Origin of the sequence: Halalkalibacter oceani (assembly GCF_023715605.1) — a bacterium.
Taxonomy (GTDB): Bacteria; Bacillota; Bacilli; order Bacillales; family Bacillaceae_D; genus Halalkalibacter; species Halalkalibacter oceani.
Genome location: NZ_JAMBOL010000005.1, coordinates 57,672 through 113,759, shown reverse-complemented (window position 1 = coordinate 113,759; position 56,088 = coordinate 57,672). Strand labels below are relative to the sequence as shown.

The window sequence follows — 56,088 nt, the reverse complement described above, 5'->3', positions numbered from 1 at the left end:
AGGGTTCAACATGAACGAACAAACTTTCAGTGCCCTGGCTGAGCCCAATCGCCTAGATATCGTCGACCTTTTGCTGCAAGGACCGCTGCCGGTAGGAGAGATTGCGAATCAGTTACAACTCAATCAGCCCCAAACTTCCAAACATCTCCGCGTACTTTGCAACGCTGGTCTTGTCGAGGTTCAACCAGTGGCCAATCGTCGAATTTACAGTCTGAAGCCTGAACCGTTTCAAGAACTCGACAAGTGGCTCGATTCTTACCGCCGATTATGGGAAGCCAGGTTGGATCGGTTGGACGATTATCTTAATGTGCTACAGGGCAAAAAACCGTTAAATTAATAGGAATGAAACAATCACAGTATGAGGAGGAGAAAGTAGGATGTCAAATAACGAAATAATTTCCCGAGTTGAAAATGATCGCATTCTGGTACTCGAACGCATTTTCGATGCACCACGTGATCTCGTGTTCAACATGTTTAAAGAACCGGAGCATCTCAAGCATTGGTGGGGACCTAACGGTTGGGAACTTCCGGTTTGCCACATCGATTTTCAACCGGGCGGTGTATGGCACTTCTGCATGAAGTGTACGGATCGAAATCAAGGTGAATATTATGGAATGGAATCTTGGGGCAAAGTCATTTACAAGGATATTATCGAACCGGAGACAATCATTTACACCGATTACTTTTCGGATGCTGAAGGGAATATCGACGAGAATATGCCGTCTACCGAGATTACATTAGAATTCATTGAACTCGATGGTAAGACAAAGCTAATTAACCGTGCTGAATATGCGTCTGCAGAAGCTCTTAAGTCTGTTATGGACATGGGTATGCTTCAGGGCATCACTGAAACTTGGGATCGGCTGGAAAATTATCTGGATGGTAAGTGAGGAAACGATAATGAAGATGAGACAAAACTAGGTAGCATGGAGTAGCAATGACAACACTTTCCACTTAGCCCGTTGTGAGAACTCCACTAACAACGGGCTTTGAAAGATCGTAGCGGTTCCATCCATTTGTTTATGAGCTTGGAAAAGGGTAAAAAAACTACCTTTTGGCCCAGCCTATTCTCTAAAAAATAAAGCTTGTCTGACATCAGTTCAACATTTATGACCAAATATCGGCAACGACGGGATGTGCGAGACCACTGAAAAAGTGAAAATCGTACTTTTTCAGCCGCTTCGATACCCGCCAGCTTTCACCGTCAAAATAGCAAAAGGTCCGTCTTTCCCTATAAGTTTAACTGTCTAAAAGCCTCCATAATCTTTTCCTCGGTGATCGGTTTCGCAATATAGTATTTGGCGCCACTCCGCAAAGCTTGATAAAGCAGATCCTGACTCCTATTTCCACTTATAATGATTACCTTCGCCTTCGGAAAAGCCTTCACCAGTATCTGGAGGGCCTGAATACCGTCGATTCCCGGCATCGCAATGTCCAAAGTGACTAATGAAGGCTGGTAGTATTCATATGCTTGAACCGCTTCGGCGCCATTGGACACTTCATCGACAACGGTATGGCCCAGTTTTTCAAAGATATCTTTTAACATCGTCCGAAAAAAATGAGAATCATCACAAATTAATATACGTTCCATTCCAGCATTTCTCCCTGTACTTTTTTCGTGTTGACAACCCTGCAGTATGAAAATTAAAGGAGTCACTTCCTGCAGCGTTCATTTTCGCTGTACACTCCCACTCTGTCCTTTTCCGCTTTTCACCAGGATTTTGTGCCTTGCCAATTAAAAATTCATACTTTTCCTATTGTATTTCCAGTCTTCTGAAAATGTAAGTAGACACTTTCGTATGCACCCTGGTTAACATGCAATAGAAAAAAGCCTCCATTACAGAGACTCCTTTTCACGTCCAGGGTACATTAATGTAACCGTCGTTCCTCGGCCGGGCTGACTCGTTACTTTTACCTTTCCCCGATGCGCATTCATTATTTTTTTAACATGAAACATGCCCAAGCCAAAATTGTATCCTGACTTATGCTTCGTTGAATAAAAGGGTTCAAATAGGTTGTTTATTTGCTCTTTATCCATTCCTCTGCCGGTATCTGTAAAATGAATCTTCACATGACGCTTCGTTTTTTCCATAATAATTGTAATCTGTCCCTGACCATCGATTGCTTCGACTGCATTACTAATAATATTTGAAAAACATTCTGTCATCAGCGTCCGATCAACAGCCAGTTTTACTGATGAAAACTGCTTTTCAAACGAAACCGGGGTATGAACAAACTCATCAATCACTTCCTCCAGCACTAGCGCAATATCAGTCGGTTCAAGCTCGACGTTCAACCTTCTCCGTGTTAGGTAGGACAGCTTTGACACCATGTCCATCAGATGATCATTGGAACGCAGCAAGCTGTTCAGATGATCATCAACTTCTTCATATTGCTTCGTTTCAAGGCTCCGTTTTATAGTAAGCGCATATAATTTATTTTTTGAGATCGCGTTTTTAAATGCGTGCTGCATCAAGCTCGTCCCAAGCTGCATCTTCGTGAGTACAGCCGTCGATTGGAAGCGTGTAAAAACATTGTATCCATATAAAATCAAGCCTGCCAGCAAACTGAACAGACACAGAATCGGAATCAGGATTAATAGCTCAACAGGTGATTGAAAATAGCTGCCCTCCAGTTGAAGAAACAGTAAAAACGCTTCAGGGATGAAGATGATCATCCCGAGACCAAAATATTGCAGCTTCTTGACCTTCTCTTTTTCTATCTTCAGCATCCCTTTGACAAATAAGATAATCGAAGCGAGCATATACGGAATTCCCCAGCTCAAAATATACGAATAATTCATCCAGGAAGTCGTATACGCATCTGTAAAGACAAACGCCAGCAATACCGGAACGAGCAGCAGGACAGTCACCACCGTTTTCGGATAACCGGCGAAATGAATGAAGAAGACGAGGATCAAATAGTAAGGGAACGAATGGACAATGATATTCAAAAAGGCCGTTAAAACAGACAACACCGTCACAGCCGTGTCACCGGCCCCTAAGGATGTTATATGTGGAAGGACAATCTTTTCCAAACCCACTTGCAGCCCGCTCAAGCCCGCCGTAAACAAAATGAACGCTCCCCATACGAGCAGACGGTTTTCACCATGCTTCGCCAGTAAATATAAACTCATTGGCGTCATAACAAAAAACAACAGCAAGAAAAAAGCAACGATCATGTCCCGACTCTCCTTACTCCAGCAGCCCCCATTTGTGGCATTTATCTGCTAACTCTTTCGTCGGGCGACTCCAGTGAAATTTCTCCAATATCCGGCCGACTCGTTTTTTCACTGCTGACAGGCTTACACTGTTCATATCAGCAATTTCCTGCTGCGTCTTCCCTTCCCGTATAAGCTTCAACAGCACGACATCATACGGATTTAGCAGCTTCTTTTTCTTGTCATATACGAGCTTTTTCAGCCTTGGCCCGTATTTCGTAACCTGTTCACTCATCGCATTGGCAATAACCGCAGGAATTTGTTCAAACTCATTTTTATAAACAAAGTCGTATGCCCCGTTCAAAAACGCTTCATTAAACACTTCATCATCATCTTCCAATGAGCTTACTATAATCACCTTTACCGCAGGATACTTGTATGTAATATCCAGTGCAGCATCCAATCCAGTTGCCTTCGCATCCCCTAAAATAATGTCCATGAGCACGACATCAACCGGTGTTTGATTGAGCTCTGCCATACAGGCTTCCATATTGTCTACACAGGAAGTGATCATAAACCCGGTTTCGTTGGAGAAGTACGCCTGCAAGCCGTTGCTCCAGTCCAGATCATCTTCGACCAGCATCACTTTCGCCCGATTCAAGCTACTCACTCTCCTCTCTTCTCTATCGCTATTATCCTATATTTCCGTTTCGAAATGGAGTAGACAATTTCGTGTGTACCAAAGTATTACATCGGTCCTCGTTCATGACTAAAAGTTTATATAAGTCATAGATTTGTTTCCTATGCAAGGCCTAATCAACAAGTACTTCTATCATGCTTAAAAGGTGTCTTTTAAGGTAAAGTGACTAAAATCATGTCGGGGAAAAGGCCGAAGGGAAGGAAACTACAACCTCTCCCGACATCTCCTACATAGTTACGACTTCTCGACAAATATCCTCAAATGAGGGGGCGGTCTGTTTAAACAAGGCACAGACACCACTTACCACTGAGTAGTTATCCCCACGCAGGATTGCTCATCTTATCTTATCCTATCTTTCCTTCAACTGTCTCTCTTTGTCTCTAACATCCGCAGAAGAATAATTGTCGTCTCTGCCCTTGTCGCTTTATCATTCGCGACAAATCGTCCCCCTTCACGTCCATTCACAAGCCCCTGCTGATGAATCTCTTCCACCGAGGCTTTTGCCCACTGCGGAATGTCTTTGTCATCAGTAAAGCTGGTTGATGCATAAGCTTTGTCATTTACCTTTAGCGCTCGTGCCACCATGACAGCGACTTCCGCTCGAGTGATAGGTGCATTCGGTCGGAAGCTTCCATCTTCGTAACCGGTAACAATCCCCTCCTGTACTGCCTGAGCGAGAGCTGGATTCGCCCATCCAGTTTGGTCGATGTCTGAAAACACCAGTGTCGCTCCCTCCCCCTCCAGTTCCAACACATTTGCCAGCATGACGGTAAACTCAGCGCGGGTGATAGGATGATTCGGTTTGAATACGCTGTTCGGATAGCCGTTGACGATACTTTCCGATGTGGCACGCTTAATCTCGCTTTCCGCCCAGTGTCCCGCAATGTCAGTAAATTCAGCTGGTTCAGCTGGCAGTAGCGCTTTACGGGTAAGAGTCAGTGTATAGTTCTTTTTTGTGCCATTCTCCGCCTGCACGATCAACACGAATGTATTGTCGCCTTCCTCAAGATCGACTGTGGCCCTGTTCATCAAGACTTTATCCCTCAGCATCACTTTTGCCCCAGAGTCGGCCCTTTTTACCATAATGTCCACTTGTTCGGCTTCCGTATCTCCTCTGTATTTCATTACACTGGAAGAAAATGCTGGGCTGAGCGTCAGATTTATGTCATCAGCCCACACTTGAAGCTCCGTCAGATGAGCATCGTCGGATAAAACAGGAACAGGACGATCTCTGCTGCCACCCGAGCCTCCACTTTCTGGCGTTGCTCTTGGGGTCGCTGTCGCTATATTGGAAAAGTCGCTGTCACCTTCAGCATCATTCGCCTTTACGGCAAACGTATAAGGTTTGCCGTTCGTCAGTCCGGTAACAGTATAGCTGCTGTCCATAATAGTAGCTTGAATAGGTCGCCAGTTTGCTGGATCATCTGGAGCTGATGAACCCTCCACTTGGTAAACCATATAAGTCACAGTACCTTTTCCAATGACTTCATTCCATTTTAACGTAACAGAACGATCACCCGCCGACGCAGTCAGATTCGTCGGTTCCAGCTTCGTTGCGATTGTGTATTGTTCAGTCATCACTTCGCTATCCATCATCCCGTCTTTCACAGCAATTGCCTTGATGGTCATGTCAGCCGTAACTTCGATTGGGGAGGTATATTCCGCACTGCTGCTTGTCGGCTCGCTGCCATCCGTCGTGAAGTAGACCTTCGCCCCAGACGTCACTGTTGCTAATGCAATGGCTGTTCCTGTCTCAACTGCTCCTCCTGCTGGAGTTGCAGCTGGTCTTGCGACTTGTTCGGAAGCCTGAATTGTATAATGTTCTTCCATCACTTCACTATCCATCATCCCGTCTTTCACAGCAATTGCCTTGATGGTCATGTCAGCCGTAACTTCGATTGGGGAGGTATATTCCGCGCTGCTGCTTGTCGGCTCGCTGCCATCCGTCGTGTAGTGGATCGCCGCTCCAGCCGTTGTTGTCGTCAGCGTAACCGTTTCCCCATGCGGTACCCTCCCTCCTAAAGGTTCTGCACTCGGTTTAGCGGTCTGCAGCAACACCGACTGAGTCACTGCGAATTCCTGTGCCCTTGCATGATCCGCTTCCACTACGATGGTCGCCGTGTACGTTTCCCTTCCCAACGTGTCCTTCGCTTGCACCGTAAACGTCGTCTCCGGAGTCATATTATCCAGCGTCGCTTCTAGCGGCTGACTGATCGTAAAACTATCGGCATCTTTACCCGTTAAACGAACCGTAAGATTATCCAATTTACCTGAGTACGCGCGCTGGATCGTGATCTTTTTTTTCTCCTGTGTTCCTGAAACGTAACCAGTCTTAAGATGCGCCAGCGTCTGATCAGCAAACTCTGCAATTTGATAGAGGTCATATTTCATCACCGTAGCTTTGTCGCCATTGGCTTCATCGATATAGGCCAAATAGGCGCTTCCATCATCTATAGTGAACGCCAAATTGCCGACCTCACCTTGTGAAAATCCAGCAGTACCAACTGTCTTCCATACGCTTCCGTCAAACGTCATGACCGTCGCTTTCTCTGAAGATGATGAATCCCTGAAGCCAAAATAAGGAATGCCTACATCCATGGCAAAAGCCGTGTACGATCCATTTGGTGAAAACTCTGGCGTTCCTACAGATTCCCATCCATCTTCCCCAATATATTTCGTCACGGTCGCCTTTGACTGTGGGGTAAAATACGCCACATAAGGAGTTCCGTTATCAAGTTGCATGATCGTTTTTTGACTTCCTACCGTAGACAAGCTTGCCTGTTCCAGCGATTCCCATATACTTCCGTTCAACTTCGCAACAATTGCTTGAGGGGTCAAGCTCCTGTATCCAAGATAAGGCGTGCCCTCATAAACATCGATCGAAACACTGCTCCCTCGCGATAATCCAGATGACCCCAAAGAACTCCATCCGCCCCCACTAAAACTGTACGCTCCGATACTCCCAGTTGAATTATTAACAAAAGCGACATAAGGTGTCCCTTCATATACGCTTAAAGAGGTTGTGGTGGCGCTTGTATACCCCACTTCGCTTCCCAACGACTCCCAAGTGGTTCCATTATATTTTTTTACATATACTTTGTCCGGCCCGAAGTCTTCCTCTCCAGTATAAGCGACATAAGGTGTCCCATCATAAAGAACGAGTGAAATCCCTGACGCTTCATTATCCGAAATACCATTTTCCTCCCCTACAAATTCCCAAATTGCCCCGTTATATGCCTGTACGACCAACCTACCACCCTTTGATTCATCTGCATATGCAACATAGGGCACACCCTCATCCACGTCAATTGATACCGTGGTGATCATCGAGTTGCCAGCGGCGACAGCCCCTTCTGAAAATCCTGCTTCGCCCACCGTTTGCCAATTAACATCACTTGCATAGACCGCACGGTGATTAGAAATCAGCAAGTCCCCCCATCCCAAACAAAGAAATGTTACAATCAATAGTAGAGCGAACTTCATATGCCAATTCAACATTTCCAACCTCCCTCCCCCAAAAGTCTCCTCCTATTTACTATTAAGTATCGCCAGGAATCCCTTAGTCACCATAGGGACGTTTAACATTTCCTTGTATAGATTGTCATGGAGCAGACAACCATCTAAATAAGCATAGAACATCTTCGCTATTTCTAAGGAGTTTGTTTCTTGTGGTAAAAATTGATTTGCTCTCAACAGGTCGATAAAATTTCGAATTTCACTAATCCAATCATCATAAAGAGTCTGATACACGGCTCTCGAATTCGAATGACGTTTAGCCTGCATGTAGAAATCGACATAGACTAGAATCCATTCCGGTGTCTTCTGCAATTGTCCAACGATGATTTCCATCGACTCCCGAATGATCTGTTCTAATGAAGAGCCGGTTTCAATCAATGAAATAAAAGGGAGATGAATCTCTGCCCGCCTTTCTTTTCGGTAAGTCAGCAAATCGAGCATGAACTGTTCCTTAGTCTTAAAATGCACATAGAAAGCCCCCTTCGTAAATCCCGCTTGCTGGACAATATCATCAACAGAAGCCCCTGAATAACCTTTCTGACATAAAACCTCAAACCCAGCTTCAATCAACTTAGTATAGGTAGCTTCTCTTTTGAGTTGAAATTTATTTTTCTCCGTCATGTTCATCCCCCTGCCTGCAACTTATCAATTCCAACTTCCTTGTCCCTCCTATTTTTGGTAGATGCAATAAATTTAAAAACTGACTGGTATGTATTTGATTTTATCGTGACCGTTTCATAAAAGCAACGTTAAATTGCTGTTCTTTCTCTACCCTCAGCCAACTCGTTAAATTGTGCCGAACACCGAGTCATTTTAGACTGAATTATATTTTTCCATTCGATTGCCAAATCTTCAAAACAATAAACATAAAAACCCAACTCCCTTATATAAATGGTACTATTCCGTTTATAAAAGAGGTGATTGATTATTAAGCTTTCCACCCCCTTTCACGAATATGTCTGTGAGACCTTTCAAGCGCTGACTGATGCTTTAGTCCCCCAAACTCCTCCGATGCAGCACGGTTCGTATTTTATTGATTCAGATATGAATGTTCATGAGTATGTCATTCATGCGCTTAATCATGAAATTACGATTCAGCAGCAGTTCTTTCTGACCCCGATCCCGCTCGCCTATCCAACTGCCTTGATGCTGGATTCAGCGGCAGCACAGCTTATAGCTGCCGGACAGCTGCAAACTCCCTCGAAAAAATCAAATGCCAGAGGGGCCTTTTCCAGCCTTCTCCGTGAGGATCGGATCAGAGTGTTAGCTGCTCTTGAGGAACTGAGTGTCGATGTTAATTCTTTACCGTCTCCTTATACGAATAACGCCGGAATGGTGAAATATGTGACAGACGCCTTAAACCGTTTATCCTTATTTGGCTATTATTCCGAGTGGTCGGCTTACGGTACAACAAGACTGCTGCCACCTGATAAGCGGCGCCTTCAGTTTTTCCCTTTAAGCTGGCAGCAAGTCGGATACCCAGGTGTTTCGTTAGGTTATCGCGACTTTCGCGGGTTTTTGATGAAAATGCCGAGAAATGAGGAAAACGCATAATGAAAAATCCAGATGTCATTATTATCGGTGCAGGCGGCGGCGGGGCGGTTGTCGCCAAGGAGTTAGGTGAATTAGGCATTCAAGTACTCGTCCTTGACGCAGGTCCATGGTTTGGCAACAAAAAATGGCCTGATCCGAATCAGCATCGCGGATCAGCTAAAGAAAGCTCTGATCCAGCTGATTTAGACGGGGCGCTCTACCGCCAACAGCTGACAAGACGGGAAAATGATATGAATGATATCGTCAGTGGAAAGTTCCGCTGGGGTCCGGCCGATCGAAGGCGCAGCCCCTGGAACAGAGATGTCCCGGATCCAGCGGTATTGTGGCAAAATGCTGGCATTGGAGGAACGACTCTGCATTACTACGGTAACTCTCCCCGGGCGTTCCCTGAAGCGATCAGCGAGTGGCCTCTAAGCTATGAAGAGCTGATCCCCTATTATGAAAAAGTGGAAAGCACCTTACCGGTGGAATTTGCGCCGACGACTTCAAAGGAAGCATTGTTCTATTATGGGGCGGAAAAGGCCGGCTTTTCACTTAATCAGACGTTGGATGTGACAGAGAGCGGGTATCGGCCTCAGCCAAATGCGATTCTGCCTCCAAACGAACATCTGATGAACCCCGAATATTCATTAGAGCAATTAAGTCATATGGAGGGCTGTACATTAAGCGGGCATTGTGCCCAGGGCTGTCCTTACGGGCCATCTCTTGAACGGATGGCGAAACGATCAACGAACATAAGCTATGTGCCATTGGCGATGAAGACGGGGAACGTGACCTTTCGTCCAAATACATTTACAACAAAAATATTAACGGAAACAGGAGCGGATGGTCTCCCTTCTGCTGTTGGTGTAAGATGCCGTGATACATGGACTGGAGAAGTCGAGGAGATTCGGGCCAAAGTAGTCGTTATGGCCGCGGGGGCCGTTGAAAGTCCACGCCTGTGGCTCAATTCCGACTTACCACATAACCCTTGGGTTGGAAGAGGGCTGACGAATCATTTTATGGACACGGTCACGGGGACATTTGACGAGCAGACATTGATGCAGCTTCTCGACAGCCCGAGTGCTGCTCCCTTTATCGGTCATACATCTGGAGCGCGCCTTGACTATCCAGGGCTCGGAATGATTGAAACATTAGGGGAAAGCCCGGGGCTAAGCGCCCAGGTCGTATACGGTACGAGCGAGGTCGGCTATAGTGAATTTGTCGCTTCGGACTTTTGGGACCAGGAAGGCAGAATCGTCGGGGATCAGTTGGCTGAAGCGATGGATCATTACAAAAACAGCCTGACGATTGCGATCTTTACAGCCGATGACGTTCATTACCGAAACAGGGTCGAAGTCGTCCCGACTATTAAAGATGAACATGGTCCAATCCCGCTCGTCCACTATGTTCCCGGGAAGCAAGACAGGCAAAAGCGAACGGAATTGGCTAAAATCGCCACGGCTATTTTACGGCAGGCCGGAGCACATACCATCCACCGAAGCGTTCTCCCGCCTAACGTTTACATTCATCTCGAAAGTACGATGAGGATGGGGTATGTCGTCGATTCAACATGCGAAGCCTATCAGGTTCAGCGGCTTTACATTACAGACAATAGCAATCACTACAATTCCATCGGAGGCCCCAACCCGACCTTAACGACACAGGCACTTGCCACACGCACCGCCGAATTGCTGGCAAAAAAATATTTTTCGTAATCAACACCAGTAACCATAGAAACGATCGAGAAATGAGGAGGAAATGATGAAAAACCCGGATGTCATCGTCATTGGTGCCGGTGGTGGAGGGCCCGTGATCGCAAAGGAGCTTGGGGAAATGGGGATTCAAGTGCTTGTTCTTGAAGCCGGCCCATGGTATGGCAATAAACAATGGCCCGAGCCTAATCAACATCGCGGATTAGCGCAGGAAAGCTCCGACCCGCAAGACCTGGATGGATCTCTTTATCGGAAGCAAATAACAAGACTTGAACATGACATGAATAACCCGGTGAGCGGAAAATTCCGGCTCGGACCGGCGGACCGCAGACGCAGTCCCTGGTATCGAAGCCTCCCTAATCCAGGCTTGTTATGGCAAAATGCAGGCATTGGCGGCACAACCCTTCATTATTGGGCAAATTCACCACGCGCTTTTCCTTATGCGATCGATGAAGGGTGGCCGATCAGTTATAAGGAACTGATTCCCTATTATGAAAAAGTCGAAGAGACACTACCGATAGAGTTTGCGCCGATGACCTCGAAAGAAGCGCTGTTCTTTTATGGTGCTGAGCAAGCGGGATTTTCGCTTAATCGAACGTTGGATGTGACAGAGAGCGGATACCGCCCCCAGCCGAATGCGATTTTGCCTCCAAACGAGAATTTAATGAATCCCGAGTATTCATTAGAACAATTAAGTCATATGGAGGGCTGTACGCTGAGCGGACATTGTGAGCATGGCTGTCCTTACGGTCCCTCTCTTGACAAGATGGCAAAGCGATCAACGAATGTCAGTTATGTTCCGTTGGCCATGAAGACGGGAAATGTCACCTTTCGTCCGAACACCTTTACAACAAACATATTGACTGAACTGGATGCAAGCGGCAATGTCTCCGCTGTCGGCGTACGATGCCGAAACACATGGACCGGCGAAGTTGAGGAAATCCTCTCAAAAGTTGTAGTGATGGCTGCCGGTTCGATCGAAAGCCCGCGTCTTTGGCTAAATTCGGATTTGCCGCATAATTCCTGGGTAGGCAGGGGATTAACGAATCACTATATTGACACAGTGACCGGAATATTTGATGAAAAAACATTAATGCAGGTTATCGGCAGCCCGACCATTGATCCGTTCGTCGGTCATACTTCAGGAGCAAGACTCGACTATCCAGGCCTCGGAACGGTACAAGATATGGGCTTAAGTCCAGGTCTGCTGGCAATGATGCACTATGGTTCAAGTCAGGCTGGTTATAATGAATTTCTTGCTTCCGGTTTATGGGATCAAAAAGGAAGAATCACGGGAGCTGAGCTGAAAGATAACATGGACGATTATCGAAGATCCCTCAGCCTTTTGCTCATAACGGATGATGAAATCAAGTTTCATAACAGAGTGGAGCTGGACCCTCACACGGAGGATGAACATGGACCGGTAGCTGCCGTACACTATACACCGAGCAAAACCGAAGAAAAGAAAAGAATCCAATTAACCAAAATAGCGATGAACCTCCTGCGCAAGGCAGGGGCCCGGAAAATTCACCGCAATGATATCGCCGCCAACTTCTACATCCATCCTAAATCGACCATGCGAATGGGAAAGGTGGTTGACTTGTCATGCGAGGCCTACCAGGTCAATCGTCTCTATCTCGCTGACAACAGTGTCCAGGCCAACGCAATCGGCGGGACCAACCCAACATTAACAACCCAGGCACTTGCCACACGCACCGCCGAATTGCTGGCTCGGAAGTACTTTAGCAACTAGCCAAGCAACCCGTCCATTCGTTTAGGAAGGAAGAAACTAGCTTTGACCTATTGGAAAGCCGCAGACAAAGGGAACATCATCCTTTTTCTGCGGCTTTGTCAACTGACCGAAAAGTCGTTCCTTCTCTTATGCCCGCAAAATCTTTGCCATTGCTTTTCCCTTTGCCAGCTCATCGATCAACTTATCCAAATAACGGATTTCCTGCATAGTCGGTTCTTCGATATTTTCCACGCGGACACCGCAGACGACCCCTTTAATTAAAGCCCGGGAAGGGTTCATCTTGGGAGCTTCGGCGAAGAACGTCTCAAAGTCGGTTTGTTTTTCCAGTTGTCCTTCTAACGCTTCCTGACTGTACCCTGTCAACCAGCGGATAATTTCATCGACTTCCGTTTTCGTTCGTCCTTTTCTCTCCGCCTTCGTCACATAATGGGGATAGACACTTGCGAAACTCATTGTATAAATCTTGTGTTTGGTCATCATTCATCCTCGCTTATATCATTTTTTTATTTTAATATGAAAAAGCTGGGCTCCTAACAAAGCCCCTTCTCTTTCCTAGAGCTTGATGGGCTTCCAGCAAAGCTCAATAATTTGTTGAATTTGAGCCTGCTCTAATTATGGGTTGGCTGACGTCATATGTTTTCAGCACTTTCTCGGCCCGATGAATGCGAACAATGTTGAACAGTCCGTTGACGCTGTGGATGTCATTACCCTAAGAAAGTATTGATCAGCTTGAGCAATTTTCAACAATCCTTTCCGGCGCTTTTTCTTTTATAGTAAAGCATCGTACGCCTTTACACATAGAATTACATATATTTAGAATGAACATCCCCCTGGCTAAAAATTTAAGAATCGGTGTCCAGACAATGGGGTCCCTTTAACCTTTCCCTTTAATCCAGTAATCATAACTTCCATCCCAAACTGAAATTCTTGATCCATGTCAGGAATGGTCAAGTTTATTGAAGGTGTCTCTAGAACGGGAGTAGTTATATAAATTTTAACGCATTATTCCGTGTCGACCTCTTTCCAATCCGGTTCCGTTCGAACAAAAAGCTTTAACGTCATAATTGCGAATGAAAAGGGGATGATTCCTAAAATAACGATTTCCATCAGTCCAGGTGTCGTCGATGTTAGTTCTTGATTATGCGGGCTAAACAGTTGTTGCATAGTTTGAAAAGCAACATGAAGACCTACCGCACCCCAGACATTTTCCGTCATAACACGAACCATGCCGATGATAATACCAACAGCGAAAAAGAAGACAATGCGCTCCACACTTAGTGCAGCACCGATGCTTACCGCGAACAAGACAAATAGTAAACTCTGAACGCCAACCGCCTTCCATTTAGCAAGTGACGTATTTAAATTCCGATAAAAATACCCCCGGAAAATAAGCTCTTCCGGCAAGGCCTCGTACATAAATACGAGGATGAGCAACGTAATGATAGTCAGTACTAATGAGCCAACTGAAACGTGGAACTGTATCTCTGTCCAATCAAACCAGACAAAAATAATGAGCGCGATCCCTGCTGGAATCAAGTAGCTGAGGCCTCCAAAAACAAACGGCTTCCAGCCCTCCTTGAACGACGTAAGCCGCAATCCTGCCCATGACCGTTTATCCACATACTTGCGCGCAAAAACAATTAAGGGCAATACGAGACTGAGTATCAATACTGCAGACAGTACATGGGTCGTCCGATCATAATCTCCCCCAGCGCCCATCCAAATGCGAATGGCTTTGGATAGCCACCAAACCATACATGTGAGTACGAAAACAGTAACAATGCGCCAAACAGTTGACAAACGTTGATTCGTCATATTTACACACGCTCCATTCTTTCTTACATTATTTCAAGTGATCTTATTTGTTGGTGTTATTCCAATATAAACGACATACATCCGCAATTGTAGTGACCTAAGTCACTGACCGAAAACATGGAAAGATTGACCCGGATAGAAGCCGCCATCCGTCCCATCTCGAGAAGATCAAATGGTTCAAGAAAAACGTTTCCATCCGCTTCTACCGCTCTATCTAGCATCTCAGGTGGATAGACCGGTGAACGAAGATCTGTAAATCCTCCCATACGATACTTTTCAAATAAATCACCGTTTGCTTTCGACGACTTGAGCAGGCAAATCCCTCCCCGAAAACGCGAAAAAAACGCGCACACTCTAATCAATGAGTGTGCGCGTGTAATGTTTGATGGAGCCAAGGGGGCTCGAACCCCTGACCTCTACTTGAAGAAGTATAACTCCGTTACTGTGTAATGACCAATGAATGCAATAAATCCTGCATTCTCTGTCAAGAATAAATACAATACCTTAAATGAAAAATACATGAATGAAGTCATTGCCGCTATGAAGATGTACTCACTTACCATGTGGCGATAGATGGTTTCTGTTCTTTGACGTTTTTCCTTCTCAATATCCTTTACCACCTTAGACAACGCTAAACTGACGATTATTCCTAGAATATCCATAAATTAAACTTATAAGAGAATAAACTTTGTGCAATTTAGCTGTATCACCTCCTATTAAATTAGCTCTTTTGGTTTATAATACTCACAATTTAATTTTTTAAAGTCCTTTTGATCAAACGTTAAAACAGGTGTTAATGGATTAGTACTGTTTGACATCACACTTAATAAAGCATCTGCAAAGTCAACATTCTTATCTGAAAACAATATTAAGGCTTCTTTAACTAACCTTTCCTCTGGATCAACATTGTCTATGTTTAGTATGTCTAATAAAAACTCGCTAATCTTTGACTTATCAAACTTAAAATACGACTTTAAAAGCCAGCAACATTCAGCGATAACGATTGTAGGAACAATTAACCTCATTTCATTTCTTTCAACCCTGTCAACGACACTGAGAACTTGTTTGAACTTTTCGTCATCATCGTTAACAATAAATCTAATCATAATATTCGTATCAACAATAAACTTTTCCATCAAATCAATCCTTTGTCATTTCTTCATTCCATTCTTTCGAAGCGCTCTCTTGAGACATTTTTCTAATTAATTCAAAATCTATAGGCTGATCAACTTTCACTCTTCCGACAACTTCCCGAAAAGATTTCTTTTTAATTGGTTGTACATTAAGCTTATTGTTTTCATCAATCATAAAGACAAGTTGATCTCCCTCCTTCAAGTTCAATCGCTTTCTAATTTCCGCAGGAATAGTAACCTGCCCTTTGCTAGTCATTTTTCCGCTAATTAATTCCATCTATATACACCCCTCTTACTTTTTATAAAGTATTACTTTTATTATAAGGTAATACCAGTTGAAAGTAAACACTTACACCGTAAATTAAACGTTGACACAAAGATTAAAGTAACGTAGATTAATATATAGATTATTTCTAATGTTTACTCATAAAAAGAAGACACCTTGCGATGTCTTCTCTGTAAACCATATTACAACCTGCCTCCTGCACCCGTCATTACCCCTGTGAATTGTTCGGGTAGCAACGTAATCATCTCTTTCCCATCAGTCCATGCTACCCCTCCTAAAGAATCTTGCCTTCCGAGTGGATGCATCCCTTTTTTCTTGCACGTCATAGAAAAGTCATACATCGCTTCCTCCGCCGAATTTTTACTGTACACTCGATGCTGATTCCCTGGCTGCTTCACTAACGTCCCCTTGAAAGCCGCTGGTTTACTAGAAGGTGGAATCCTTAACCACGACTCTGGCTTTAACATGATGATCGCCTTTTTCGGGTGATTCCTTGGATACTCATTCGTGTATACGACCCCTTTGAAGGAATCTGGTCTTCCAACTTGCTTCGTGCAACCGTAATCCTGACAAAATCTTTTGAAACGAGGAAGAATATCCTGTCCCAACGAGTAAGGTAACTGTGTGACTGGTCGTCCGTTTATGACTACAATGAAGTTCATGATTAATACCTCCTGTTAGGATATATTAGAATCTTTGACCGCTTGTTGGTTGTGATAAGAGTACCGTACCCTGGTTGACCGCCCAATAAGGATCAACCTTTAAGAAACCACTACCTCCTGGAGAAACCCAATGTCCATCAATCTCAACTACTACCTGAGAGTGGTTTTGACCTACTATAATAAAATTGTTGAAGCCTAATGAATCATAGATAGCAGACTCTATATAAGCAACAGAATTACAATCTACCAAACGATTTTTAATCTGATCATACGCAGAATAAGCATGCCCTGTCAGATTTCCTGAAGCTCCACCAAAGCTAGCTGCTAAAACAGAACCCCTTACTAACTTATCTACTTCATCTGACGTGATATCAAGACCTAACTCTACTAAGTTCTTATACCTAGTATCAAGAGCTATTAATGCAAAGTTTCTTTCATTTCGATTTTCAGGATTGGTGTTGTCGTAATTTGGTCTGACTCCTGCTACATATTCATCGAAATAATCATATACTCGACTGCTGCGTTCTGATCCTCTGAAGTCTCTAGCTGTGTCATATCTCTCGTCAATTACATCTAGTACTGCCTTCATTACATAATCGTACTCTTCCTGTGTCTTCGTACCGTAGGTGTGTTTGCCGTACCTGACTTGAATGTTGCCGACTTGGTTGTTTTGCGGCGGCGCAATGAGTCCGTTGCTAGGCGGTGTCACCACACTACCCCCTCCAGAAGATGGTGGTGCCGGAACAACTGGTGGTGTGTTGACCTTTCCAGATGTCTTGTAGTCGTGATACCGCTTCATGAACGCTACCATTTGCGCCCGCTCTAACGGATCATTAACCCCAAACGATTCATACGTCATCGGCGCATTGCCGCTTGCATCCGTTTTTCCTGTCGTAATCCCTGTGTCATACATGAACTGCACCGCTTCCCTTACCGATACAGGACTACCCGTGTGCAATGTCGCCATCGCTTGCGCCAGTGTCCCCCGTGTCGTGTTTGCATCCGCTAACGAACGAGCCGTCGGTGACCCCTTTACCTGCAACCCCTTCGAAACCGCCACTTGGTATGCCGTGGATGCCCAGTAGTTTGGATTGGTCGGCGTTACACTCTCTACCTCATTAGGCGCTTCGTATCGCATTAAGATCGATACCATCTGCGCTTCCGTTAACGAACCCCTCGGATCTAACCAGTTCCCTACCCCTTGCGAAGGATTCGACGGGTGACGCTGATTAATAAATCCGTTTACTAACCCTTGATCAATCGCCCATTGCATGTCTTGCGACCAATAAGCGCTAGGATTATAGTCTTGATACTGGTTGGCTCGAAGACTCGGTGTTGCTATGGCTTTGACTACCTCTTCTTCAGAAGATACCCCTTTAGGTGACGATACCCCTTCATCACGACGAACATCCGTGATACCGAATTTCATCTGTACATTCTCTAGTGCCTTGATACTTTCTTGCCGCTTTGTTATGATCTCTTGATTGTCTGTCGTAATGCTCGCCTTTAAGAAACGGTCTGAGTCGTCTAAAACCGGTAACAACTCCGCTGACTTATCAAATGATTGATCCATCGTCAGCTTCGCATCAATCGCCGCCAACGCCTTCATCGTGTTTCCATACATGGCTGGCGTTAATTGCCCTTCTTTTATGGCGGCTTCTAAAACTTTGTTCGCCATCTTTACATTTGAAATCAATGCCGCTTCGTCTTGATACTTGTCCTTGGCTACATTTTTCGTAACAGCCGCCGAAACCTTACCTGCGTCCGGCGAATCCGCAAATGCAGGTAAACCTGTCGTTAAAATGGAACCTACTAACGTGGTAGAGATTAATAGTCCCTTAATGACAAAGTTAAATGACCTTTTTTCATTCTTCTTACCCCAAGAACCCTTATATTGATCTTCAAAAAGAAAATCCTCGATGAGTTACCCCTTCGAGGATTATGAATCAAATATACTTATTCTTCGACATAACCAGTTGTAGAATCAATTCCGACTGTATTTGTATTTTTATCCCAAGTTACGCCAAAATCAAGAGCCTTTGCCACATCGCGAAGCTTGAAGTAATTATTATTGTTGATGTTGTAAGCTGTTAGGTCAACTTCGATTCCGTCAAGATAGATTGTTGAAGTGGAAGGCTTCGCTAACTCTGATAATGGCTTTTCTGCAACTGCTAATTCTCCACCTACTACCGTATACGGCATACCCAATTCAAGAGAGATTGCATCGTTCTTCCCGTCCCAGTCTACTGAAAAACTCTTTTCCGTTCCATCCAGAACAAGAGCAAGATCACGTAGCTTAAAGTAATTGTTGTTGTTTAGAATGTAAGCTTGGAAGGCTACTTCGCTGTTGTTGACCATCACTTTAGACGATGTTGGCTTAACAGAAACCGGTTTGTTTGTTGTTGCCGGTTCTTCTGGTTGTGCTGGTTCTTCTGGTTGTGCTGGTTCCTCAGGTTGTGCTGGTTCTTCTGGTTCATTATTAATCACTTCGGAATGATTATCACCCTTATAACTGTTATACATCAAGTGTACATCATAAATATCCATCACAACGTTACCTTCATTATCATAAACCCAGATAGTAATAGAAAAAATAGCATTTTCAATAAGTTGTTTGTTTAATCCAAATTGACCCACATTGGCGTAGAAAGGAATTTTCCCATCTGTAAATTCTAGCTCTTCATACATAAACTGACCTTCCCCTATAAAGGAAACGCTAATAGCAGCACGACTCGCGTCAGGATGAGTTGTTCCTACTTCAAACATAAGAACTTCACTATCCTCAACCAATTCGGGATCTTCTAAAAGCAAGGCCGAGACTTCAAATGATCCAGACTCTTCAGTAGTTCCTTTAACATCTTGGACATCTATAAAACCAGGAACATTTAAAGTGAAACCAGAGTTTTCATCAATCAAATTAATCTCTTCCATTTCACTAGCAGCAAATACCGAAAAAGTAGCGAACATTGAAACCAAGAAAACCGATACTAACATGACTGAAATCTTCCTCATCTTCTCATCACTCCATTTTATATAGTTGTAAAGAGCATTTGCTCAAATTACCAATTACAAAAGTTCATTAAAATCCATGTTTTCTCTTTAAATCGCTTACATGATTAATCCAAGCTCCCTAGATAATCATCATAGTTTTTCATGAACGTAACAATATGCTCCCGAAGCAGCAATCTGTCTACCCCGTATGACTCGTATGTTCTCGGTACATTCCCATTTGCGTCTGGATAACCCTCCGATAACCCCATGCTATACATGAAGTCCACTGCCTTACGCTCCGATACCACTCGCCCTAAATGCTTCGACGCTAGTATCCTCGCCATCTCGCCTCGCGTGATCGCACTGTCCGCTACCTGACGGTTTACCACAGACCCCTTAATCGGTAAATTGAACCGCTCCGATAACTCATAAGCCGGAGCCGCCCAATAGTTTGAAATAGGTTGTACCCCGTCTAATCTTTCTGGATCGATGTACCTCCACATGATCGCTAGGAATTGCGCTTCTGTTAAGTTATCCGATGGGCGAAGCTGATTCTCTAATTGCCCTGTGGCTGGATTGCGAACATTCGTGAAACCCGTAATCAACCCCTTATCGATAGCCCATAACATGTTATCCGCCCAGTACGCTGATGGTCTGAAATCTGCGTAAGATGTGGGATTGTCAACTGGTGGTGACGTCGGCTCATCTGGTTCTACCACTGGTGGTGCTACCGGATTGCTAGGATTTGGATTTGGAAATGGATTTGCAGGCGTCGGATACGTTAACGAGTTTGCATCCTTCTGCGTCGTGAATGACCATTGACTGCTTCCTTGCTTACCTTCAAACTCGTCCTCATAAGTAACATTTACCGTGTACTTCTCGTTATACTTTAATAATTCTGTAGGGAAGAAGAAGGATGTTCCGATAGGACTCTTCTCTTCTAGTAACGGGACGTTGTTGCCTTGGCTATCTGTTAGCGTAACCTTGTATGTGTCTAGGTCGATGTAGAAGTCCATAGGCGGTTCGTAGGAGATGACGAAGCCTGAAACTCTGAGGTTGAATTGCTCTAAGGGATTTGGTACCTCGTCTCCGTAAAAACCAATCCCTACATTTGTTTGACCGTCGTAAGGATACTGGATTTCTTGGTAGCCTTCGTAACCACCTGAAGCGCTTACTAACATTACAAAATTATCTCCGCTTACTCCTACTCCTAATCTATCTAAATTTAAGTAGGTTAATGGTAACCTGTGATAAGGAGCATAAAATAAACCACCAATAGATCCTTCTACAGTACTGAATTCAGAAATAACTTCTGAAGCGCTATAACCTTGACCTCCTGCTGACTCAACTCAATCAGAAGCCGTTACCCCTGTAAAACCAGTCTTACTAGGATCTTGTCTATGAGATTCTAAAGAAAAAGGATTTCCGTTCACCGATAAATAATCCGCATGATTCTGTGCTGCTTTGTTGAGGTACGGATCAAGCTCTACTGGATCTAACCCCATGTTGGCTCGAATCCCATTTAAATGGTCTAATGCCTCCTGCTGTTGCTGCGTGAATGTGAACTCCGATGCTTCTACTTTACTCGGTTGTACATTTAGTGCTTGGTCTGCTACCCCGAAGGATAAAGCCAATGTTACTAAAGCTGTTGCTATTGTGCGGTTTTTCATATGTATTCCTACTCCTTTTCAAGAGAATATAAACCCAGTTCTTTATACCTAATCATAGCACAAAAAAATTTTAATAAACATATTTTTCTCTATTTTCCAAATTCAAATATATCAAAGAGGAAAAATCATAATACTCAAGAAAAAGAACTTTATCTTCAAAGTCAACTGTTACAAGGTCATCACCTTTCATTGATTTTCCCTTGCTTGATTTTTAGTCATTCTCTTCAGAGTACTTCTGTAATAATTTGGATCTTAATAAATAAATTCTGTTATCATGAAATCAATTTGTCTGCTCGTCTGCTAGAGATTATGAAGATCTTTAGGAAGGTAAGCTCTAATTTTGAAAGATATAATCGTTTAAAATAGTTATCGTTGTTACTTACAGGCCTGCTCTTATAACAATATTCTACCTTTGTGTATTAGTCAGTTACTAATTCTTATCCTGTAGACACCTATTCTTCAAATAGCAAAAAAACAACTTAGGCCCCCGCCTTAAGTTGTTTGATAAAATAAGCTACAAAACATTAGATTATTGGATACAATGCTCGTTTGATTACAACTGCTAGTGGTCGTTCCTTAAAATAGGAGTTTTCCCCAATTCTACATTTCGTTTTGTTACTACTACATTTTCGTATATTGTTAGCTGTGTCTGATTTTTGATACCTGGTATGTTAATTAATATATCGGTTCCCGGATAGCAATACCGGGATTGCCTGAAATGCTCTTTACTCATTTCTTGCGAGTTTAAGGGCACGTTGTAAAAAATCCGCTTCAGACATTTCTCCTTCGATACTTTTTAAGATCATTTCTTCCCCACCCTCAGGTAAGTATTGACCTTCAATTTCTAAAGACGCTTTAGCATTGCGAAATGCATATTTCGTTTCTTCATTAATCATTGAAGTGATTGCCATAATGATCCCCTTCCTTCTAAGAGGTACTTATCCTTTATTATACCCTAAAACTGACTGTTTTTACATAAGAAATGATAAGCTCACTCAACTCTTTACCTTTTTAAGAGCAAAAAAAAACGGCATCTCTGCCGTTTTCATTAAAAGTTGGTGGAGCCAAGGGGGCTCGAACCCCTGACCTCTACGCTGCCAGCGTAGCGCTCTCCCAGCTGAGCTATGGCCCCAGTTTATCCCAATATTTCAATTTGTTCCCAATCGGTAATCTTCTCTTACTTTTTGGGCAGTGTCTTCAACCAACGTGGACTCCCAGCTGAGCTATGCCCCGTATTCGATTTGTGTCGGACAACATCTAATTTACCTCTCTTGCGCAAAAAAGTCAAGCATAAATTAGAAAGGAGGCTGATTAAAAAATCAGCTCCAGCACCCACCAGGCGAGACCTGCTATGACGGCGACGACTAGGGAGCTCAGGACGTTTTCCAGTGTTAGCTTACGCTGCTTGACGATATCCACTATCAGCCAGCCGCAAAAAATAGCAAATGCAAAGACAATCGCAGAAACCAAGGTCGCTCTCTCCTTCTTTTACTCATGCTCCTTATCGTAACAGAGCGTGACTGATCCGGCAAGAGCTTGGCAATACTAGCTGACAGGAGAATTAGAAATGAGGAGACGTTATGCTACAGTGGTTGATGTTTCGAACATTAATGGGAAAGGTGCCTTTTCTCGTCAAATTGCTCTTGGTCATTCTGTCCATTGCCTGCCTCATTGGTGGAGCCGTTCATTTGCTTGAACCGTTGAAGTTTCCGACCTGGTTTGATGGCATTTGGTGGGCGTTGGTTACGGTGTCGACGGTCGGCTATGGAGATTTTGTACCTGTGACGATCATCGGGAGAGCTTTGGCGATTTTACTGATTTTTGTCGGTGTCGGAGTAATGACGTTACTTGTCACGACTCTTGCGTCAATTGCATTTTCCACCAATCAGTCGTTTCGTTATGGCGAGCTCGCTTTTGTAGGGGAGGGTCATATTATCATCATTGGCTGGAACGAGCGGAGCAAGCATACGATTGAAAATGTTCAGGAGGTTGAGCCGGGAACGCCGATCGTGCTGATTGACGAAACATTAACAGAGGCTCCTCCCGGCTATAAGCAGCTGCATTTTGTTAAAGGCAACAGCAGTGAAGACGCCGTGCTGAAACAGGCCAACATCGGCCTCGCTCAAAGTGTGCTCATTACTGCCAAGCAGCAGGGAAATGAATTTACAGCGGACGCGCGGACGATCTTAACGACACTGGCAGTCAAAAGCCAAAATCGCGATGTCTATACGATCGTCGAAATTTTGACGAAGGAGCAATTGGAAAACGCCTATCGGGCCGGGGCTGATGAATGCATTGAATCAACCACGCTGACAGGCGCTGTTCTCGTATCCAGCCTTCTCCACCACCATATGAGTGATGTTGTCGGCGACTTATTGAAATTTGATCAGATGAATCAATTATCGTTTCAGCCGGCTTCTGATCATCAGATTGGCTATCGCTTCATCGATGTATTGAAGGCAGGCTATGACGCCGGTGAACTGCTGATCGGCATTAAACGCCGAGAGCGTGTACTGCTTCATCCGCCTGCCGAAACGCTCGTCCAGGTTGACGACGAATTAATTATGATCATCCGCCGCCTTACTAAAGCAAAGTAAGCTCAAGCTCCTGAATAAGGCTGCGGGCCGTCGGCATAAATTTCGGATCGAGTGAAGCGTCCTTATCGACCGGCTTCTGGAATTGATTGACGACGCTATTGTACGACATCCGAAACAAGCCGTCGAACGGATCTGCATCCTTCTCCAGGTCCTCTTGAAACTGATGGTTGAGCAAGAACGGCTGACCGAGTTCAACCGTTACGCCGCGCTGGTCCAATTCGCCGTCCACCGCCTTAAAGGGCAAGCGTAAAAACGTGTAGCCATCCTGTTCATCAATTTTGTAATCAAAGTAACCGTGATCATACTCCCAGCCGCCGCCAATCCGATAACCAAGCGGCTTAAGCTTTTCCTCCAGTACACTCAGCTTATATTGTTTCCCCTCAACAGAAGAAGGAAGTGCAAGCATCCGGCTTCACCCTTTCCAAGAAATTCACTCTTGGTCGTAGTGTAGCCTGCTCTTGCTGCTTTTATGTAAGGGAGGCAAAATCGCCAGCGACGGCTGTCCTGCAAGGAGTATTACTTTAATCTTGCTTCAAGCTCGGCTTTTTCTTTCTCGAAGCCGGGCTTCCCAAGGAGCGCGAACATATTTTTCTTATATGCCTCGACGCCAGGCTGATCAAACGGATTAACACCGAGCAAATAGCCGCTTATACCGCACGCTTTTTCGAAAAAGTAGACGAGATAGCCGAAGTGGAATTCATTTAATTCCGGGATATGGACAATCAAGTTAGGCACTCCACCGTCGGTATGGGCAAGCATCGTCCCTTCAAACGCTTTTTTGTTGACGAAATCAATCGTTTCCCCGGCTAAATAATTCAAGCCGTCCAAATCGCTGTCCGCTTCCTCAATCGTCAGTTCTTCCCTGACCTTTCCGACATGCAGCACCGTTTCAAACAGATTGCGCCGCCCATCCTGAATGTATTGGCCCATCGAATGAAGGTCGGTCGAAAAATCGACAGCCGCCGGGAAGAGACCTTTGCCGTCCTTTCCTTCACTTTCGCCGTACAGCTGCTTCCACCATTCACCGACAAAGTGCAGCGCAGGCTCATAATTAACCATCACTTCAATGCTCTTTCCTTTGTTGTAAAAAATTTGGCGAATCGCCGCATATTGATAGGCCTGATTTTTTGCTAAATCAGGAGTCGCTAAATCTTCGCTTGCCTGACGCGCGCCATTCATCATCGCTTCGATATCAAGGCCGGCTGCGGCAATCGGCAACAGTCCGACCGCCGTCAGCACAGAAAAGCGTCCTCCTACGTCATCAGGGACAACAAACGTCTGATAGCCTTCCTCATCGGCCAATGTTTTCAGGGCGCCCTTCTTCCTGTCAGTCGTGGCGTAAATCCGTTTTCTTGCTTCCTCGCGCCCGTACTTCTGTTCAAGGTACTGGCGGAAAATCCGAAAAGCGATCGCCGGCTCGGTCGTTGTCCCTGATTTGGAGATGACGTTGAGCGACACATCCTTTCCATCAAGCAGCGTCAGCAAATCCTTGATGTACGTCGAGCTCATATTGTGACCAACGAAAAAGACTTGCGGTGCTTTGCGCTCTTCTTTGCCTAGAAGATTGTAAAACGAATGCTGCAAAGCTTCGATTGCGGCGCGCGCTCCTAAATAAGAGCCGCCAATTCCGATCACGAGCAGCACGTCGGAATCTGACTTTATTTTCTCGGCCGCTGCCTGAATCCGGCTGAACTCTTCGCGATCATACGCTGAAGGCAAATCAACCCAGCCAAGATACTCATGGCCCGCTCCGCTCTTCTGATGAAGAGCTTCGTGAGCGGCTGTGACCGCATTTTGCATATACGTTACTTCATCTTGTTGAAAAAATGAAAGAGCCTTTGAATAATCAAATTGAAGTGTCATCGTTCCATCTCCTTTATCCAAACAACATTAAGTCAAGTCATCCCCAACTTTAACGAATCCGGCTGAAAGAAGCAAGTTGTATATACAAGATTGTCCGCTTCCAGTCTTTACTATTCGAAAAACTGTCCTTTTCCTTGATGCCCGTCCTGTTGAAAGGAGAAACCTCTTTGAGATTCAAAAAGCTGAATTTTGGACTTATTGGCAATGGCTTCACACGCCACAAGCCCGTTGTGAGAAACCCACTCGCAACAAAGCCGCAGAAAAAGAGGAAATCATCCTCCTTCTGCGGCTACATCTTATAAAGCAGCTGTTAAAATTTTCTCCACATCAGCTTTCGCCAGCTTTTTAAAATTACCGAACTCCCCGCGATTTGAAGCAATTTCAGCCATTCGCGCTACCTGGCTGTCATCAATTTCATAATCAGCAAGCTTGTTTGGCGCGCCGAGCGATGTCCAGAATTCAGTCAGGCGGGCGATGCCTTCCTTCGCAATGTCCTGATCGCTTTTGCCTGCCGGATCAACATTGAAGACGCGGGTTGCCAGCTGGACATGGCGTTCGATCCGTTCGTCCAGGGTATAAGCAAGCCAGTGCGGGAATAAGATCGCCAGTCCTCCGGCATGTGGGATATCATAAACGGCGGATACGGCATGCTCCATATTATGGGTTGCCCAATCACCTTGCAGCCCCATTTGCGTAATGCCGTTCAAGGCCATTGTTCCGCAATAGAGAATCGTTTCCCGATGCTCTTCGTTCTCTAAATCATCAAGCAGCTTCGGTGCTGTCTCGATGACTGTAAGCAAAATCGATTCCATAATCCGATCCTGCAACGGTGTGTTGTCCGCTTTGTGAAAATAAGCTTCGATTACATGGCTCATCATATCGACGATACCGTAAACGGTTTGATCGCGCGGAACCGTAAGCGTATTTTTCGGATCGAGAATCGAAAAAGCCGGATAGGAATACACGCTGTTCCAGCCAAGCTTTTGATTGATCTCCCAATTGGTGATCACTGAATTGGCATTCATTTCCGAGCCTGTGGCCGCCAATGTTAAAATCGTGCCTAACGGCAATGCTCCTGTCGGCTTCGCCTTCTTCGTGATGACATCCCAAAAATCGCCGTCAAACTTGGCTCCTACCGCAATTGCCTTACTCGCGTCAATGACGCTTCCGCCGCCAACAGCAAGCACAAGCTCAACATCATGCTCACGGCACAGGTCGATCCCTTTTTGTACAGTCGTCAAACGGGGATTAGGCTCCACTCCGGCAAGTTCCACTACGGAAGCATTGATTGATTGAAGCTGGCCGATCACCTGGTCATAGAGACCGTTTCGTTTAATGCTGCCACCGCCGTAAACGAGCAGCACACGTTGGCCGTACTTTTGGACCTCCGCAGCCAATGCGCTGTTTTGTCCTTTGCCGAATAGTAATTTTGTCGGATTGCGAAAAATGAATGGATTCATCATACCCCTCCTTGATTATCGTCTCTTCTATTATCCCCAATTGCTCAAAAAATGTAAACGATTGGCACTTGCGATCCATGCATAATTGTTAATCCGTTATCTCATGCTATGGGTAAGACACAACCACGACTTGTTGTGTACATTCTTCGACAATGGAGGTGAATAAGTTGAGCGGTATTCAACGCACAGCGTTAGTATTAGCCATTATCGGCGCAATAAACTGGGGTCTGATTGGCTTCTTCCGCTTTGATTTAATTGCTGCAATCTTCGGTGGACAGGCAGCGGCATTCTCACGGGTCATTTACGCAATTGTTGGTTTAGCTGGTCTCTATTGTATCTCTATTCTATTCAAGCCTGATGAAGAGCTTGAACGCGTTCCGGAAACCCAACGCTAATTAAAGAGGGTGTCCCGCTTGGGACACCCTCTTTTCTATTATTTTTTCGCGCGTTTGTTCAGGTCAGCTTGAATTTCATTTGATTGCTTCAACCACTCTTTAAGCTTATCTTCAAGTGTGTTAAAGCCTTGCTGCTGGCTTTTTTGCGGCTGTGGCTTGCGTCCTCCCGGTGCGCCGCCCCCTGCGTTGCGCGGCTTAGCCGGACGAGCCGGGCGTTCAGGCGCTTCTTGTGTAGCGCGGATGGAAAGAGAGATCTTTCCTGATTCTTCCTCAACGTTCATAATTTTTACTTTAACTTCATCGCCAACTTTCAATACGTCGTTAATGTCCTTTACAAAACCATGAGCTACTTCTGAAATATGAACAAGCCCCTGCTTTTTGTCATCAATCGCTACGAAAGCACCGAACGGCTTAATGCCTGTAACCTTTCCTTCTACAATACTGCCTACTTCATAATTTGACATACACATACATCTCCTAAATAATTTTTAACCTTTTGATTTTAACACAGAAAGGTCCTTTACGCAAAAAACAGTTCTTTTTGAACGTTTACCCGTTTTTCCGAAAAGAAAACAAGGGGCCGCTTTTTCGTAATGATCGTAGCCGTTTCCTGATTTTGAGAGCCTTTCTAAGCATTGTGCGAGGCTGTCGCTCGTCATCTTTTATATAAAACTACGCCTTCAGCTGGCCGTGCGTCAGAAAACGTTCCTGTAATGTAAGCTTCAGATCACGCTCATATTTTTCCAGCTTATATTCACTTGCTTTATCAATCAACGTAATGACCGTACCGGCTTTCCCCATTCTTCCTGTCCGTCCGGCACGATGCAAATAGCTGTCAGGATGGGACGGGGCGTCGACCTGGATCACGTGGGTAATGTTCTCGACATCCAGCCCCCGGGCCGCGACATCCGTTGCCACGAGAATGTGGATGTCTCCTTGTTTAAATTGCTGCAGCGCCTGCTTGCGTTCCTCTTTTGATTGTTCAGAAGAGAGGGCTGACGCCTTCACGCCTTTAAACGCAAACTTATCCACGGTCTCATAGACGGTTTCCAGCTGGTTGACGAAGACAAGTCCCTTCGTAATGTTTTCAGCGTGAATAATCCGTCTGGCGACATCAATCCGATCCCGCTTGTCCGCTCTGACAAAAAGATGCTCAACTGTCTCTGTTTGCAACAGGCCACCTTCGGCTTCGACCTGAACGACAAACGGAACAGCATCAGCAATCTGTGCTTGAAAGTCAGCTGGGATCGTCGCTGAGACAAATAAAAACTGCGTGTCGCGGCCGGCGCGCTTGGCGATTTGCAGCGTCGCTTCCCAGGAAGGGAGCTCGGCGATCATCCGGTCTGCTTCATCAACCGCGACGACTTTCACTTCATGAACCTTCAGCTTTTTCATTTCAATTAATTCAAGCAGCCTGCCCGGCGTTCCCACCGCGATTTGCGGCTTTTGCTTTTTTAGTCGTTCGACCTGACGCTTTATATTCGCCCCGCCGATAAAAGAACCGATTTGCAGCGGATGGTCGGCTGTCAGCTCCTTCGCTACGTCAACGATTTGCATCGCCAGCTCCTGTGTCGGTGCCAATACAACCGCCTGCAGCCCCTTTTGTCCAGCGTCGATGCTGGCCAGCATCGGCAATAAGAACGCCAATGTCTTTCCCGTCCCCGTTTGGGAGCGGGCAATGAGCGACTGCCCGCCCAGCGCCTCAGGCAGCATTTTCTGCTGAATATCTGTTGGCTCCGTGATCCCTTGCTTCGCTAAAGAATGCTGCAAGTAATCCGGTAATTGTTGAAAGATTTCATTACTCATGTCCAGTTCCCTCATTTCTGCCATGTTCCACACGGCGCAGCTCGCTTACTTTTTCATCATCAAGCCGTGACAGCTGATCGAGAAACGCCATTTGGAATGAGCCGATACCCTTTTCAGCTGTTTCTCGATACGCCAGCTCGGCAGCCACTCCATAGCATGCCACCGCTTCGGTTGTCAGCTCAAGAATCCGCTCACGGTCAAGCGCGCTAAAGGCACCGATCACCGCGCCAAGCAGACAGCCTGTCCCGACGACTTTCGTTAACCATGGATGGCCGTTCGCCACCTTAGCCATTCGAGTTCCGTCTGTGATGACATCGACTTCCCCGGTGACAACGGCGACACAGTCAAATTGCTTTGCCGCGCGACGAGAAACGTCACCGGCATCGCCAGAAACCGACCCGTCAACTCCTTTGACAGCTCCCTCCACACCGATCAGCGAAGCGATCTCTCCTCCGTTCCCCCGCAGGACATCGACCTTCACTTCAGCTAAAATTTTCAGGCTCATCTCCGTGCGAAATGTTGTCGCTCCGGCGCCGACAGGATCAAGAATGACCGGCACACCGGCCTGATTGGCTGCCTTCCCCGCTTTGATCATGCTCTCAATCTGCTCTGCTGAAAGCGTGCCAATATTTAACAAAAGCGCCCCGGCGACAGCGGCCAAATCGGCGACTTCTTCCTGCGCGTACGCCATCACAGGGGAAGCGCCAATCGCCAGCAGCCCGTTCGCTGTAAAGTTCGTTACGACGCTGTTTGTCATACAATGAACAAGTGGATTATGCTCCCTCATTTGCTCAAGCACTCTCATCTATTATTCACCCTCCACCTTCGGTATAAAAGTTCCAGTTATTGGCCACACTGCTTAATACCATCGTAATCCCCTACCACATAAAGCAGGGTGACTCATCTGGAAGCTTGACTCGGTCAAAAAGTCAACTTCCTATGAGTCACCCCTTTTTTCGTCTGAAGCTTACAATTTTTGCAACAGGTTCCCGATTCTTTCGACAGCCACCTCTAAATTGTCCATGGAAGTCGCGTAGGAGCAGCGGATATGTCCTTCCCCGCCAGCCCCGAATACATGACCGGGGACAACCGCCACCCGTTCTTCCAGCAAAAGCTTCTCGGCAAACTGTTCAGAAGTCAGCCCGGTTGAAGCGATCGATGGAAAGGCATAAAACGCCCCGCCCGGAGTATGACAGCTTAAGCCGATCTCTGCAAAAGATTTCACGATAAAATTGCGCCGCTGCTTATACGACTGCTTCATCTTCTCGACATCATCCATCCCGCTTTGCATCGCTTCAAGCGCTCCGTATTGGGCCATCGTCGGAGCACACATTAAGCTGTATTGATGGATTTTCAGCATCGCCGCAAGCAGGTCGGGCGGAGCCAATACATAGCCAAGACGCCAGCCCGTCATCGCAAAAGCTTTCGAAAAGCCTGAAATTAAAATCGTCCGCTCTCTCATGTTCGGCAATGAAGCGAAGCTGACATGGTCTTCATCATAGCTGAGCTCAGCGTAAATTTCATCCGAAAAAACAATCAGGTCAAAGCGTTCGGCGATTTCGGCGATTTCTTTCATCTCCGCCGCATTCATCGTGGAACCGGTCGGATTATTTGGAAAACAAAGCATAATCGCTTTTGTTTTCGGCGTAATCGCCGCCTCAATTAGCGCTGCCGACGCTTTGAAATCATTTTCACTACTCGTCCCGACCGGAACCGCTACCCCTCCGGCCATTTGCACGAGCGGGGCGTAAGAGACGAAGCTCGGTTCGACGACGATCACTTCATCGCCTTCATCGAGAATCGCGCGCATCCCGATATCAATCGCTTCGCTTGCCCCGATCGTCACGAGAATTTCGTTTTCCGGATCATAGCTGACCGAAAAGCGACGCTCCATATAAACAGCGATTTCTCTTCTCAGCTCGATAAGGCCGGCATTGGCCGTGTAGGCGGTAAAACCACGCTCAAGCGAGGAAATGCTTGCTTCCCTTACAATCCACGGCGTGACGAAATCCGGTTCTCCGACACCTAGCGAAATAATGTTATCCATTTTTGAAGCCAAATCAAAAAAGCGTCTGATCCCTGATGGCTGGATCGACTGCACCCTTTTTGAAAGGCGGCTGTTCACTTTCGTTTGCGAGGGCGTCATCATGGCGTCACCACAATACGGTGATCTTCTTCTCCTTGCTCGAATACGACCCCGTCATGCTTATATTTTTTCAATTGAAAATGAGTCGTCGTGGAGATGACAGTATCAATCGTTGACAGCTTCTCTGAAACGAAACGCGCCACTTGAGACATCGTCTTTCCTTCAATCACGACAGAAAGATCATACGCTCCGGACATTAAATAAAGAGCTTTCACTTCCGGGAAACGATAAATACGCTCCGCCACTTCATCAAAGCCTACCCCTCTTTGCGGTGTTACCTTCACATCAATAACAGCTGTTACACTTTCCTGCTGTTCTACTTTGCTCCAGTCGATTACCGCGGAATAGCTTAAAATGACTTTATCTTCCTCAAGCTTCTTTAAAATCGCGCTAACCTCTTCCTCCGTTGCATCGACCATCTTTGCTAAAGTAGGCAAGGAGACGCGACCATTCTCTTCAATAATGTGCAATATTTCTATCTCGGTTCCCTTCATCCCTCATACTCCTTCCATTGAAACTCACTTTCATCTTTATCTTATATTTTATTTATCATACCATATCAATGAATCGAGCACGAATGGCTTTTCAATCTTTTTTTTGAACATATTTTAATTCATCACCATCGTCAGGTTTTCTTTCTTTACAGCGGGGAACGATATAGAAGAAAGCTCAGCCTCAGCGATGAGTGAGTCAGAAAAGATGGAGGTGAGGGTCTGATGGAGCCGCCAGCTCGCTCGCGTTATGCGTTGTTGATTATCGATATGATTAATGATCTTGAGTTTGAACACGGTCCTTGTTTATTTCCTTATGCGTTTGAAGCGGCAAAACAAATCGCCATCTTAAAAAAACGGCTGAAAGCAATCGGAGTGCCGATTATTTACGTCAATGATAATTATGGGAGATGGCAGTCCGATTTCCCCGGAATTGTCGATCATTGCATGCAAGAGGGAATGACCGGCAAGCCGATCGTCGAGTTAATTAAACCGGATGAAGATGATTATTTCGTCCTGAAGCCAAAGTTCTCCGGCTTTTTCGCGACACCATTAGAGTTACTGCTTACACATTTAGAAGTCGAAACGCTTATTATTACGGGTGTAGCGGGCAATATGTGCGTTCAGTTCACCGCCAATGACGCCTATATGCGTGACTATAAACTCATTGTCCCGGCTGACTGTGTCGCTTCAAATACGGTCGATACCAATAACGAAGCGATTCATTTAATGCGCGACGTCCTGAAAGCAAACGTCTCTCCAGCGAAGGAAATTGACTTTGAATAAGAAAATCGCTGTGCGAATTTCTTAGAAGCACTGTGCGGAGCCGTTACAACTGTTCTCCATGAACGTGGGGTTTTTCATGGAGAGCGTAACGCGCGGAACAAGTCGTTCTTCCTTTATAAAATCGCTCCCGGAAGAGATTAGACATTCATAATAAAAAAATGGCTGAGCCGCCTTACAGCAGCCCAACCACTTTTCATTTTACTTAGCCAAATACTTGCTCCAGCTCGGCCTTGTCCTGTTCAAGCCAAAAGCGCATCAGTCGCTTGGCTCCTTCAAGGTCATGGAGCTTCGCCTGCCCGCATTGCTTTTCCGTCGCTGCCGGAACTTCGTCCAGTTCAACCGAATAGGTCATCGTTTTTTCAAGCACGTCGATGATTTCTTTGACCGTTGGGGAACCGCTCATAATTAAGTAGAAGCCGGTTTGACAGCCCATCGGCGATAAATCAATGACATCAAAATGCTTGTAATCTTCCGCAAAACGGCGAATGTTAAGCGCAAGAAGATGCTCCATCGTATGGATCACATCCGGCTTCATCGCCTGTTTATTTGGCTGGCAAAAACGAATATCGAATTTATTAACTTCTCCATCTGTTCCGACGACATGCTTTCCGCAATGTCTTACATAGGGCGCCTTGACGATCGTATGATCGAGCTCGAAGCTTTCAACAGTTGGCATAATATGTTCAACTCCTTAAAATTGGCTAGTTTCATTATAACAGAATTCAGCCTGGCCTTCATCGTTTACCATCGACCTCCACCGGAAGCTGATGCTCAGCAGCAAACGCTCGAAGATGCCCGCTGAAATCGCTCGGCTGAAAGCGGTGAAGGCGCAAACGCATACCTTTTTTCACATAAATGAGGACGATCGTCCGCTCGCCGAGATGAATAAAATGCAGCTTCTCAATTTGTCCGGCCTGAACGATCCGCTGCTTCACCATCAGGCCGAGCAGACGAATCTCATACCGCAGTCCATCGTCTGACACATGGAGGCGGTAATTGGTCGTCATCGCGGCCACAAAGAAAAACAGCAGCACATAAGCGAGGTAGGAATAGTGGGATTCCCAGGCGTATGCGTACGTCAGCGTGACGATAAATAACAAAATCCAGAGAATCTTGCCTTCCTTCGCGTAATACGTCGCTTGCCCGCCCTCCTTGTCATCAGGCCGTTGTTGCGTCGTTTCGTTCATCATCATTTCTCCCTTCTTAGGACCGGTACAGCTTTTCCGTTTTCCATTATACATGAGATTCAAATTCGGGTAAGGTAGAATAAGAAAGAAGGTCGTTTCTTAAGAAAAACGCTAGTGTCCTTTCTCGTATCAACCGGCAATTTTTTTACTTTCTGATCTTTGGACAAAGGAGTTATGGAATGAGACAGTCACGTTTTTTGACGATATTCATTAAACAACTTAAAACAGATCCAATTCCCGACTGGGCAGCGACCCTCGCTTATTATTTCATGCTTTCGATTTTTCCGCTGCTGATCTTCATGCTCGCCCTTATTCCCTATTTTAACTTGGACGGGGATATGATCGGTCAGCTCATTCACGATTATTTGCCGGCCGATTTAGCCGACCTAATTTCAACGACGATTCTTGAAGTCGTCAGCGAGCCGCAAGGAGGGTTATTATCTTTCGGGATTTTGGCGACAATCTGGTCAGCTTCCAACGGCGTCAATGCCTTGATCAGAGCTGTCAATCGCTCCTACAATATTGAGGAGACCCGCAATTTTTTAAAGCTGCGTATTCTTTCGATTTTTCTCACGCTCGGGATGATCATCGTCATCGTCGCCACCTTGCTGCTTCCTGTTTTCGGCAACGTGATTATCCGTTTTATTGAAACGTACTTCTTTCTGCCGGAGGAGACAGCCGTTCTGTTGAATATGCTGAGATGGGTAATCGGCATTGCCTTGATGACGTTCGTTTTAATGATTTTATATTGGGTGTCCCCCAACGTTCGTTTAAAATTCAGGGATGTGATCGTCGGGGCGCTTACTGCAACGGTCAGCTGGCAAATTATTTCCTTCGCCTTTTCTTCCTATGTCAGCAACTTCGGCAATTTCTCGGCGACGTATGGAAGTTTAGGAGGCGTGATTATTCTGATGCTCTGGTTTTTCCTGACCGGCTTAATTCTCGTCCTCGGCGGCGAGTTGAACGCATCGCTCTATTTGCAAAAAAAAGACAGAATTCCTCCACATAAATAATCTACCATGTATAAAGCAAATGATTTTGGACATAATGGTAGCAGATTGCTAGTTAAAGGAAATGGAGTTGATTAAGATGAATAAAACAGAACTCGTTCAGGCAATAGCAGAACGCACGCAATTATCGAAGAAGGATGCGGGGAACGCTGTCAATGCAGTATTTGATTTAATTACAGAAACGATGTCTTCAGGAGATACCGTTCAACTAATTGGCTTCGGAAACTTCGAAGTACGCGAGCGCGCCGCCAGAAAAGGCCGCAACCCGCAAACTGGAGAAGAAATTGACATTGCAGCAACAAAGACACCGGCCTTTAAAGCTGGTAAACAGCTGAAAGAAGCTGTTAAATAACAAAAAAGCGAGGAGCTTCCTCGCTTTTTTTGTTATTTGTCATGGGATCGTTACTTTTTTATCATTTTGTTAGCATGCTATCCCGAAGTGATTTGATGTCTTTCCTTATGAGCCTAGTTGTCGGCCTCATTGTATTAGCTCTCCTCTTGCTCATTACCCATCTATTTCAGCTTGAGTGGCTGAAAACGGCCAACTATTCAGTCTGTCGACAAAGTCGACAGGTTTTTTTGTTTAGTAGTCAGGGTTCGACGCTTCGACCTCGCTACCGGGATGGGGGGCACGCTTTCCGCAGGCGGGCGTTGAACTAACCGGCACGCCGGTGGATTTCAACCTGCCCTTCCCTCCTGCAGGAGTCGGCCCTCCCATCCCGTCCGCTTTTTCTAGTGGGATACCGTGAGTACAGCTCCAATCCAAGTGTGTGTCAGAACTGTCCAGTGCTTTCTCAATGTACCAAAAACAAAGACCATAAGAAGCTGGTTTTACGCCACATTTGGCAGGATGCGTTTGACGAAGCTGAAGGGGCTCGAACAAAATTCCATGCAGGCGATGCTTGCTTTTGCTGCCATGAATCTGAAAAAACTGGCGACATGGCTCTGGAGGAACACCAAACCGACAGTCCCATCTCCGGAAAACCATACAAAAAATGTAAAAACGGATTTGTGAGTCAAAACCCAAAGCCGTTTTGTCTACGGTCTGTATTCCTTTGTTTATTTTCTTTCGTTAGTAGTGACCATCATTATTGTCGTGTTCGTGCGAAAGCGAAGAAAGGAGTAGCTTCAGCAGCTTTTTTTCTTCGCGTTACGAAAAAGAAGTTTGGCAGTGGATTCTTCAGCCCAGCAGTGTTTTCAAGGTTGAGTTAGCGGCCTGTCTAATTTTATAATCCGGATCGTGTCCATACGCTCTGACGATTGGTTCAGCTATCTCCTTATATTTACGTGCCTCTGCTGTCGAAAATAGTTTGATCACATTCCACTTTACATTGCCATTATCGCTCTGCCGCCACTCTTCGATTTTCTGAAGAACGCGCTCCGGACAATATCTCAATAAGCCGTCGCCGAGAGCAAACGGCCCTACATTTTTTCGCACATAACGGCTGTCATCTGTCATGAGCTTCTCGGTAAGGCTGAACATACTATCCGCATACTCTTCCTTTTTCGCTTTACTGACATATTTAATCGCCACCGCAACAGCTCTTCTAATATTTTCTGAGGGATGTTCAACCCACTCCTCATTCACAGACTCGATGAAGTCAAAAAAATCACGCAAAAGTATTTTCGCTACAGCACCTGCCGCCCACTCTCTCACCTCCCAATGCTCGTTGTCCGCGAAACAAAGTAATCGTTTATTTACTTTTTCTTTATCCTACGCATATGCCGAAGCGCATACATGCGCGGCAAGCTCTAATGAAGTGGGGGAATCCTGTTGATCGAGCGCCTCAGCATGCTTCATCCGCGCTTCATCATCATCTACTTGCAAAACTTGCTGTAAGACAAGCTCTTTATGTGCGCTGCTGGGCGTCCCTCTTGTCGCTCTTTCAAACTGGCGCAAATAGTCCAGTAAATCAGCCATATTCTTATTTTTGATGTCGCTTGCAATAATTGCTTTATCCATTCCACTCTCCTGATTTATTCTTTTCTGTAATTAGAAAGGAATAGAAAACGCCAAATCAAACGGACGACAATCCAGCTGATTTGGCGTTTTTGTTAGCTTTCTTCTTGATAGGGATTGATGTCTTTCGGCTTTTGATAGGTGACATATGTTTGGGCCAGCATGTCATGGATCGAGCGTTTATCCTTGCGGAAGGCCACCATAAAAATACTCACAATGAAGGCAATTCCCAGTGTAATGACATAGACAAAGCCCGCGACGATCGTCCGCAGCAGCATCGCACCAATTCCGACATCACTTCCGTCCAGCTTCACAATGCGGATGCCGCAAATCCGTTTGCCGACTGTATAGCCGTGCCAGAAAACAGGCAGCAGCAACGTGTACAAGAGATTCACTGCGCCTTGAAAGTTCTCAAACGTATCCGATTCTAAACTGACATCGATTCCGATCAAAGAACCAACAATCAACACCGCAACAAAAATTAATAACCCATCAATAATAAGTGCTCCTAAACGAATCCAAAAACCGGCTGGTTGTTCGACCACTTCCATCACTCCTATGTATCTCTATATTTGAGTCAATTACCCATTATACCTTGATTTCACTCCAATGAAAACAATCGTTAATCAACTAAATTAGGAAGTTGACAATCATCGAAAATATGACTATTCTATTGTTAACCAATTAAAGAAAGTAGTGAACAATAATGTCAACCCGTAAACGTTTTATTGCGACAGGAGACATGGTACTTGTCGCGATGTTTGCCGCTTTAATGGCGATCGGCGCCAACCTGACATCGTTTCTCGTGATTGGCTCTGTGCCGATTACGTTGCAGACGCTTTTTTCGATTCTTGCCGGGGCATTGCTCGGCAGCAGGCTGGGCGCTTTGGCGATGACGGTTTATCTTTTCGTCGGACTGGCGGGCTTCCCGGTGTTCGCTCAATTTCGCGGCGGGCTATCGACCTTGCTTAGTCCCAACTTCGGCTTTTTGCTTTCTTATCTTCTCGTTGCTTTCGTCACAGGACTCATCATTGAAAAAAGCCGCACAAAAGCGTTGCACACTTTTCTGATCGCCTGCTTTACCGGACTCGTAATAAACTATGTATTCGGCACTCATTATATGTATTATGCTTTTCAATTTCTTGCAGGCCTGGAAGCGATCAGCTATCAGCTCGCCTGGACATGGATGGCCGCTCCGTTCGTAAAGGATACGATCCTCACCATTTTTGCCGCGATTCTTTCCCGCCGAATGTACGGTGTGATCCGCAACCGAGCTTGAGACAATGGGAGGCTTCTCCCTCTCAAGCTTAAGCAGTGTGCGAAGTCTGCGCCTGCTTTAAAAAAATCCGCTACCGAAGCGAGTTACTTCGATAGCGGATTTGCGCAGAACGGAGCCACTGCCATGTTTTTCCCTCTCACCTTCGACTTCTGATCCAACCTCGCAGCAAATCGAATCGTTCACAGCACCATCGCTGCAAACCAGCCGAATAAAAAGAGTGTAATATTAAAATGGATAAAGGTCGGTACGCATGTGTCCCAAATATGATTGTGCTGCCCATCGGCATTAAGTCCGGCTGTCGGACCGAGCGTGCTGTCGGACGCCGGCGCTCCGGCATCACCTAAAGCTCCCGCCGTGCCGATTAACGCGATGATCGCCAATGGCGAAAAACCGGCCGCCATTCCTAATGGAACAAACAGCGTGGCAATAATCGGGATGGTCGCAAAGGACGAACCGATTCCCATCGTCACAAACAACCCGACGACGAGCATTAAAAAAGCGGCAGCCGCCTGGCTATCCCCGACGATGTTTGCCACCTGATCAACAAGCAGATCAACATGACCGGTTTCCCTGATCACAGCGGCAAACCCTGATGCTGCGAGCATGACAAATGAAATAAAGGCCATCATTCGCATCCCGTCCGTTACAACCCCATCAGCTTCCTTCCATTTCAACGTACCGCCTGCCAGAAGGACAATAATCCCCGCTAATGCCGCGATAATCATTGAATCTGAAATCGTCTGGACGACTAATGTGAGTAAAATCGCGATCACTGCAACAATAATCGACGCTCTCGTATAGTCCTGCTTTTCCTGTTTCACTCCGATCAAAGCACGGTTCTCATACGTCCGGCGCTTGCGATACGTCAGAAAAATCGCGATCAGCAGTCCGACGACAAGACCGGCTGTCGGGATCGCCATCGCTGTCGGAATATCCGCGAGCTGAATCGGCAAGCCATTTTCGTTCATGTTTTCAGCAATAATTTCATGAAACATCGCTCCAAAGCCATAGGGCAAAAAGATATACGGCGCCGTTAACCCAAAGGTCAAAATCGTCGCGATCGCTCTTCGATCAACCTTGAGTTCATTAAGAATTTTTAAAATCGGTGGAATTAAAATCGGAATAAAGGCAATATGAATCGGCACAACATTTTGCGAAAAACACGAAACAATCACTAGTAAAAAGAAGATCAACGCTTTCGACAACGCCTGTCTGCGGGAGTCCTGGCTTTTTCCGACAAGCTTAATCACAGCAGAAACCATCACCTCCGGCAAGCCGGTACGCGCAATCGCAACAGCAAAAGCCCCTAACAACGCATAGCTCAAAGCAACCGGCGCACTTCCGCCGAGTCCATCACTAAACACGCTGACGGTCTGCTCAAAGCCCAAACCGCCTAACAACCCGCCAATAAGCGCCCCAAGCGCCAGCGCTATCACCACATGAACCCGCGCCAAACTTAAGACGAGCATCACGATAACCGCAATTAATACAGCATTCATCTCTCTCAACCCCAAATCCTTTATCTTATTAAATCACTAATGAGAAAAAGCATCTTCTACGTTATCAAATCTGTTAAGTTATTGTCAAATACTATTTTTGGGGTGGGTGATGGGAATGGGCGAAGTTCGGATGCGGATTAAAAGAGGGTAATCCACCGCTCCTGAAATTTTTTTTACCAACATAAAATAGATAAAGAGCTTGAGACAAAACTAGCTTTGGACCTACTGGCAATGGCTTCACACGCCACAAGCCCGTTGTGAGAAACCCACTCACAACGGGCTTTAAAAGATCGTGGCGGTTCCGCTCATTGCTTAGAGAGGCTGGGAAAAAGGTAAAAAACAACCTTTTGTCCCAGCCTCCCTCCCTTATTCTGCCTCGGCAATCTCCTGCTCGAGCAAATCAAACATTTCCACACCTGCTTCGCTGATCTGTTCACGGAAATAGTTGCGTAACGGCATCGCCAGTTCTCTAAAGGCCTCGCGCTCTTCTTCCGTCAATTCAATGATCTCAGTCGGGTTATCTGTATCATCAATGATCGCCTGAAGCAGTTCTTCATTCATTTCCGTCTGCATGTCGAAGACGATTGGCTGCATTTCTTCGACCGTTTCATCGATCATCGCGCGAATGTCTTCCGGCAGCCCATTATAGAAATCAGGGTTGACCGTCGTCATCGCGACATAGTTGTTATGATTGGAAATCGTCAGATGGCTTTGCACCTCATGGAAAGAAGCATCTTCGATAAAGAAGATCGGGTTCTCTTGTCCATCGACTACGCCAGAATCAAGTGACGTGTAAAGCTCGCCCCAGCTTAAATCAATCGGTGAAGCTCCGTACGCGCGATAGGATTCCTGAATTAAAGGGGAAGCCTGTGTACGCATTTGAAAGCCTTCAAAGTCCGCCGGAGTTCGCAGCTCACGATTACCAGTCCAAGCCATTGCCCCTTCCGTCCAGAAAGCAAGCGGCTTAATATTTTGTTCTTCATACATGGCGGCCAGCTGAGTATTCAGCGCCTCGCTCGTATTTAAAATCTCCTGCGTGACAGCCTGGTCATCAGGAAAGAGAAATTGCAGCGCAAACACTTGCCCTTCGGCAACCATTCCACCAGTAAATCCCGGGGATACAATCGCAAATTCGACAGCCCCGCTCTGCAGCTGCTCAACCTGGTCAACCTCGCTGCCTAACGCACCAAACTCGAACGGATCCATCGTAATCCGGCCATCTGATTTCTCATAAAGGCGGTCGGCAAATTCAGCCGCATATTCATATTGAACCTGACCCTGCACTTCCTCTGTTACAAATTGCCAGTGGTACGTTTCTTCTCCGCCGGCAGCACCATCGCCATTGTCTGTTCCTTCATCACTAGCCGAATCATCAGCCCCTCCACATGCAGCAAGTGTCATGGTCAAAGCTCCAGCAAGGAAAATCGTTTTCCAGTTTCTTCTTTTAAACGTCATCAAATACCCCCTGTTTGTTTTTTTTATCTATTTGAAGGACGCCTCACTATAGTAAAAACAGTGAAATCTCCTCAAATACTATAATCAGCACCGAACAAAGCAACAGAATGAGAATGTACGGTGGTGTTCCGCGAATCACATCCAAATAGGATTTATTAAAGACCGCACTCGCCGTAAAAATATCGACGCCAAATGGCGGGGTTGCTGAACCCACAGCAGCTTGAAATACTATTACGACACCAAGGTGAATCGGATCAATATCTGCTGCCATTGCAATCGGATAAAAGATAGGCGTCAAAACTAAAATAACGACAATTGGATCGACAAACATACAGCCGATAAAGAAAAACAAGGAAACAATAAAGAGAATCTGTAAAGCTGACGGCTCGAAACTGAGAATCGCATCGGCCGCCATTTGTGGAATGCGCGCCCGTGAAATCAGCCACGAAAATGCCTGTCCCGCCGCCACAAGAATAAAGACAGCAGACGTAACCAAACCGGTTGAAAGGGCGATTTTCGGCACTTGAGTAATCTTGATCGTCCGGAAAACAAGCAATTCCAAAATCAGAGCATATAAGACGGAAATACCAGCGGCTTCAGTCGGGGTAAAATGTCCAAAATAAATCCCGCCGACAATGATGACCGGAAATCCTAATGGAAACAACGCTTTGGCCGTGACCCTGCCGCGCTTGGCCCAGCTAAGCTTTTCGACCTTTGGGATATTATAAATCCGGGCGTGAATATAGCTGTACAGCGCAAACATCACGAAGACCATCACACCTGGTCCGATTCCGGCGATAAACAGATCACCAACCGAAACGCGCGGTGCCGCCAGCGCATAAATGATCATCCCGATACTTGGCGGAATGAGTAAAGCAATATCACTGGAGTTGATAATGAGAGCAATCGCACTTGAGTCTTTATATCCAACTGAAAGCAGCCGCTTTCGCATCGGTCCGCCGATTGCCACCACGGTCGCCTGCGTCGAACCGGAAATCGAGCCGAATAACGTACATGCGGCGGCAGTCGTAATCGCGTAGCCACCCCGCAAATGTCCGACAAAGGCGCCGACAAAATCGAGCAGCCGTTTTGACGTTTTCCCTGTCGCCATAATGTCCGCCGCAAAAATAAACAACGGCACAGCGAGTAACACATACGAGGAAATTCCCTGCATCATCTGCTGGACGAGCAGCATCGGGTCGACGTTCGGCATAAAAAAGACAATGACGGCCATCGCTGCTGCCAGCATCGGAATCATCATCGGGAACCCCAGTAATAAGAGCACAATCATAATTACGAGCATCGTTGCTAACATTCTTGGTTCCTCACAGTCGTTTTTTTATGAATAATCCTTTTTCTCCTGAGCTAAATACACTTCTTTTTCCTTAATATTCACCCACATGTTCCGTAAAAACTGAAGCGCGCCCAACCCAAGGCCAAGCGGCACAAAAAAGGCCATAAAGTACACCGGCATCCGCATCGCCGTCGTCACACGGCCGCTTTCATACAGCGACATAAAATAATCAAATCCATACTTAGCTAAAATAAACAGAAGAATAGAAGTAATAGCTGGAATAATAATGGAAAGAGCTTTTCTGATGGGAAACGGGGCGATATCAAAAAAAGCAGACATACTGATGTGCCTTCCCTTTCTGGCAGCATAGCTGATACCCATGAATGTCGCTACGGTAACAGCAAATAAACTGACTTCTTGAGAGAATGACCACCCGTCGCCTGTAATCGACCTGCTTAATACATTGCCGACAATCATAATCGCAATCACAATAATTGCGTAACTTAATATATATTCCTCCATTTTCATAAGCGCTCGGTCTAATATCTTGACTACTTTCAAAGATTCATAACCTCCCTCCTATGAAATTATGTAAAAAAATGAATTTCAATAAGACTACTAACAATCTTACTTGAATTGCTTCCGTTCCCACAATCTCCAGATTTTGTCTTAATTTTGGCTGAGCCCGAATATAAAGAGCTGAGCTTCGATCATACAACTCAGCTCTTTATATTCTCCATACAACGCAAAAATATTGGCAAATACTCTGTCCATGTAAGATAAACTTCCATCAGTTGCCGATGAGGCTGTAAGCTAATGTGCGGGCGATCGCCCCGGTTGCCCCCTTTGGCTGAAGCGGGGTCGGGCAGGATTGCAGCGCTGTTCCGCCGATATCAAGATGGACCCATGGCGTGCTTCCGGCGAATTCAGCCAGAAACAGCCCATTTGCAATACTCGCAGCCCGCAGACAAGGATAGGTCAGATCTGCCAGATCACTTGCCGCCAATAGCTGTCGATAGCGCGTATCATTCGGCAAGCGCCAAATTGTTTCTCCTACATGCTCAGCCGCCGCTTGTACGCGCTCCAGCGATGCCGGATGATTCGTCATCGCGCCGGTCATCACCTCGCCAACGAATGAACGAATGGTCCCGCCGAAGAAAGCAACATCAATCAGAGCCGTCGCTCCAAGCTGCTTTGCATAGGTGATCCCGTCGGCGAGCAGCAAGCCTTCTTCCGCTCCTTCACCGGTGACTTCAATTGTTTTCTCGTTTAACGTACGAATCACAGCACCCTGCCTGATCGCCGGACGGTCCATTCTCCGTTCAGCCAGCGGTAGAACCGCCAAAATATTAGCGGCGGGCCGCACCGTGCCAATCATCTCCATCGCTGCCAGCACCGCCGCTGCACCGGCCCGTTCCCCGGCAAAGCCGTCCACCAGTCCGCCGCCAATCAAAGCGACTGCCTCTGCCGACGCCGGGTTCCCTTGATAAGAAAGAGTAAGCATCACCGCTTCGTTATCCTCCCCGGCTACGGCAACCATCGCTCCCAGCGCCAGCTTTTCCAATTCGGGACGTTTCAGTACATCATATTCATACTGATACTGTTCAGCGATCCGGCGCGCCTCCTCGACCACTTCCTCAAGCGTCAGCAAATTGCCTGGCACACTGCCGATTCGCCTCGCCAAGTTGACTCCTTCACCGATGCGAAAGCCCTGTTCCATCTCCTTTTGCAAAGTAGGATCAGCAGTAACGAGCGTGATTGCTTCAAGATAGATGTCAATTTCATTTGTTTTCGCTTTATAATCGATCCGCTCGTAAGCACTTAAAGCGACCGCTTCCCCTACCAAATATGCCGCCCGCTCCAGCGTCACAGACGGAGAACAGAAGCTCTCAGCCAAGAAAGCCACACCCTTGAGTTTATTGACACGGGCTTTTTTCACCGCTGTTGCGACAGCTTCCTGACATGCCGTTGGCGTATACTCCTCCAGCTTTCCTAAGCCGATGATATACACCACCTCCGCCGGCAGCCCGGCAAATGGAAAAAGCGTCGTGCAGGCACCGTGCTTCGCCGATATCCGCCCTTTTTTCTTTAAGCCGGTCAGCTGCTCATACAGCTGAGGTCCGGTTTCGTTAACGGCGGTGCCGAACCCCTCTTTTTCAAACAGACCGATGACCAAAGCCTCCTCACTGCTATTTGCCTCATACGTCTCCTTTATGTAGAACAAGTTCCTTCCCGTCCTTTCTTTTCATCCAAATAGAAAAACTCACTCTAACGCTAAAAATCTCCACTTACTTTATGATATAATGAATGTCACTCTTCCCCTACACATTTATCTTATTTCTTAGTAGGATATCGTGGGGACCGTGTCAAATGTTATGTGGGGTTCTGTCAACAGGATTATTCCCTTTGATACCCCTTTACGATACCGGACGCCAAACAGAAAGGACGTAATAACGACAATGGAGATACTCCACAACTTCCCTCTATGGGCAGCTCTCATCGCGATCGGGTTTGCTCAATTTGTGAAAGTCCCGCTTGCCTTCATCGCGACCAGAAAATTTGAATGGACATTATTAACGAGCACTGGCGGGATGCCAAGCTCACACTCTGCTGCGGTAACCGCCCTTTCCACCGCCGTTGCGATTGAAGCGGGACTCGACTCAACTCTATTTGCGATTTCGGCTGTTTTCGGCATTATTGTCATGTTTGATGCGACAGGAGTCAGACGCCATGCCGGCTACCACGCGACTGTCATTAATCAACTGGTTACTGATTTTAACAAGCTCGTCGAAGAAGTAAAATCATGGCCAAAAAAGGAAGAAGTCGAAAAAAGAAAAGAGCTGAAGGAACTTCTCGGCCATCAGCCGATTGAAGTATTTTTCGGAGGGTTGCTTGGAATTGTAATAGCCATTATTCTTCATCTCAGCATTCATTAAAGGAGCGTCGGCATGAGACTGATATCAATTTGCCCGAGTAATACAGAATTGCTGGCTTATTTGGATTTGACCTCTCATTTAGTTGGAATCGATGACTATTCGGATTGGCCCCCGCTGGACCATCTTCCCCGCCTCGGACCTGATTTATCGATTCGCATCGATGAAGTGGAGGCATTAAAGCCGGACCTTGTGCTGGCCTCCCTAAGCGTTCCCGGAATGGAACGCAATATTGATGAACTTCAAAAACGAAATATCCCTCATGTCGTATACCAGCCAAATTCCTTGGCAGACATTCATGCTAATTTATTGCATCTCGGTTCCTTAACCGGAAAAGAAGCCGAAGCAAAAGCTGTCGGCGAAAAGTTCCAGGCCTTTATCCGCCATTATAAGGAATGCGCCAAAAACGTGGAGCCGGTCCGCTTGTACTGGGAGTGGTGGCCTAAGCCCGTCTTCACCCCCGGGGGCCTTAACTGGTTAACGGAAATCAGTGCCCTGGCCGGTGGAAGCAACGTCTACCAGCACGTTGATGTCGCAAGTGTCCAAACAGACTGGGATGATGTGTACAACCAACAGCCCGACCATATTTGCCTTGCCTGGGTCGGCGTGGCAACCGATAAAATGAAGCCGGAGCTTCTTTGGAAACGGCCAAACTGGCCGGAGCTTGAGGCCGTGCGAATGAATCGGATCCATCTGCTCGAAGAGTCGCTGTTCTGCCGGCCTTCGCCACGTCTGCTGTTCGGCTTAAAGAAGCTTGCCGCCATCCTTCATCCACATGCCTTCCCTAAAAATGATGAGCTTGATCCGTTACGATAAGAAAGCGCCACCGTCAGTCATCTGGCGTAACATACGAATCCGGCGCTTTCCTCGAATCAACTAAAAAAACCGCCTCCAGGTAAACCAGCTCCTGGAGCGCGATTCTGATTGCTTAATTCAGTTGATTGCGAAACACCTGGACAGCTTCATTTTCATTCAGAGCAAGCAATTCTTCCTCTGTCAATGTGCCATCCCCTTTTTTCACAACGTACACATCCACTTCCCGCTTACCCCATTTTTCATAAACATCTTTCACCGATGGGTAATATAAGTCTATTTTGTTCCCCTTGATCGCAGAGCCTGTATCAGCGACTACGCCGTAACCATAACCAGGAATAAATAAGACCGTTCCGATCGGATAGACGTTCGGATCAGCGGCAATCGTCGAATAAAGGTCACGCTTCACCTGAACGCCTGAGAATGTTATCCCGTAGCTCGGGTGATCCGGATGCTTTCCCGTTGATTCATAGCCGGCTGTATATCCGGTCGCCACGACTCGCTCGCTTGGATATTTCGACCAGTCAATTGCTTCCTCTAACGTCACATCTTCCGCTTCGACAACTTCATAAGACATCGATTGTGATGCTGTGTTCAAAAATGGAAGTGACTTTGCCTGCAACGTCACGGCTTTGTGCATCGTATCTCTAGCTGTATGTAGCACCTCGGCTTCGTTAAATTTGTCCTGAAAAAACCATTCTTGAATATCGGCCGCTTTCACGCCTGAGAATGTTTGAAATGTTGACATGAATGCGAGCACGAATAATCCGAGCATACCCATTCTTTTGCCTACACTTTTCAAATAAACCACTACTTTTCACTCCTCTCTTGGATACATCCTCCCCAGAGAAAGCGCAAATTATACACAAAATTAAAAAAGCGGCTCCGGCCGCCTTCCTAAAAAAAGGTTATTTGAACGCTGTCCCTCCGTTCAAATAACCTTTTTTCAACATATTAAAACATTTGATAGCCGCGCACACGCAGCATTTTAATCACAATACCAGCAACGATCGCGCCAATAAAACCACTTGATAAGATGAGAATATCAACAATTTGCAAAGCCATCAAGTCAGTACCCAGCTTTGAAAACGCCGCGCCCGGGGCAGTGAAATACTCCATGATCCCCACATTATCAACAATCAGAATCACAATAATCGGATAAATAAACGCCATAATCCACGTAGACCGTAACACCATATTTAAAAGAAATCCAATTCCAAAAAACAAAATGAGAAAGAGGATCATTGAAATTAATAATTGCGGCAAAAACATTTGCTCCACCCCCATGTCCTTTATTAGTTTACTGAACGAGCTGCCGGCAAGTCAACTCCATGTCTTGACATCTTTGTGGCGGTTTAGAAGCCCGCGCCCGATTCCATCAGCCGAACAGAAAAGAATGCCTCACTGGTCATTAAAAGCCAGGAGGCATTCTTCTTCATTCCATTATCCTTTTTAGAAAGGGCTCTTTCCTTTTTTCAAGACAAGGCCAGGTCCACCTAGAAGGAACAGGTAACGGTTATCGATCATTTTCTTCATGAAGTTCGCAGAAGAACCGAACAATTTACGTGTACCGACAACGCCGATCGCTTCTTTTCCGCCTAGGGACGCAACCGTTCCTTTAATATCCGGCTTAAACGTTTTCAATGGATCATTTTTGATCAGTGCTTTAATGTTATGCGCACATACTTCTGCCATCTGCATCGCAATTTGAGCAGTCGGCGGGTACGGACGGTTGATTTCTTCGTTAATTAGCAGCGCACAGTCACCGATGACAAAAACATCTTCATAACCAGGCGCACGCAAATCAGGTTCTACCTTAATCCGTCCGCGCATCGCTTCAAAGCCTGATTTTTCAATAATAGAGCTGCCGCGCACCCCAGTCGCCCAAACGACTGTTTCCGCTTTAATTTCATCCCCATTGGCCAGACTGACGCCTGTTTCCGTTACTTCCTTGATCGGACAGTTGATTTTGAACTCAACCCCGCGGCTTTCAAGAAGGTTCATCGCATATTCAACAAGCTCCGGATCAAATCCTGGTAATGCTGTTGGCGCCGCTTCAATCACATAGAGCTTCACTTTTTCGCGTGGAATATCATAGTGTTCACACAGCTCTGGTACGCGATCAGAAAGCTCACCGATAAATTCAATACCCGTGAAGCCTGCTCCTGCGACGACGAATGTAAGCAGCTCGTCCTTCTTCTCAGCTGTATTATTATACTTCGCAAACATGTACTCAATATGCTCTTTCACTTCACGAGCGCCGTTCACAGTCCACTTGCTGAAAGCATACTCGTGAACCCCAGGAACGCCGAAGGTTTCCGCTTCAGACCCTAAACCGACAACTAAGTAATCATATTCAAGCTCGCCGTCTTCAAGCACAACCTTTTTATCGGCGGCTTTAATTTCCACGACGATATCTTGAACGAATTTAATTTTATTAAGATCAAGCACGCTGCCAATCGGCATCCGTGTTCTTTCCGGTGATAATGTACCGGCAGCCGGCTCATGTAGCCATGTTGTCTGGTAATGGTAATCATGCTTGTTCACTAACGTAATGTTTGCTTCGTTATGTCCCAAAAGCTTAGACAGGCGAGTTGCTGTAATCATTCCGCCATATCCAGCGCCAAGAATAACGATATTCGGCTTTTTCAAACTAATCACTTCCGTTTCTATTTTTTTCCATGCTCGAACAACATTGTGATCCTTTTCACGAACTAATACAGAAAAAGAGACAATAATGACATAAGATCGTAAACTAGTCACAAAATACATCTTTTATAATATGACTTTTCTCGGCTTTTTTCAACTATATTTTTAAAAACTTATCGACTTCCTTTACAAACAGCATTATTCCCGTTTGTCTTTATTTTATCATAATGTAACCGCAATCAACAGAAAAGCTTTTCCTTTTTTGAAACCGCTTTTAAAAAGATCCTTTCCTTTCTTTTCGGTTTAAATATGCGTATAATTGTCCATAAGAAAAGCGACCGTGTCGCCTTCCTTATTTCTTTTCCGGGAGTGATTGTCAGATGACGAATACCGAGAATATGTACGACATTACGATTATTGGTGGCGGCCCCACCGGACTGTTCGCCGCTTTCTATGCGGGAATGCGACAGGCGAAAGTCAAAATCATTGAAAGTATGCCGCAGCTTGGTGGACAACTTTCCGCCCTTTATCCAGAAAAGTACATCTATGATGTTGCCGGCTTTCCGAAAGTAAAAGCCCAGGATTTGGTGAACAGCCTCGAAGCTCAGGCTCAGCAATTCTCACCAACGATCGTGCTTGAACAGTCGGTACAGGAATTGAGTCAACAGGAGGACGACAGCTACATAATTACGACAGACAAGGAAACGCATTACACGAAGGCCGTGATCATCACCGCCGGTGCCGGGGCCTTTCAGCCACGCCGCCTTGAAGTCGAAAAAGCCGATCACTATGAAGGGAAGAACCTTCACTATTTCGTCAAGGACCTCAGTATCTTCACCGGAAAAAAAGTACTGATTTCCGGCGGAGGCGATTCGGCGGTTGACTGGTCGCTGATGCTGGAACCAATCGCGAAAGAAGTGACTCTCATCCACCGCCGTGACAAATTCCGTGCTCACGAACATAGTGTAGAGCTGTTAAAGCAATCAAACGTCAACATTCTTACTCCATTTGAAATTAAAGAGCTACACGGCAGCGATGAGGCGATTGAGCAAGTCGTCATCCAGGAAATTAAAGGAGATACGTCAAAAACGATCGAAGTTGATGATGTGATCGTCAATTTCGGCTTTGTTTCCTCACTCGGACCAATCAAACAATGGGGACTTGAAATCGAACGAAACGCGATTGTCGTCAATACGAAAATGGAAACAAACCTCAAAGGCGTCTACGCCGCCGGGGATGTCTGCACGTACGCCGGCAAAGTGAAATTAATCGCAACAGGCTTCGGGGAAGCCCCAACCGCCGTTAACAACGCCAAAGCATACGTCGATCCAAACGCCAAAGTCTTCCCCGGCCACAGCACAAGTTTGTTTTAAAAGACTTGGACAATGAGCGAAACCGCCACGATCTTTGAAAGCCCGTTGTGAGGAAGCTGCTGAAAAAGGACGTTTTACACTTTTTCAGCAGCTTTTTCGTAATGAGCGTAGCCGTTGCCTGATTTTGAAAGCCTTGCTACGAGCGGGTTTCTCGAAGCAAGGCGCGAACGCGCGGAGCCATTACACTCTTCTTCGAGCTACGAAAAAGGAAGTTTTCAGTGCCCTCCCCCGTTTTAAATCCTTATTCCTCAATAAGGTTAACTAATATATCAGCATTGAGTTCGCCCAAAAATCTTTCCTTCACTTTAAAGTTTTCATCTATTATGAACGTTTCAGGCATATCAATAACTTTATATAAATTTGATACTTCATCCTCGGTATCAAATAGGACTTCCAGGTTTATTTGATGTTCTTTTATAAATTCTTCAGGGGCCGTGACAGTTCGTTCAGTTAATGTACGGTTAACGGCTACTACAACGACCTTATCTTTGTATAATTTTTGAATTTTCATTAATTCTGGCATTTCATTGATACAAGGTTTGCACCAAGAAGCCCAAAAGTTAACAATTATTGTCTTTCCTTCAAATTCAGATAAGGTTACAATTTCTCCTTGCATATTTTCCAAACTAAAATTTATTGCATCATCACCTGCATTTACAGGTGAATCATTATTGAATCCAGATAATAAAATAACAAATGCTGCCAAAGAGATGGCGATTACGATTATAACTACCGTAATAATTCGTTTTAGCATTTCCTTTCTCCTTATGACTAAATTAAGACTCTCTACTTATCGTCAAGCCCCCCATCCCGTGAGCGAGGTCGAAGAGTCAAAGCCTTACTATAAATCTCTCTCTTTGTTTTTTGTAAATTGTAACAGTAATTTCCTTTATTAAATATATAATATAATGAAAAAAAAGTCCCAAAAGGCTGTTAAACCTTTTGAGACTTTTCTCTTTTTTAACATTCTTCCGGTGTTCCAGCGTGAGCCGCTGTGCGGAAAGATGAGCCGCAGCCGCATGAAGCGATCGCGTTAGGGTTATCAATCGTAAAGCCCCCGCCCATCATATTTTGTTTATAATCAATCACGATATCTTTAATAATCGGTGCGCTTTCCTTATCAATCAGCACAGTCAGACCGTTTATATCCAGCTTCGTATCATCATCGTTCTGTTCTGTGTCAAAGCCCATTCCATAGGAAAGGCCGGAACATCCGCCACCTTTGACACCGACGCGCAGCATCAAGCCTTGTTCTTCTTCCGCTTCCATCATATCCTTAATTTGGCTGACAGCCGCATCTGTTAACGTAATCATGACATCATCCCTCCTGTTATCATTCTTACGTCTAAGTATACTCCTTCGTGCATCCAAGCTCAAGGATGCTGCTTTTTTCCACCTTACAGCCTTTCATAAACCGGCTGAGACCATATATAGGGCTGGGGTTGATTTAATTTCAGCATTTTATTGTGAGCACGATCTAATTCCTGACTATATCGTAATACGAGAGGATGAGACATGCCATATTGCTTGGCTGCACTAACCATTTTACCTCGTAGTTCTTCGATTCTTTTCCTGCAAACTTCCTCGGTTAAAGCATGGTTCATCCAAATCACCTCTCCGTCCAATAGTCAAAATTATCAGAAAGATCAATCAACCACTGCAAATAATTTCAAATGATTTACTTAAGTTTACAAAATAACCATATAGAACGCAACTAACAAACGCAAAAAACAGCCGGTTTTAAAGGTTTTTTTATATTTTCACTTCTTTTTTTACAGTGACTGGCATTTCCAAGTATACTCCCTTTCTTTTTCTTGCTTTATTCTGATAGTATAATAGGAGGGTCACACGAAAGAAAAATCATTCAGTTTCAACAAATGGGGGAGAAACGACTCTCTGTAATGACGAAACGGAGGAGCAAACAGATGGAAACAATTTTAACCGATACGAGACTTGCTGCCATTGCTGCAAAAGTTGCCGATGGAGAACGTCTGACGATCGAGGATGGCTTATATCTTTACGAGACGCCTGACCTATTAGGAGTTGCCCAGCTGGCAAACAAGGTCAACCTTAAAAAAAATGGCAATCACGTTTATTTCATTCAGAATATGTATATTAACCCGACAAATGTCTGTGAAGCGAACTGCGGCTTCTGCGGCTTTAAACGCAAGCCGGGCGAAGAGGGCGCTTACACGATGGATGAGACGGCCCTTCTCGACTATGTGGAGAAAAGATGGAATGACAATATTCGTGAATTTCACATTGTCGGCGGACATAACACAGAAGTCCCGTTTGATTATTATTTAGATACGATCCGCACGTTAAAAAAACACTACCCGCAAGTGACAGTGAAAGCGTACACCGGGGCGGAAATCGAGTTTTTCTCACGCCTTTCCGGTCTGTCGATGAAGGAAGTTCTGCAGGAGCTGATCAAAGCCGGACTTGATACACTGCCTGGCGGCGGGGCGGAAATTTTGACGGAGCGTTACCGCGCGAAAATGAGCCCGGACAAAGCGTCAACCGATCAATGGCTGGAAGCCCATGAAATCGCCCACGGTCTTGGATTGAAAACGCATGCGACGATGCTTTACGGGTCGATCGAATCGAAGGAAGAGCGTCTGATTCATATGGATCGTTTGCGTCAGCTGCAGGACCGGACGAACGGATTTATGGTCTTTATTCCGCTTGCCATGCAGCCAAGAAAAGTCGAGGCGGGAATTAAGCGGCGGACGTCAGCCTATGATGATATGAGAACACTTGCCATCAGCCGTCTGATGCTTGATAACTTTGATCATATTAAAGCCTATTGGATTAATATTGGCGTTCAGCTGACACAAATGGCCTTAGCTTTCGGCTCAAGCGACATTCACGGAACCTTGATTGAAGAACGGATTTCCCATTCAGTCGGTGCTCTCACCTCTCAGGGGATTACCCGGGATGAGCTGATTCACCTGATTAAAAGTGCCGGCAAAATCCCGGTCGAACGCGACACATTCTATAACGTCGTAAAAGTTTATCAATAAAATCATACTAAAATAGCCGCACAAACCAAGGCCATGGTTTGTGCGGCTATTTTTTATCGTACTTTTTCAATCCGTAATAAGACGATATGAAGCCTTCAATGACGGGAAAAAGGTAAAATAACCTTTCTGCCCTGCCTTTTATCTGTAATAAACCCCTTCGCAAATCACTTCGGCTCCACCTGTCATCAGGACGTGACCGTCTTCGCGCCAGTGAATGATTAAATCACCGCCAAGCAGATGAACGGTCACATCTTCCCCTTTGTTGGAAAAGCCGTTTAATACGGAAGCGACAACTGCGGCGCATGCGCCTGTGCCGCATGCTTGTGTAATCCCCGAGCCCCTTTCCCAGACACGAAAGTGCAGCTCAGTCGGCGACACAACCTCAACAAATTCGACATTGACCCATTCCGGAAACCTGGGGTCCTTCTCCATTTTTGGCCCGACCGTCTCAACGGGCGCTTCGGTAATATCGGGAACAAACATTACAGCATGAGGATTTCCCATCGAAACAGCTGTTACGTCCAATGTCGCTCCATCCAAAGCAAAAGGCTCGGCGACGACTTGATCTGAAGCTGTTCCGAGCATTGGGATCGCTTCCCTCGCTAAAATAGGCGCTCCCATATCGACAGTGACGCGCTCGACCTGTGCACCGTTCAGTTCCACAGTCGCTTCAACGAAGCCCGCTAACGTTTCAATTTGGAAGGTTTTCTCCTGCACATAGCCGTGCTCATAGGCAAATTTTGCGACACAGCGCAGGCCGTTGCCACAGTTTTTCGCTTCAGAGCCGTCATTATTGAAGATTCGCATTTTAACAGGAGCCTGCTCGGATGGGCACACTAAAATTAATCCGTCGGACCCGATCCCCTTGTGCTGATCGGCTACTTGAATGGCCAGATCTGCCAGGTCTTCTTCCTTTAATTGCTCTTTAAACATATCGACATAAATATAGCTGTTTCCCAAACCATGCATTTTCGTGAACTGCACTTACGCTTCATCCTTCCGTAACGGCTTATTTGTCCAGAAGTAATCCTGATCTGCTTCAAGGATTGTTAATCTGCCGCGGCAGCAAGGAAGGTTAACAGAGGTTTTAATTCCTTCCAGCGCCTGATTCAATTCGGATTTTTTCATATTGAGCAAGACATTCTCTTGTCCACAAAATGGACAGGACTGAAAATAAATATCGTCAAATTGTCGTTCATAAGGCCACGTGTGGCTAAATGGGATGACATCCATTTCGCTGGAACCTCCCTTCTTCCTTAAAACATCGGATTTTCTTCCAAAAATGTATATATATTTTCCAGCAATTCTTCGTTTGTTTCGCCAGATACATACTCTCCATTAACGAGAGCAAATGGTTCAAAGGCACAATTTCCGCAATTGCTTAAACAGCCGTACTCAATAATATCCAAATTAGGATCTTTTTCAAGTTCTTCCATTACTTTTTGTGTGCCGCTGGCTAAATTACTTAAACAAAATTCGATAATTGGTCTCATTGTTTCACCTCGTTACTCTCCTCCTTTATGCTACCCGCGTGTCCGGGAGAAGTCAATCTTCGCGTTCGCCCAAAAAAAATTCACAAAATTGTTGTGGTTTTAGACATTCCTCGTTATAATCGGAACTGACCAAGGTCATTTTTATGAAGGAGCTACTTTTTATGACCGAACGAGCGAAAAAAGAACAGACAAAAAAAAGGATTGAAACGGCTGCGTTGGCACTATTTCAGGAGAAGGGCTATTCTCGCACGACTGTGCAGGAGATTACCAATGCCGCCAAAGTAGCGAAAGGGACGTTCTTTAACTACTTTCCGACAAAGGATTCCATTATGCAGTCACTAGCTACCGAACGGCTTCAATCGGTAATCCCTTATGTGAGACAGCCTCACCTGAGGAACAGACCTTTATCTGTTCGCTTACGCTCCTACTTACAGTATATTTTGGATGATTACGATCAGTATCCTGCGTTAACAATTGAAATGTGGAATCATGTCCTTAAAGAAGAGTCCTTACTCTTTTCCCATTGGGAGGAACTTCTTCAATCGGCAAAAGCGCAAGGCGAAATTGCGCTATCTGTCCCCATTGACACGTGGAGTCATATCATTCACAGTTTGATTTCTCACGGCATTCATACCTTCGCAACAGAACCATCTAAGAAACGGCTGCTTGCAAATGTGATGACTTTGGTCGAAGCCAGTTTAGATGCAATCATTGAAAAAAGGAGTCATTCATTTATGAAAAAACTTTTGATTTTAGGCGGTGGTTATGGAGGAATGCGTATTTTGCAGCGCTTGCTCCCTAACGAGTTACCTGAGGATGTGGAAGTGACCCTTGTCGATCGCTTACCTTATCACTGTTTGAAAACGGAATACTATGCCCTGGCAGCAGGTACAGCCGCTGATCATCATTTGCGCGTTGAATTTCCTGAAGACCCGAGATTAAACGTTAAATACGGGACGATCACAAATATTGATCTCGCCGGCAAAACAGTCGAGCTGGATCATGAAGAGGAATTGTCTTATGATACGCTCGTTATTGGCTTAGGCTGTGAAGACAAATATCATAATGTCCCCGGCGCGAAGGAATACACACATAGTATCCAGACGATGGGAGCGACAAGAAAAACATATGAAACGCTCAATAATGTCCGTCCGAATGGAGTCGTCTCGATTGTCGGCGCAGGATTAAGCGGCGTCGAGCTGGCAAGTGAACTGCGCGAGAGCCGTCCTGACCTCACCATTAAGCTCTTTGACCGCGGCGAAATTATTTTATCGATGTTTCCGCGCAAGCTGAGCACCTATGTTCAAAATTGGTTCATTGACCACGGGGTTGATGTTATTAATAAATCAAATATTACGAAAGTTGAAGAAGGTGCTCTTTATAACCATGATGAGCGGATTGCCTGTGATGCGATTATTTGGACGGCGGGCGTTCAACCTGTAGAAGTGGTTCGCAATCTTGACGTGGAAAAGGACAGCCAGGGACGGATCAAGCTGACTCCGCAGCATTTTCTGCCTACTGATGAAAATGTGTTCGTTGTCGGGGATTGCGCCAGCCTTCCACATGCGCCAAGCGCCCAGCTTGCTGAGGGTCAGGCGGAGCAAATCGTAACAATCCTTAAAAAGCAGTGGAAAGGTGAGCC

General features: G+C 45.7%; 59 protein-coding genes, 1 tRNA gene and 3 pseudogenes (1 of these 63 cut by a window edge). 18 read left to right on the top strand and 45 right to left on the bottom strand.

The window, feature by feature from the left end; translation table 11 throughout:
- The first annotated feature begins 10 nt into the window (after positions 1–10).
- Together M3202_RS08475 and M3202_RS08470 are read left to right on the top strand one after the other, a co-directional pair.
- Entirely contained in the window at positions 11–337 is a 327-nt protein-coding gene (locus tag M3202_RS08475) for an ArsR/SmtB family transcription factor (protein ID WP_251222907.1), read from the top strand.
- Between the two features lie 40 nt (positions 338–377).
- Positions 378–890 (top strand): SRPBCC domain-containing protein, encoded by a 513-nt coding sequence (locus tag M3202_RS08470; protein ID WP_251222906.1) that lies wholly within the window; start codon positions 378–380, stop codon positions 888–890.
- Between the two features lie 341 nt (positions 891–1,231).
- Here the strand turns inward: M3202_RS08470 and M3202_RS08465 are convergent, their stop codons facing one another.
- The 5 genes from M3202_RS08465 to M3202_RS08445 all read right to left on the bottom strand — a co-directional run bounded on the left by M3202_RS08465 (position 1,232) and on the right by M3202_RS08445 (position 7,997).
- Positions 1,232–1,591 (bottom strand): response regulator, encoded by a 360-nt coding sequence (locus M3202_RS08465; RefSeq protein ID WP_251222905.1) that lies wholly within the window; start codon positions 1,589–1,591, stop codon positions 1,232–1,234.
- A 246-nt stretch (positions 1,592–1,837) separates the two neighbouring features.
- Positions 1,838–3,181, bottom strand: coding sequence for a sensor histidine kinase (locus tag M3202_RS08460; RefSeq protein ID WP_251222904.1), 1,344 nt, complete (start codon positions 3,179–3,181; stop codon positions 1,838–1,840).
- Positions 3,182–3,194: 13 nt separating this feature from the next.
- Entirely contained in the window at positions 3,195–3,821 is a 627-nt protein-coding gene (locus M3202_RS08455) for a response regulator transcription factor (protein WP_251222903.1), read from the bottom strand.
- A 399-nt stretch (positions 3,822–4,220) separates the two neighbouring features.
- Positions 4,221–7,358 carry a chitobiase/beta-hexosaminidase C-terminal domain-containing protein gene (locus M3202_RS08450; protein WP_251222902.1) on the bottom strand — a complete coding sequence of 1,046 codons (3,138 nt, stop codon included), beginning with the start codon at positions 7,356–7,358 and terminating at the stop codon, positions 4,221–4,223.
- A gap of 30 nt (positions 7,359–7,388) precedes the next feature.
- A complete protein-coding gene (locus tag M3202_RS08445) occupies positions 7,389–7,997 on the bottom strand; it encodes a TetR/AcrR family transcriptional regulator (protein WP_251222901.1) in 609 nt (202 codons plus the stop codon).
- A gap of 300 nt (positions 7,998–8,297) precedes the next feature.
- Between M3202_RS08445 and M3202_RS08440 the strand changes: the two genes are divergently transcribed.
- The 3 genes from M3202_RS08440 to M3202_RS08430 are packed head-to-tail and all read left to right on the top strand — an operon-like array spanning position 8,298 to position 12,377.
- A complete protein-coding gene (locus M3202_RS08440) occupies positions 8,298–8,930 on the top strand; it encodes a gluconate 2-dehydrogenase subunit 3 family protein (RefSeq protein ID WP_251222900.1) in 633 nt (210 codons plus the stop codon).
- Positions 8,930–10,627 carry a GMC family oxidoreductase N-terminal domain-containing protein gene (locus M3202_RS08435; RefSeq protein WP_251222899.1) on the top strand — a complete coding sequence of 566 codons (1,698 nt, stop codon included), beginning with the start codon at positions 8,930–8,932 and terminating at the stop codon, positions 10,625–10,627. The genes M3202_RS08440 and M3202_RS08435 overlap by 1 nt, the downstream gene beginning before the upstream one ends.
- Positions 10,628–10,670: 43 nt before the next feature.
- Complete coding sequence (locus M3202_RS08430; RefSeq protein WP_251222898.1) at positions 10,671–12,377, top strand: GMC family oxidoreductase N-terminal domain-containing protein; 1,707 nt, start codon at positions 10,671–10,673, stop codon at positions 12,375–12,377.
- A gap of 126 nt (positions 12,378–12,503) precedes the next feature.
- On the opposite strand, the gene M3202_RS08425 is transcribed toward M3202_RS08430, so the two are convergent.
- From M3202_RS08425 to M3202_RS08365, 13 genes are all read right to left on the bottom strand, one after another.
- Positions 12,504–12,854 (bottom strand): DUF2200 domain-containing protein, encoded by a 351-nt coding sequence (locus M3202_RS08425; protein WP_251222897.1) that lies wholly within the window; start codon positions 12,852–12,854, stop codon positions 12,504–12,506.
- A gap of 525 nt (positions 12,855–13,379) precedes the next feature.
- Positions 13,380–14,192: a CPBP family intramembrane glutamic endopeptidase gene (locus M3202_RS08420; RefSeq protein ID WP_251222896.1), complete on the bottom strand. Its 813-nt coding sequence runs from the start codon at positions 14,190–14,192 to the stop codon at positions 13,380–13,382.
- Positions 14,193–14,248: 56 nt separating this feature from the next.
- Positions 14,249–14,458, bottom strand: a complete 210-nt coding sequence (locus M3202_RS08415) for a hypothetical protein (RefSeq protein WP_251222895.1) — start codon at positions 14,456–14,458, stop codon at positions 14,249–14,251.
- 450 nt (positions 14,459–14,908) lie between these two features.
- Entirely contained in the window at positions 14,909–15,328 is a 420-nt protein-coding gene (locus tag M3202_RS08410; protein WP_251222894.1) for a type II toxin-antitoxin system VapC family toxin, read from the bottom strand.
- A gap of 4 nt (positions 15,329–15,332) precedes the next feature.
- The gene (locus tag M3202_RS08405) at positions 15,333–15,602 is read right to left on the bottom strand and encodes an AbrB/MazE/SpoVT family DNA-binding domain-containing protein (RefSeq protein ID WP_251222893.1); all 270 of its coding nucleotides are present in this window, start codon (positions 15,600–15,602) and stop codon (positions 15,333–15,335) included.
- 191 nt (positions 15,603–15,793) lie between these two features.
- Positions 15,794–16,273 carry a hypothetical protein gene (locus M3202_RS08400; protein WP_251222892.1) on the bottom strand — a complete coding sequence of 160 codons (480 nt, stop codon included), beginning with the start codon at positions 16,271–16,273 and terminating at the stop codon, positions 15,794–15,796.
- 25 nt (positions 16,274–16,298) lie between these two features.
- Positions 16,299–17,969, bottom strand: a complete 1,671-nt coding sequence (locus M3202_RS08395) for a hypothetical protein (RefSeq protein ID WP_251222891.1) — start codon at positions 17,967–17,969, stop codon at positions 16,299–16,301.
- Positions 17,970–18,229: 260 nt separating this feature from the next.
- A complete protein-coding gene (locus M3202_RS08390) occupies positions 18,230–19,267 on the bottom strand; it encodes a copper amine oxidase N-terminal domain-containing protein (protein WP_251222890.1) in 1,038 nt (345 codons plus the stop codon).
- A 122-nt stretch (positions 19,268–19,389) separates the two neighbouring features.
- Positions 19,390–20,445 (bottom strand): S-layer homology domain-containing protein, encoded by a 1,056-nt coding sequence (locus tag M3202_RS08385; protein WP_251222889.1) that lies wholly within the window; start codon positions 20,443–20,445, stop codon positions 19,390–19,392.
- A 168-nt stretch (positions 20,446–20,613) separates the two neighbouring features.
- The gene (locus tag M3202_RS08380; RefSeq protein WP_251222888.1) at positions 20,614–20,934 is read right to left on the bottom strand and encodes a CAP domain-containing protein; all 321 of its coding nucleotides are present in this window, start codon (positions 20,932–20,934) and stop codon (positions 20,614–20,616) included.
- A 725-nt stretch (positions 20,935–21,659) separates the two neighbouring features.
- On the bottom strand, positions 21,660–21,845 hold the full coding sequence (locus tag M3202_RS08375; protein ID WP_251195236.1) for a hypothetical protein: 186 nt from the start codon (positions 21,843–21,845) through the stop codon (positions 21,660–21,662).
- Positions 21,846–21,990: 145 nt separating this feature from the next.
- Positions 21,991–22,066 (bottom strand) — tRNA-Ala (locus tag M3202_RS08370).
- Between the two features lie 179 nt (positions 22,067–22,245).
- Complete coding sequence (locus tag M3202_RS08365; protein ID WP_251222887.1) at positions 22,246–22,404, bottom strand: hypothetical protein; 159 nt, start codon at positions 22,402–22,404, stop codon at positions 22,246–22,248.
- Between the two features lie 110 nt (positions 22,405–22,514).
- Here M3202_RS08365 and M3202_RS08360 point away from each other — a divergent pair, with 110 nt between their 5' ends.
- Complete coding sequence (locus M3202_RS08360) at positions 22,515–23,531, top strand: potassium channel family protein (RefSeq protein WP_251222886.1); 1,017 nt, start codon at positions 22,515–22,517, stop codon at positions 23,529–23,531.
- Here M3202_RS08360 and M3202_RS08355 read toward each other — a convergent pair.
- The 3 genes from M3202_RS08355 to M3202_RS08345 all read right to left on the bottom strand — a co-directional run bounded on the left by M3202_RS08355 (position 23,518) and on the right by M3202_RS08345 (position 26,854).
- Positions 23,518–23,937: a YugN-like family protein gene (locus M3202_RS08355; RefSeq protein WP_251222885.1), complete on the bottom strand. Its 420-nt coding sequence runs from the start codon at positions 23,935–23,937 to the stop codon at positions 23,518–23,520. The two genes, M3202_RS08360 and M3202_RS08355, sit on opposite strands and share 14 nt — an antisense overlap.
- 110 nt (positions 23,938–24,047) lie before the next feature.
- Positions 24,048–25,394, bottom strand: a complete 1,347-nt coding sequence (locus M3202_RS08350; RefSeq protein ID WP_251222884.1) for a glucose-6-phosphate isomerase — start codon at positions 25,392–25,394, stop codon at positions 24,048–24,050.
- Between the two features lie 296 nt (positions 25,395–25,690).
- On the bottom strand, positions 25,691–26,854 hold the full coding sequence (locus tag M3202_RS08345; RefSeq protein WP_251222883.1) for an iron-containing alcohol dehydrogenase: 1,164 nt from the start codon (positions 26,852–26,854) through the stop codon (positions 25,691–25,693).
- 167 nt (positions 26,855–27,021) lie between these two features.
- Here M3202_RS08345 and M3202_RS08340 point away from each other — a divergent pair, with 167 nt between their 5' ends.
- Positions 27,022–27,249, top strand: coding sequence for a DUF378 domain-containing protein (locus M3202_RS08340; protein WP_251222882.1), 228 nt, complete (start codon positions 27,022–27,024; stop codon positions 27,247–27,249).
- Between the two features lie 38 nt (positions 27,250–27,287).
- On the opposite strand, the gene yugI is transcribed toward M3202_RS08340, so the two are convergent.
- The 5 genes from yugI to M3202_RS08315 form a co-directional block, all read right to left on the bottom strand.
- Positions 27,288–27,713, bottom strand: coding sequence for a S1 domain-containing post-transcriptional regulator GSP13 (gene yugI / locus M3202_RS08335; RefSeq protein WP_251222881.1), 426 nt, complete (start codon positions 27,711–27,713; stop codon positions 27,288–27,290).
- A 208-nt stretch (positions 27,714–27,921) separates the two neighbouring features.
- Entirely contained in the window at positions 27,922–29,055 is a 1,134-nt protein-coding gene (locus M3202_RS08330; RefSeq protein ID WP_251222880.1) for a DEAD/DEAH box helicase, read from the bottom strand.
- Positions 29,048–29,860 carry a hydroxyethylthiazole kinase gene (gene thiM / locus M3202_RS08325; protein WP_251222879.1) on the bottom strand — a complete coding sequence of 271 codons (813 nt, stop codon included), beginning with the start codon at positions 29,858–29,860 and terminating at the stop codon, positions 29,048–29,050. Before thiM ends, M3202_RS08330 begins: the two co-directional genes overlap by 8 nt.
- 162 nt (positions 29,861–30,022) lie before the next feature.
- Complete coding sequence (locus M3202_RS08320; protein ID WP_285890327.1) at positions 30,023–31,201, bottom strand: aminotransferase; 1,179 nt, start codon at positions 31,199–31,201, stop codon at positions 30,023–30,025.
- On the bottom strand, positions 31,201–31,695 hold the full coding sequence (locus M3202_RS08315; protein ID WP_251222878.1) for an Lrp/AsnC family transcriptional regulator: 495 nt from the start codon (positions 31,693–31,695) through the stop codon (positions 31,201–31,203). The genes M3202_RS08320 and M3202_RS08315 overlap by 1 nt, the downstream gene beginning before the upstream one ends.
- A gap of 222 nt (positions 31,696–31,917) precedes the next feature.
- On the opposite strand from M3202_RS08315, the gene M3202_RS08310 reads away from it, so the two are divergent.
- On the top strand, positions 31,918–32,478 hold the full coding sequence (locus M3202_RS08310; RefSeq protein ID WP_251222877.1) for a cysteine hydrolase family protein: 561 nt from the start codon (positions 31,918–31,920) through the stop codon (positions 32,476–32,478).
- 202 nt (positions 32,479–32,680) lie between these two features.
- On the opposite strand, the gene M3202_RS08305 is transcribed toward M3202_RS08310, so the two are convergent.
- Positions 32,681–33,154, bottom strand: a complete 474-nt coding sequence (locus tag M3202_RS08305; protein ID WP_251195248.1) for an S-ribosylhomocysteine lyase — start codon at positions 33,152–33,154, stop codon at positions 32,681–32,683.
- A 58-nt stretch (positions 33,155–33,212) separates the two neighbouring features.
- Complete coding sequence (locus M3202_RS08300) at positions 33,213–33,665, bottom strand: hypothetical protein (protein ID WP_251195249.1); 453 nt, start codon at positions 33,663–33,665, stop codon at positions 33,213–33,215.
- 179 nt (positions 33,666–33,844) lie between these two features.
- On the opposite strand from M3202_RS08300, the gene M3202_RS08295 reads away from it, so the two are divergent.
- The 3 genes and pseudogenes from M3202_RS08295 to M3202_RS08285 all read left to right on the top strand — a co-directional run.
- Positions 33,845–34,678, top strand: coding sequence for a YihY/virulence factor BrkB family protein (locus M3202_RS08295; RefSeq protein WP_251222876.1), 834 nt, complete (start codon positions 33,845–33,847; stop codon positions 34,676–34,678).
- 76 nt (positions 34,679–34,754) lie between these two features.
- Complete coding sequence (locus tag M3202_RS08290; RefSeq protein WP_251222875.1) at positions 34,755–35,027, top strand: HU family DNA-binding protein; 273 nt, start codon at positions 34,755–34,757, stop codon at positions 35,025–35,027.
- Positions 35,028–35,413: 386 nt separating this feature from the next.
- Positions 35,414–35,690, top strand: a pseudogene (locus tag M3202_RS08285) (hypothetical protein); the annotation flags it as partial.
- A 165-nt stretch (positions 35,691–35,855) separates the two neighbouring features.
- Here the strand turns inward: M3202_RS08285 and M3202_RS08280 are convergent.
- From M3202_RS08280 to M3202_RS08270, 3 genes and pseudogenes are all read right to left on the bottom strand, one after another.
- Positions 35,856–36,335 (bottom strand): annotated as a pseudogene (locus tag M3202_RS08280) (hypothetical protein); the annotation flags it as partial.
- Between the two features lie 54 nt (positions 36,336–36,389).
- The gene (locus tag M3202_RS08275) at positions 36,390–36,638 is read right to left on the bottom strand and encodes a hypothetical protein (RefSeq protein ID WP_251222873.1); all 249 of its coding nucleotides are present in this window, start codon (positions 36,636–36,638) and stop codon (positions 36,390–36,392) included.
- A 92-nt stretch (positions 36,639–36,730) separates the two neighbouring features.
- A complete protein-coding gene (locus M3202_RS08270) occupies positions 36,731–37,186 on the bottom strand; it encodes an RDD family protein (RefSeq protein WP_251222966.1) in 456 nt (151 codons plus the stop codon).
- A gap of 155 nt (positions 37,187–37,341) precedes the next feature.
- Here M3202_RS08270 and M3202_RS08265 point away from each other — a divergent pair, with 155 nt between their 5' ends.
- On the top strand, positions 37,342–37,914 hold the full coding sequence (locus M3202_RS08265) for a biotin transporter BioY (protein ID WP_251222872.1): 573 nt from the start codon (positions 37,342–37,344) through the stop codon (positions 37,912–37,914).
- A gap of 179 nt (positions 37,915–38,093) precedes the next feature.
- Here M3202_RS08265 and M3202_RS08260 read toward each other — a convergent pair whose 3' ends face one another.
- The 5 genes from M3202_RS08260 to M3202_RS08240 all read right to left on the bottom strand — a co-directional run bounded on the left by M3202_RS08260 (position 38,094) and on the right by M3202_RS08240 (position 44,386).
- Entirely contained in the window at positions 38,094–39,413 is a 1,320-nt protein-coding gene (locus M3202_RS08260) for a Na+/H+ antiporter family protein (protein WP_251222871.1), read from the bottom strand.
- 366 nt (positions 39,414–39,779) lie between these two features.
- The gene (locus tag M3202_RS08255; RefSeq protein WP_251222870.1) at positions 39,780–40,868 is read right to left on the bottom strand and encodes a DctP family TRAP transporter solute-binding subunit; all 1,089 of its coding nucleotides are present in this window, start codon (positions 40,866–40,868) and stop codon (positions 39,780–39,782) included.
- A gap of 46 nt (positions 40,869–40,914) precedes the next feature.
- On the bottom strand, positions 40,915–42,183 hold the full coding sequence (locus M3202_RS08250; protein WP_251222869.1) for a TRAP transporter large permease: 1,269 nt from the start codon (positions 42,181–42,183) through the stop codon (positions 40,915–40,917).
- A gap of 24 nt (positions 42,184–42,207) precedes the next feature.
- A complete protein-coding gene (locus M3202_RS08245) occupies positions 42,208–42,723 on the bottom strand; it encodes a TRAP transporter small permease (RefSeq protein WP_251222868.1) in 516 nt (171 codons plus the stop codon).
- A gap of 229 nt (positions 42,724–42,952) precedes the next feature.
- A complete protein-coding gene (locus tag M3202_RS08240; protein WP_251222867.1) occupies positions 42,953–44,386 on the bottom strand; it encodes a M17 family peptidase N-terminal domain-containing protein in 1,434 nt (477 codons plus the stop codon).
- Positions 44,387–44,621: 235 nt separating this feature from the next.
- On the opposite strand from M3202_RS08240, the gene M3202_RS08235 reads away from it, so the two are divergent.
- Both M3202_RS08235 and M3202_RS08230 read left to right on the top strand, forming a co-directional pair.
- Positions 44,622–45,098, top strand: a complete 477-nt coding sequence (locus M3202_RS08235) for a divergent PAP2 family protein (RefSeq protein WP_251222866.1) — start codon at positions 44,622–44,624, stop codon at positions 45,096–45,098.
- Positions 45,099–45,110: 12 nt separating this feature from the next.
- On the top strand, positions 45,111–45,911 hold the full coding sequence (locus M3202_RS08230; RefSeq protein ID WP_251222865.1) for a cobalamin-binding protein: 801 nt from the start codon (positions 45,111–45,113) through the stop codon (positions 45,909–45,911).
- A 112-nt stretch (positions 45,912–46,023) separates the two neighbouring features.
- On the opposite strand, the gene spsC is transcribed toward M3202_RS08230, so the two are convergent.
- The 3 genes from spsC to M3202_RS08215 all read right to left on the bottom strand — a co-directional run bounded on the left by spsC (position 46,024) and on the right by M3202_RS08215 (position 48,560).
- The gene (gene spsC, locus M3202_RS08225; RefSeq protein WP_432805970.1) at positions 46,024–46,689 is read right to left on the bottom strand and encodes a stationary phase survival protein SpsC; all 666 of its coding nucleotides are present in this window, start codon (positions 46,687–46,689) and stop codon (positions 46,024–46,026) included.
- Positions 46,690–46,862: 173 nt separating this feature from the next.
- Entirely contained in the window at positions 46,863–47,180 is a 318-nt protein-coding gene (locus M3202_RS08220; protein ID WP_251222964.1) for a YuiB family protein, read from the bottom strand.
- Between the two features lie 180 nt (positions 47,181–47,360).
- Complete coding sequence (locus M3202_RS08215) at positions 47,361–48,560, bottom strand: NAD(P)/FAD-dependent oxidoreductase (protein ID WP_251222963.1); 1,200 nt, start codon at positions 48,558–48,560, stop codon at positions 47,361–47,363.
- A gap of 377 nt (positions 48,561–48,937) precedes the next feature.
- Between M3202_RS08215 and M3202_RS08210 the strand changes: the two genes are divergently transcribed.
- Positions 48,938–49,930 (top strand): NAD(P)/FAD-dependent oxidoreductase, encoded by a 993-nt coding sequence (locus M3202_RS08210; RefSeq protein ID WP_251222864.1) that lies wholly within the window; start codon positions 48,938–48,940, stop codon positions 49,928–49,930.
- Between the two features lie 241 nt (positions 49,931–50,171).
- On the opposite strand, the gene M3202_RS08205 is transcribed toward M3202_RS08210, so the two are convergent.
- The 3 genes from M3202_RS08205 to M3202_RS08195 form a co-directional block, all read right to left on the bottom strand.
- Positions 50,172–50,684 (bottom strand): TlpA disulfide reductase family protein, encoded by a 513-nt coding sequence (locus M3202_RS08205; protein WP_251222863.1) that lies wholly within the window; start codon positions 50,682–50,684, stop codon positions 50,172–50,174.
- A 206-nt stretch (positions 50,685–50,890) separates the two neighbouring features.
- Positions 50,891–51,244 carry a HesB/IscA family protein gene (locus M3202_RS08200; RefSeq protein WP_251222862.1) on the bottom strand — a complete coding sequence of 118 codons (354 nt, stop codon included), beginning with the start codon at positions 51,242–51,244 and terminating at the stop codon, positions 50,891–50,893.
- Positions 51,245–51,327: 83 nt separating this feature from the next.
- Entirely contained in the window at positions 51,328–51,534 is a 207-nt protein-coding gene (locus M3202_RS08195; protein ID WP_285890324.1) for an aspartyl-phosphate phosphatase Spo0E family protein, read from the bottom strand.
- Positions 51,535–51,855: 321 nt separating this feature from the next.
- Between M3202_RS08195 and mqnE the strand changes: the two genes are divergently transcribed.
- Positions 51,856–52,953: an aminofutalosine synthase MqnE gene (gene mqnE / locus M3202_RS08190; protein WP_251222861.1), complete on the top strand. Its 1,098-nt coding sequence runs from the start codon at positions 51,856–51,858 to the stop codon at positions 52,951–52,953.
- Between the two features lie 138 nt (positions 52,954–53,091).
- Here mqnE and dapF read toward each other — a convergent pair whose 3' ends face one another.
- From dapF to M3202_RS08175, 3 genes are read right to left on the bottom strand one after another with little or no spacing between them, the layout of a single operon-like run.
- Entirely contained in the window at positions 53,092–53,922 is an 831-nt protein-coding gene (gene dapF / locus M3202_RS08185; protein ID WP_251222961.1) for a diaminopimelate epimerase, read from the bottom strand.
- A gap of 15 nt (positions 53,923–53,937) precedes the next feature.
- Positions 53,938–54,186 (bottom strand): hypothetical protein, encoded by a 249-nt coding sequence (locus M3202_RS08180; RefSeq protein WP_251222860.1) that lies wholly within the window; start codon positions 54,184–54,186, stop codon positions 53,938–53,940.
- Positions 54,187–54,209: 23 nt separating this feature from the next.
- Entirely contained in the window at positions 54,210–54,446 is a 237-nt protein-coding gene (locus M3202_RS08175; RefSeq protein ID WP_251193167.1) for a YuzB family protein, read from the bottom strand.
- 143 nt (positions 54,447–54,589) lie between these two features.
- Here M3202_RS08175 and M3202_RS22555 point away from each other — a divergent pair.
- Together M3202_RS22555 and M3202_RS08170 are read left to right on the top strand one after the other, a co-directional pair.
- Positions 54,590–54,769 (top strand): annotated as a pseudogene (locus M3202_RS22555) (TetR/AcrR family transcriptional regulator); the annotation flags it as partial.
- Between the two features lie 411 nt (positions 54,770–55,180).
- Positions 55,181–56,088: the 5' portion of an NAD(P)/FAD-dependent oxidoreductase gene (locus tag M3202_RS08170; protein ID WP_349775611.1), read on the top strand. The gene runs 163 nt beyond the window's last position; only the first 908 of its 1,071 coding nucleotides appear in the window; the start codon lies at positions 55,181–55,183; its stop codon lies beyond the right edge, outside the window.

What these genes read in the sequence shown, in the direction of transcription:
- M3202_RS08435 (WP_251222899.1), top strand. Translation starts at nt 8,930, where the DNA reads ATGAAAAATCCAGATGTCATTATTATCGGTGCAGGCGGCGGCGGGGCG.
- M3202_RS08400 (WP_251222892.1), bottom strand. Translation starts at nt 16,273, where the DNA reads ATGAACTTCATTGTAGTCATAAACGGACGACCAGTCACACAGTTACCT.
- M3202_RS08360 (WP_251222886.1), top strand. Translation starts at nt 22,515, where the DNA reads ATGCTACAGTGGTTGATGTTTCGAACATTAATGGGAAAGGTGCCTTTT.
- M3202_RS08450 (WP_251222902.1), bottom strand. Translation starts at nt 7,358, where the DNA reads ATGTTGAATTGGCATATGAAGTTCGCTCTACTATTGATTGTAACATTT.
- dapF (WP_251222961.1), bottom strand. Translation starts at nt 53,922, where the DNA reads ATGCATGGTTTGGGAAACAGCTATATTTATGTCGATATGTTTAAAGAG.
- M3202_RS08315 (WP_251222878.1), bottom strand. Translation starts at nt 31,695, where the DNA reads ATGAAGGGAACCGAGATAGAAATATTGCACATTATTGAAGAGAATGGT.
- M3202_RS08380 (WP_251222888.1), bottom strand. Translation starts at nt 20,934, where the DNA reads ATGAAAAACCGCACAATAGCAACAGCTTTAGTAACATTGGCTTTATCC.
- M3202_RS08445 (WP_251222901.1), bottom strand. Translation starts at nt 7,997, where the DNA reads ATGACGGAGAAAAATAAATTTCAACTCAAAAGAGAAGCTACCTATACT.
- M3202_RS08210 (WP_251222864.1), top strand. Translation starts at nt 48,938, where the DNA reads ATGACGAATACCGAGAATATGTACGACATTACGATTATTGGTGGCGGC.
- M3202_RS08205 (WP_251222863.1), bottom strand. Translation starts at nt 50,684, where the DNA reads ATGCTAAAACGAATTATTACGGTAGTTATAATCGTAATCGCCATCTCT.
- M3202_RS08230 (WP_251222865.1), top strand. Translation starts at nt 45,111, where the DNA reads ATGAGACTGATATCAATTTGCCCGAGTAATACAGAATTGCTGGCTTAT.
- M3202_RS08305 (WP_251195248.1), bottom strand. Translation starts at nt 33,154, where the DNA reads ATGCCAACTGTTGAAAGCTTCGAGCTCGATCATACGATCGTCAAGGCG.
- M3202_RS08175 (WP_251193167.1), bottom strand. Translation starts at nt 54,446, where the DNA reads ATGAGACCAATTATCGAATTTTGTTTAAGTAATTTAGCCAGCGGCACA.
- spsC (WP_432805970.1), bottom strand. Translation starts at nt 46,689, where the DNA reads ATGGGTATGCTCGGATTATTCGTGCTCGCATTCATGTCAACATTTCAA.
- M3202_RS08270 (WP_251222966.1), bottom strand. Translation starts at nt 37,186, where the DNA reads ATGGAAGTGGTCGAACAACCAGCCGGTTTTTGGATTCGTTTAGGAGCA.
- M3202_RS08355 (WP_251222885.1), bottom strand. Translation starts at nt 23,937, where the DNA reads ATGCTTGCACTTCCTTCTTCTGTTGAGGGGAAACAATATAAGCTGAGT.
- M3202_RS08255 (WP_251222870.1), bottom strand. Translation starts at nt 40,868, where the DNA reads ATGACGTTTAAAAGAAGAAACTGGAAAACGATTTTCCTTGCTGGAGCT.
- M3202_RS08260 (WP_251222871.1), bottom strand. Translation starts at nt 39,413, where the DNA reads ATGAATGCTGTATTAATTGCGGTTATCGTGATGCTCGTCTTAAGTTTG.
- M3202_RS08290 (WP_251222875.1), top strand. Translation starts at nt 34,755, where the DNA reads ATGAATAAAACAGAACTCGTTCAGGCAATAGCAGAACGCACGCAATTA.
- M3202_RS08330 (WP_251222880.1), bottom strand. Translation starts at nt 29,055, where the DNA reads ATGAGTAATGAAATCTTTCAACAATTACCGGATTACTTGCAGCATTCT.
- M3202_RS08475 (WP_251222907.1), top strand. Translation starts at nt 11, where the DNA reads ATGAACGAACAAACTTTCAGTGCCCTGGCTGAGCCCAATCGCCTAGAT.
- M3202_RS08390 (WP_251222890.1), bottom strand. Translation starts at nt 19,267, where the DNA reads ATGTTAGTATCGGTTTTCTTGGTTTCAATGTTCGCTACTTTTTCGGTA.
- M3202_RS08220 (WP_251222964.1), bottom strand. Translation starts at nt 47,180, where the DNA reads ATGTTTTTGCCGCAATTATTAATTTCAATGATCCTCTTTCTCATTTTG.
- M3202_RS08410 (WP_251222894.1), bottom strand. Translation starts at nt 15,328, where the DNA reads ATGGAAAAGTTTATTGTTGATACGAATATTATGATTAGATTTATTGTT.
- M3202_RS08300 (WP_251195249.1), bottom strand. Translation starts at nt 33,665, where the DNA reads ATGAACGAAACGACGCAACAACGGCCTGATGACAAGGAGGGCGGGCAA.
- M3202_RS08375 (WP_251195236.1), bottom strand. Translation starts at nt 21,845, where the DNA reads ATGGCAATCACTTCAATGATTAATGAAGAAACGAAATATGCATTTCGC.
- M3202_RS08415 (WP_251222895.1), bottom strand. Translation starts at nt 14,458, where the DNA reads ATGGGAGGATTTACAGATCTTCGTTCACCGGTCTATCCACCTGAGATG.
- M3202_RS08195 (WP_285890324.1), bottom strand. Translation starts at nt 51,534, where the DNA reads ATGAACCATGCTTTAACCGAGGAAGTTTGCAGGAAAAGAATCGAAGAA.
- M3202_RS08250 (WP_251222869.1), bottom strand. Translation starts at nt 42,183, where the DNA reads ATGTTAGCAACGATGCTCGTAATTATGATTGTGCTCTTATTACTGGGG.
- M3202_RS08465 (WP_251222905.1), bottom strand. Translation starts at nt 1,591, where the DNA reads ATGGAACGTATATTAATTTGTGATGATTCTCATTTTTTTCGGACGATG.
- M3202_RS08310 (WP_251222877.1), top strand. Translation starts at nt 31,918, where the DNA reads ATGGAGCCGCCAGCTCGCTCGCGTTATGCGTTGTTGATTATCGATATG.
- M3202_RS08460 (WP_251222904.1), bottom strand. Translation starts at nt 3,181, where the DNA reads ATGATCGTTGCTTTTTTCTTGCTGTTGTTTTTTGTTATGACGCCAATG.
- M3202_RS08180 (WP_251222860.1), bottom strand. Translation starts at nt 54,186, where the DNA reads ATGGATGTCATCCCATTTAGCCACACGTGGCCTTATGAACGACAATTT.
- yugI (WP_251222881.1), bottom strand. Translation starts at nt 27,713, where the DNA reads ATGTCAAATTATGAAGTAGGCAGTATTGTAGAAGGAAAGGTTACAGGC.
- M3202_RS08345 (WP_251222883.1), bottom strand. Translation starts at nt 26,854, where the DNA reads ATGAATCCATTCATTTTTCGCAATCCGACAAAATTACTATTCGGCAAA.
- M3202_RS08425 (WP_251222897.1), bottom strand. Translation starts at nt 12,854, where the DNA reads ATGACCAAACACAAGATTTATACAATGAGTTTCGCAAGTGTCTATCCC.
- M3202_RS08320 (WP_285890327.1), bottom strand. Translation starts at nt 31,201, where the DNA reads ATGACGCCCTCGCAAACGAAAGTGAACAGCCGCCTTTCAAAAAGGGTG.
- M3202_RS08385 (WP_251222889.1), bottom strand. Translation starts at nt 20,445, where the DNA reads ATGTTAGTAAGCGCTTCAGGTGGTTACGAAGGCTACCAAGAAATCCAG.
- M3202_RS08470 (WP_251222906.1), top strand. Translation starts at nt 378, where the DNA reads ATGTCAAATAACGAAATAATTTCCCGAGTTGAAAATGATCGCATTCTG.
- thiM (WP_251222879.1), bottom strand. Translation starts at nt 29,860, where the DNA reads ATGAGAGTGCTTGAGCAAATGAGGGAGCATAATCCACTTGTTCATTGT.
- M3202_RS08265 (WP_251222872.1), top strand. Translation starts at nt 37,342, where the DNA reads ATGTCAACCCGTAAACGTTTTATTGCGACAGGAGACATGGTACTTGTC.
- M3202_RS08275 (WP_251222873.1), bottom strand. Translation starts at nt 36,638, where the DNA reads ATGGATAAAGCAATTATTGCAAGCGACATCAAAAATAAGAATATGGCT.
- M3202_RS08420 (WP_251222896.1), bottom strand. Translation starts at nt 14,192, where the DNA reads ATGACGAATCAACGTTTGTCAACTGTTTGGCGCATTGTTACTGTTTTC.
- M3202_RS08200 (WP_251222862.1), bottom strand. Translation starts at nt 51,244, where the DNA reads ATGATTACGTTAACAGATGCGGCTGTCAGCCAAATTAAGGATATGATG.
- M3202_RS08295 (WP_251222876.1), top strand. Translation starts at nt 33,845, where the DNA reads ATGAGACAGTCACGTTTTTTGACGATATTCATTAAACAACTTAAAACA.
- M3202_RS08235 (WP_251222866.1), top strand. Translation starts at nt 44,622, where the DNA reads ATGGAGATACTCCACAACTTCCCTCTATGGGCAGCTCTCATCGCGATC.
- M3202_RS08430 (WP_251222898.1), top strand. Translation starts at nt 10,671, where the DNA reads ATGATGAAAAACCCGGATGTCATCGTCATTGGTGCCGGTGGTGGAGGG.
- mqnE (WP_251222861.1), top strand. Translation starts at nt 51,856, where the DNA reads ATGGAAACAATTTTAACCGATACGAGACTTGCTGCCATTGCTGCAAAA.
- M3202_RS08350 (WP_251222884.1), bottom strand. Translation starts at nt 25,394, where the DNA reads ATGACACTTCAATTTGATTATTCAAAGGCTCTTTCATTTTTTCAACAA.
- M3202_RS08405 (WP_251222893.1), bottom strand. Translation starts at nt 15,602, where the DNA reads ATGGAATTAATTAGCGGAAAAATGACTAGCAAAGGGCAGGTTACTATT.